At 41.7% G+C, this 40,523-nt stretch carries 42 protein-coding genes and 1 pseudogene (1 of these 43 only partly in view); 16 read left to right on the forward strand and 27 right to left on the reverse strand.

All coding sequences use genetic code 11. The annotated features are described in order from the left end of the window. A protein-coding gene (locus VJH67_03000) for a hypothetical protein (protein HEY4516129.1) crosses the window boundary here: on the forward strand, positions 1–480 show its 3' portion. It extends 165 nt beyond the left edge of the window; the window shows 480 of its 645 coding nt (coding positions 166–645); its start codon lies beyond the left edge, outside the window; its stop codon occupies positions 478–480. Between the two features lie 234 nt (positions 481–714). After that, positions 715–1,296 carry a PEP-CTERM sorting domain-containing protein gene (locus VJH67_03005; protein HEY4516130.1) on the forward strand — a complete coding sequence of 194 codons (582 nt, stop codon included), beginning with the start codon at positions 715–717 and terminating at the stop codon, positions 1,294–1,296. A 76-nt stretch (positions 1,297–1,372) separates the two neighbouring features. Here the strand turns inward: VJH67_03005 and rplB are convergent, their stop codons facing one another. From rplB to VJH67_03065, 12 genes are all read right to left on the reverse strand, one after another. Next, a complete protein-coding gene (gene rplB / locus VJH67_03010) occupies positions 1,373–2,227 on the reverse strand; it encodes a 50S ribosomal protein L2 (protein HEY4516131.1) in 855 nt (284 codons plus the stop codon). 1 nt (position 2,228) lies between these two features. Next, positions 2,229–2,516, reverse strand: a complete 288-nt coding sequence (locus VJH67_03015; protein ID HEY4516132.1) for a 50S ribosomal protein L23 — start codon at positions 2,514–2,516, stop codon at positions 2,229–2,231. A 1-nt stretch (position 2,517) separates the two neighbouring features. Beyond that, on the reverse strand, positions 2,518–3,180 hold the full coding sequence (rplD, locus tag VJH67_03020; protein ID HEY4516133.1) for a 50S ribosomal protein L4: 663 nt from the start codon (positions 3,178–3,180) through the stop codon (positions 2,518–2,520). Between the two features lie 4 nt (positions 3,181–3,184). After that, on the reverse strand, positions 3,185–3,820 hold the full coding sequence (gene rplC / locus VJH67_03025) for a 50S ribosomal protein L3 (GenBank protein HEY4516134.1): 636 nt from the start codon (positions 3,818–3,820) through the stop codon (positions 3,185–3,187). Positions 3,821–3,938: 118 nt separating this feature from the next. Then, positions 3,939–4,325, reverse strand: a complete 387-nt coding sequence (gene rpsJ, locus VJH67_03030) for a 30S ribosomal protein S10 (GenBank protein ID HEY4516135.1) — start codon at positions 4,323–4,325, stop codon at positions 3,939–3,941. A 17-nt stretch (positions 4,326–4,342) separates the two neighbouring features. After that, on the reverse strand, positions 4,343–5,545 hold the full coding sequence (gene tuf / locus VJH67_03035; protein HEY4516136.1) for an elongation factor Tu: 1,203 nt from the start codon (positions 5,543–5,545) through the stop codon (positions 4,343–4,345). 163 nt (positions 5,546–5,708) lie between these two features. Then, a complete protein-coding gene (locus VJH67_03040) occupies positions 5,709–6,008 on the reverse strand; it encodes a DUF5663 domain-containing protein (protein ID HEY4516137.1) in 300 nt (99 codons plus the stop codon). A gap of 27 nt (positions 6,009–6,035) precedes the next feature. Beyond that, the gene (locus tag VJH67_03045) at positions 6,036–8,681 is read right to left on the reverse strand and encodes a hypothetical protein (protein ID HEY4516138.1); all 2,646 of its coding nucleotides are present in this window, start codon (positions 8,679–8,681) and stop codon (positions 6,036–6,038) included. 92 nt (positions 8,682–8,773) lie between these two features. Next, positions 8,774–10,933, reverse strand: coding sequence for an elongation factor G (fusA, locus tag VJH67_03050; GenBank protein HEY4516139.1), 2,160 nt, complete (start codon positions 10,931–10,933; stop codon positions 8,774–8,776). 63 nt (positions 10,934–10,996) lie between these two features. After that, on the reverse strand, positions 10,997–11,467 hold the full coding sequence (gene rpsG / locus VJH67_03055) for a 30S ribosomal protein S7 (GenBank protein ID HEY4516140.1): 471 nt from the start codon (positions 11,465–11,467) through the stop codon (positions 10,997–10,999). Positions 11,468–11,470: 3 nt separating this feature from the next. Further along, positions 11,471–11,881 (reverse strand): 30S ribosomal protein S12, encoded by a 411-nt coding sequence (gene rpsL, locus VJH67_03060; protein HEY4516141.1) that lies wholly within the window; start codon positions 11,879–11,881, stop codon positions 11,471–11,473. Between the two features lie 98 nt (positions 11,882–11,979). Beyond that, on the reverse strand, positions 11,980–12,594 hold the full coding sequence (locus VJH67_03065) for a site-2 protease family protein (GenBank protein ID HEY4516142.1): 615 nt from the start codon (positions 12,592–12,594) through the stop codon (positions 11,980–11,982). A gap of 39 nt (positions 12,595–12,633) precedes the next feature. Here VJH67_03065 and VJH67_03070 point away from each other — a divergent pair, with 39 nt between their 5' ends. Beyond that, positions 12,634–12,876: a bL28 family ribosomal protein gene (locus VJH67_03070; GenBank protein ID HEY4516143.1), complete on the forward strand. Its 243-nt coding sequence runs from the start codon at positions 12,634–12,636 to the stop codon at positions 12,874–12,876. Positions 12,877–12,891: 15 nt separating this feature from the next. On the opposite strand, the gene VJH67_03075 is transcribed toward VJH67_03070, so the two are convergent. Further along, positions 12,892–13,761, reverse strand: coding sequence for a ComEC/Rec2 family competence protein (locus tag VJH67_03075; GenBank protein HEY4516144.1), 870 nt, complete (start codon positions 13,759–13,761; stop codon positions 12,892–12,894). A 33-nt stretch (positions 13,762–13,794) separates the two neighbouring features. Here VJH67_03075 and VJH67_03080 point away from each other — a divergent pair, with 33 nt between their 5' ends. Next, positions 13,795–14,391 carry a Fe-Mn family superoxide dismutase gene (locus VJH67_03080; GenBank protein ID HEY4516145.1) on the forward strand — a complete coding sequence of 199 codons (597 nt, stop codon included), beginning with the start codon at positions 13,795–13,797 and terminating at the stop codon, positions 14,389–14,391. On the opposite strand, the gene VJH67_03085 is transcribed toward VJH67_03080, so the two are convergent. From VJH67_03085 to recJ, 3 genes are all read right to left on the reverse strand, one after another. Continuing rightward, positions 14,339–15,700, reverse strand: a complete 1,362-nt coding sequence (locus tag VJH67_03085; protein HEY4516146.1) for a ComEC/Rec2 family competence protein — start codon at positions 15,698–15,700, stop codon at positions 14,339–14,341. The genes VJH67_03080 and VJH67_03085 overlap by 53 nt on opposite strands. Continuing rightward, a complete protein-coding gene (gene rnhA / locus VJH67_03090; GenBank protein ID HEY4516147.1) occupies positions 15,672–16,256 on the reverse strand; it encodes a ribonuclease HI in 585 nt (194 codons plus the stop codon). The genes VJH67_03085 and rnhA overlap by 29 nt, the downstream gene beginning before the upstream one ends. Positions 16,257–16,380: 124 nt before the next feature. After that, positions 16,381–18,099 carry a single-stranded-DNA-specific exonuclease RecJ gene (gene recJ, locus VJH67_03095; protein ID HEY4516148.1) on the reverse strand — a complete coding sequence of 573 codons (1,719 nt, stop codon included), beginning with the start codon at positions 18,097–18,099 and terminating at the stop codon, positions 16,381–16,383. Positions 18,100–18,177: 78 nt separating this feature from the next. Between recJ and VJH67_03100 the strand changes: the two genes are divergently transcribed. Next, positions 18,178–18,543, forward strand: a complete 366-nt coding sequence (locus VJH67_03100) for an HIT domain-containing protein (protein ID HEY4516149.1) — start codon at positions 18,178–18,180, stop codon at positions 18,541–18,543. Here the strand turns inward: VJH67_03100 and pgk are convergent. The 4 genes from pgk to VJH67_03120 form a co-directional block, all read right to left on the reverse strand. Next, positions 18,500–19,492: a phosphoglycerate kinase gene (pgk, locus tag VJH67_03105; protein ID HEY4516150.1), complete on the reverse strand. Its 993-nt coding sequence runs from the start codon at positions 19,490–19,492 to the stop codon at positions 18,500–18,502. The two genes, VJH67_03100 and pgk, sit on opposite strands and share 44 nt — an antisense overlap. A gap of 27 nt (positions 19,493–19,519) precedes the next feature. Continuing rightward, positions 19,520–20,326, reverse strand: a complete 807-nt coding sequence (gene tpiA / locus VJH67_03110; protein HEY4516151.1) for a triose-phosphate isomerase — start codon at positions 20,324–20,326, stop codon at positions 19,520–19,522. Positions 20,327–20,397: 71 nt separating this feature from the next. Next, positions 20,398–21,858: a hypothetical protein gene (locus tag VJH67_03115; protein HEY4516152.1), complete on the reverse strand. Its 1,461-nt coding sequence runs from the start codon at positions 21,856–21,858 to the stop codon at positions 20,398–20,400. 111 nt (positions 21,859–21,969) lie between these two features. Further along, positions 21,970–22,974 carry a reverse transcriptase/maturase family protein gene (locus VJH67_03120; protein HEY4516153.1) on the reverse strand — a complete coding sequence of 335 codons (1,005 nt, stop codon included), beginning with the start codon at positions 22,972–22,974 and terminating at the stop codon, positions 21,970–21,972. 88 nt (positions 22,975–23,062) lie between these two features. Between VJH67_03120 and VJH67_03125 the strand changes: the two are divergent. Next, positions 23,063–23,407 (forward strand): annotated as a pseudogene (locus tag VJH67_03125) (four helix bundle protein). 434 nt (positions 23,408–23,841) lie between these two features. Here VJH67_03125 and VJH67_03130 read toward each other — a convergent pair. The 5 genes from VJH67_03130 to VJH67_03150 form a co-directional block, all read right to left on the reverse strand. Then, a complete protein-coding gene (locus tag VJH67_03130) occupies positions 23,842–24,471 on the reverse strand; it encodes a hypothetical protein (GenBank protein HEY4516154.1) in 630 nt (209 codons plus the stop codon). Between the two features lie 133 nt (positions 24,472–24,604). Then, on the reverse strand, positions 24,605–25,282 hold the full coding sequence (locus VJH67_03135; GenBank protein ID HEY4516155.1) for a type II secretion system protein: 678 nt from the start codon (positions 25,280–25,282) through the stop codon (positions 24,605–24,607). Positions 25,283–25,304: 22 nt separating this feature from the next. After that, the gene (locus VJH67_03140; protein HEY4516156.1) at positions 25,305–27,107 is read right to left on the reverse strand and encodes a prepilin-type N-terminal cleavage/methylation domain-containing protein; all 1,803 of its coding nucleotides are present in this window, start codon (positions 27,105–27,107) and stop codon (positions 25,305–25,307) included. After that, the gene (locus VJH67_03145; GenBank protein ID HEY4516157.1) at positions 27,094–28,305 is read right to left on the reverse strand and encodes a type II secretion system F family protein; all 1,212 of its coding nucleotides are present in this window, start codon (positions 28,303–28,305) and stop codon (positions 27,094–27,096) included. Before VJH67_03145 ends, VJH67_03140 begins: the two co-directional genes overlap by 14 nt. A 55-nt stretch (positions 28,306–28,360) precedes the next feature. Next, the gene (locus tag VJH67_03150; protein HEY4516158.1) at positions 28,361–30,121 is read right to left on the reverse strand and encodes a GspE/PulE family protein; all 1,761 of its coding nucleotides are present in this window, start codon (positions 30,119–30,121) and stop codon (positions 28,361–28,363) included. Positions 30,122–30,239: 118 nt separating this feature from the next. On the opposite strand from VJH67_03150, the gene nusA reads away from it, so the two are divergent. From nusA to VJH67_03175, 5 genes are all read left to right on the forward strand, one after another. Then, positions 30,240–31,460: a transcription termination factor NusA gene (gene nusA / locus VJH67_03155; GenBank protein HEY4516159.1), complete on the forward strand. Its 1,221-nt coding sequence runs from the start codon at positions 30,240–30,242 to the stop codon at positions 31,458–31,460. Positions 31,461–31,558: 98 nt separating this feature from the next. Continuing rightward, entirely contained in the window at positions 31,559–32,083 is a 525-nt protein-coding gene (locus VJH67_03160; protein HEY4516160.1) for an inorganic diphosphatase, read from the forward strand. 87 nt (positions 32,084–32,170) lie between these two features. Further along, the gene (locus tag VJH67_03165) at positions 32,171–32,905 is read left to right on the forward strand and encodes a hypothetical protein (GenBank protein HEY4516161.1); all 735 of its coding nucleotides are present in this window, start codon (positions 32,171–32,173) and stop codon (positions 32,903–32,905) included. Between the two features lie 74 nt (positions 32,906–32,979). After that, positions 32,980–33,312, forward strand: a complete 333-nt coding sequence (locus VJH67_03170; GenBank protein HEY4516162.1) for a hypothetical protein — start codon at positions 32,980–32,982, stop codon at positions 33,310–33,312. A 14-nt stretch (positions 33,313–33,326) separates the two neighbouring features. Continuing rightward, positions 33,327–34,421: a trigger factor gene (locus VJH67_03175; protein HEY4516163.1), complete on the forward strand. Its 1,095-nt coding sequence runs from the start codon at positions 33,327–33,329 to the stop codon at positions 34,419–34,421. Here VJH67_03175 and VJH67_03180 read toward each other — a convergent pair. Then, entirely contained in the window at positions 34,387–35,097 is a 711-nt protein-coding gene (locus VJH67_03180) for an RsmE family RNA methyltransferase (protein ID HEY4516164.1), read from the reverse strand. The two genes, VJH67_03175 and VJH67_03180, sit on opposite strands and share 35 nt — an antisense overlap. A gap of 410 nt (positions 35,098–35,507) precedes the next feature. On the opposite strand from VJH67_03180, the gene clpP reads away from it, so the two are divergent. Further along, complete coding sequence (clpP, locus tag VJH67_03185) at positions 35,508–36,089, forward strand: ATP-dependent Clp endopeptidase proteolytic subunit ClpP (GenBank protein ID HEY4516165.1); 582 nt, start codon at positions 35,508–35,510, stop codon at positions 36,087–36,089. Between the two features lie 193 nt (positions 36,090–36,282). After that, positions 36,283–37,812, forward strand: a complete 1,530-nt coding sequence (rny, locus tag VJH67_03190; GenBank protein ID HEY4516166.1) for a ribonuclease Y — start codon at positions 36,283–36,285, stop codon at positions 37,810–37,812. 76 nt (positions 37,813–37,888) lie between these two features. Here rny and VJH67_03195 read toward each other — a convergent pair whose 3' ends face one another. Beyond that, positions 37,889–38,101, reverse strand: coding sequence for a hypothetical protein (locus VJH67_03195; protein HEY4516167.1), 213 nt, complete (start codon positions 38,099–38,101; stop codon positions 37,889–37,891). 203 nt (positions 38,102–38,304) lie between these two features. Between VJH67_03195 and VJH67_03200 the strand changes: the two genes are divergently transcribed. From VJH67_03200 to VJH67_03210, 3 genes are all read left to right on the forward strand, one after another. Then, entirely contained in the window at positions 38,305–39,162 is an 858-nt protein-coding gene (locus tag VJH67_03200; GenBank protein HEY4516168.1) for an integrase core domain-containing protein, read from the forward strand. A 102-nt stretch (positions 39,163–39,264) separates the two neighbouring features. Beyond that, on the forward strand, positions 39,265–39,654 hold the full coding sequence (locus VJH67_03205; GenBank protein HEY4516169.1) for a type II toxin-antitoxin system PemK/MazF family toxin: 390 nt from the start codon (positions 39,265–39,267) through the stop codon (positions 39,652–39,654). A gap of 80 nt (positions 39,655–39,734) precedes the next feature. Beyond that, entirely contained in the window at positions 39,735–40,478 is a 744-nt protein-coding gene (locus VJH67_03210; protein HEY4516170.1) for a helix-turn-helix domain-containing protein, read from the forward strand. Positions 40,479–40,523 lie beyond the last annotated feature (45 nt).

Consider the following 40,523-nt stretch of genomic DNA (forward strand, 5'->3'; position numbering starts at 1 on the left):
CTGACGGCAAGCGGCGGGGTCCTGAACTGGACACCCGGGGGCGGACTCGGAATCAACGGGCCAACTTCGCTCGACGATCCGAGCGAAATCGGACTCCTGGAAGTGCTGGGAGATGGATTGGTTCCACCGCTCATGACCCTTTATGACATCTACCTAGGGGACATCTACACCAGCGAATTTCTGACCGGCACCGAGCAGGCGCAGTATCGCATCAACGGTGGGGCGTGGATTACCGTGAGCGCAGTCACTCCCACTTCCGGGTCGGGCCTGCTCACGATTTCAGTGAACTTGGACAACGTCTCCCAGATCGACTTCCGGGCGACGAAGTTGGGTTCCGACTTCAGCGTCCGCGGCTACAGCGCCGAAGTCGTGCCCGAGATGAGTACCATCTTCCTTTCGGGAACTGGTCTACTCGGCCTGGGATTGTGGGCTCAGATCAACATCCGGCGCAGGCGGCAACGGGAACAGCAGAAAACCTGAACCTTTGCGGCTTGCAAATGCCGCACAACCATCAGCCCCGAGAAATCGGGGCTGATTTATTTTTAATCCGCCAGCTGGCGGAACCCCTTTACATTTTAAAAAGTTTATGCTAGGGTCACCTCGGCCATGAAGTTTGTGGTACTTTGAGAATGAGGTAAAGAAATGCTACATCGGAGGCTGTGCCTAGTTGTTTTGATTTTCACTTTACTGGCTGCAGCGGCGACTGCAGGACCAATGGTCTATTTCGAAAAGGAAGAGTGGAAGGAAGCGCTAGGGAACAACGCCTCCTATGTGAGCGATAGCCTCAAGGGCGGCCCAAGCGAGATCTTCGATCTCGAGAGCGGCTGGGAGCTCTCCGGCTATAAGGAGAACGGTTTTTACGACCAGGTGTCGATCAAGAAAGACAACGAGAGTAGCTACTCGTTGCTCTCCGGAGCTCCTATGTACGCCTGGGGAGCGAATTTCGACACGGCGCCCATGGATCAGGGCAACGGCTTCTGCTTTTCCTTCCAGTACGTCGGAGGAAGCAGTGATTCGGCCGAATGCTTCAACCGCGATCCCTTTATCCAAGGGTTCGTCGGATTCGTGTTCAGTACCGGAGTCGAGAGCATCGTGCTCCAGACTAGTACTGGACCTCACTCCCCGCTCCAGGAAACGTACCTGGTATGGGATATGATCGCAGTGACGAGCATGGGAGGTGGAGGAGGAGGCCCCGGCCCACCATCTCCAAGCGAGGTACCGGAACCAGGAAGTCTCGGCCTAATCGGCCTGGGACTGGTTTATTTCGGAATCATGACCCGTCGGAGACAGGAATAACGAGTACCTTGCGGCAACGCCGCGACGGCCCCCCACCAGTTTGGTAGGGGGCCGTTATATATTATGATTTTATTATTTAGCCTTTCCTCTGCTTACCTACTTTCCTACGAGACACAATAAATTTATTTGAATATTTTTTGACTCGGCGTGATTTTTGGCCTTTGCCAGTCGGTTTGCCCCACATAGAAACAGCTCGCCTGCGGCCCCTACCTTGACGGCCTTCACCTCCTCCGTGTGGGTGATCCACAGGGTTCATAGCGGTACCACGAACAGTAGGTCTAATGCCCTTCCACCTACTCCTACCTGCTTTACCATAATTTTCCAACCTTTTTTCTTCATTAGAAACTTCACCGACTGACGCCCAAGCATTTTCACTTACTTTTCGCACTTCAGTCGAAGGCATTTTCAAATCCACCATCCCCGCATCCTTAGCTAAAACTTGTATAAACACTCCAGCAGAACGACCCAGCTTCGCTCCACTCTTCGGTTTAATTTCTGCATTGTAAACAAAAGTACCAATAGGGATATTCTTGAGTTGTAAACGATTTCCTTGTTTCAGTGGAGCGCCTTCTGCAGTTACAAGCTCTTCCCCCACCTTCACTCCTCGAGGCAATAATACATATCGCTTTTCACCATCTTTATACACGGCGAGGCCGATAAGACCGGTGCGATTTGGATCGTATTCGACAGAAGCTATCTTATAAGGCACTCCGATTTTGTCATACTTAAAATCAATCTCTCGCCAAAGCCTTTTTACTCCTGCTCCTTTATGTCTAGTCGTGACTCGACCAAAAGCATTGCGACCAACCTTTCTGTGATGACCAGAAGTAAGCGATTTTTCTGGATTGCTTGTAGTGGTAACACCCTTATAGGCGACAACGCTCATGTGCCTGCGTGATTTCGATGTTGGTTTGTAAGTTTTTATTGCCATTTTATTCTATTTTATCGCCCTTTTTAAGATAGACGTAAGCTTTTTTTACTCCAGATTTTACTCCTCGCTTTCCTCTCACCACCACATTTTTAGATGGGTTTAATACTATTCTTACTTTGATCGGAGTAACATCAAAATATGCTTTGATCGCTTTGGCTACAGATATTTTGTTAGCCTCAGGAGCTATTTCAAAAACATAAACTCCTTTTTCCGAAAGAGCAGTCGCCTTCTCTGTAATCCTAGGGCGCAAAATGACATTCGAGTATTTTGTTTTAAGATCGGTTGCCATGTTATTTGGAAAGTTTAGCGGAAAGAAGACCTAATGATTTCTCAGGATTTTCTACTATTAAATACTTATATTTCAAAATATCGAGAGGGTTAAGATTCCTCACTTCCCCTACTTCCAAATTACCAAAATTTTGAAAACTCTTCAGTGTAGGAATTTTCTTATTTTCGAGGGCGAGATAGGCGGCGTTCCTATTGCGAGTAAGCCCGCCAAAACCTTTTATTTTTGAAAGAGAAGATATTATTGTTTTTGCTTCTCTAGTTTTTGGCCCTGGCACGATAAGAGAGTCGACAAAAAGTATTTCCCCTTCTTTATTTTTTCTCGAAAGAATAGTGAACAGGGCTTTGACCTTCATCTTTTTGTTTACCTTTCTGGAGTAATCCTTCTCATTCCTTGGGCCGTGAGTGACTCCTCCTCCTACCCATAAAGGAGAACGGCGCGAACCATGCCTGGCTCTACCAGTACCTTTTTGTTTCCAAGGCTTCTTGCCAGTACCAGCCACTTCGCCACGATTTTTAGTATGAGCTACAGGAGTACGGAGGTTACCCATCATGGAAACAGCAACCTGATGCACAAGAGTTTCATTCCACTTCAAACCAAAAACGTCCCCAGGAAGTTTGATTGTTCCCACTTCTTTTCCTGTTTGATTGTAAATTTTTGAATCCATATTCTTAATTCATACTCCTTAATTCTACTAAAGTTCCCTTCCTGCCTGGGACTGCACCAGAAACTAAAATAGTATTATTTCCAGGATCGACAGCTACAATTTTCAACCCTTTTATAGTTATCCTGTCGCCACCCATTCTGCCGGCCATTCTCATACCCTTAGCCACACGACCTCCATCTCTGCCACCACCACCAATAGAGCCTGGTTCTCTTTCAGAATGCTTCTGGCCATGACTCCTCGGGCCTCCATGGAAGCCGTGCCTTTTCACCACCCCTTGAAAACCTTTTCCCTTAGAAATAGAGCTGACCTGCACCTTATCCCCAACAGAAAAAATTTCCAAACTTACTTTATCGCCCCTCTTAATCTCGCCCGGGATCTCTCCTCGATACTCCCTCAAATATTCAAAACCTGTTTTCTCTGGTAACCCCAAATCTTTTAACTGACCCAAAACTGACTTTGATATATTTTTAGCACGACGGCTACCTGTGCCTACCTGAATAGCAGTATATCCATCCTTATCGACTGATTTTACTTGAGTGACAGTAGCCGGGGTAGCACTAAGCATAGTGACAGCCGAAACACGACCGTTTTCGTCAAACACTTGGGTCATATTCACCTTTTTGGCCAATAGAAATTTCATAAAAAAATGCCCTCGGGCGTGACAAACAGATTAACAGATTAACAATTTTAATTCAAGCCCAAATCAAAAAGCGCTCCATGGAGCGCTTTTTGATTTTTGGTAATCTTTTGAAACAAAATTACATTATCTTCACGTCTATATTAACACCGGAAGGCAAGGAGAGGTTAGTCAGGGCTTCCATTACTTTGGGTGATGGGTTGATGACGTCGATCACTCTCTTATGCACCCTCATCTCAAACTGCTCACGAGCATTTTTGTAGACGAAGGGAGAACGATTGACAGTATATTTCTTAATTTCAGTCGGCATAGGCATCGGACCGACTACTTTGGCATCATAGCGCAAAGCAGTGTCGATGATTTGCTTTACCGAAATATCGAGAATTTTATACTCATAAGCTCTCACCCGTATGCGCAACTTCGAAATAGCTTCCTCTTTTTTCACTCTCTTCAGAACAGGGGTTTTCTTCTTTACTGTTGTTTTCTTTTTTGAAGTTGCTTCTACCATTTTCTTGAAAGAAGAAATTATGCAACAATCTTTGTTACGGCACCGGCTCCTACAGTTTTACCTCCTTCGCGAATAGCAAACCTCTGTTTATCCTCGAGAGCAATAGGAGCAACCAACTTTACTTTGAATGTGGCTGTGTCTCCCGGCATTACCATTTCTACACCTTCTTTCAAAGTAACTTCTCCAGTCACATCTGTCGTTCTGATATAGAACTGCGGCTTATAGCCAGTAAAGAATGGAGTATGGCGACCACCTTCTTCTTTCTTCAAGATATACACTTCAGCTTCAAATTCAGTATGAGGATTGACCGATCCTGGCTTTGCCAAAACCTGACCTCGATGTACATCTTCCTTCTTCAAGCCTCGGAGCAAGATTCCGGCGTTGTCCCCCGCTTGAGCTTCTTGTAATTGCTTGTTAAACATTTCAACTCCAGTAATAGTAGTTTTTTGAGCATCTTTGAGACCTATAACTTCTACTTCTTCACCCACCTTAGCCATACCTCTTTCTACTTTTCCAGTAACCACTGTACCACGGCCTTCGATTGAGAATATATCTTCGATCGGCATTAGGAATGGCTTATCGGTTTCCCTTACTGGCATTGGGATGAAAGTATCAAGAGTGTTTATGAGTTCCAATACTTTCATAGCCCATTCATCGGAAGCGTCCTTAGCATCAAGAGCCTTAAGGCCAGAACCACGGATGATAGGAGTAGCGGCGCCATCATAGCCGTTCTTGGTAAGAAGTTCGCGCACCTCTTCCTCCACAAGATCAATAAGGTCCTTATCAGGCACCATATCGCATTTGTTCAAGAACACTACAATTTTAGGTACACCAACTTGTTTTGCGAGCAAAATGTGCTCACGGGTTTGAGGCATCACACCATCAGTAGCAGCGACTACAAGCACCGCGCCATCCATTTGAGCGGCACCAGTAATCATGTTTTTAATGTAGTCAGCGTGACCTGGGGCATCAATGTGAGCGTAGTGACGAGCCGCTGTCCAATATTCAGAGTGGTGAAGGGCGATGGTGATGCCTCTAGCCTTTTCTTCAGGAGCATTGTCAATGCCATTTACATCTTCTACCCTAGCACCGTAACCCTTATCTTTATTCATATCAAGCACCTTCAATATAGACGCTGTAAGAGTCGTTTTGCCGTGGTCGACGTGGCCAATTGTACCTACGTTGATGTGCGGCTTGCTTCGATCAAAAGTATCTGCCATGTTTTTAAATATTAACTAATTAATTATAAATTTGACTAAACCTTAAACTGGCGACCTAAACTAACACGCACAAGGCCGCACTATTTTTAGAGTAGTTACAATTCTAACAAAAGAAATAAAATGATGCAAGAGCTGGCAAGAATTAGTATAGACGGCAATTCTACTAAGTCATAAGGAGGCTAGTCATTTTCTTCAAGCGACCAAGTTCTTCAGAAACTATGGTCGGGAATTGAGGCACTCGTTCCTGGAAAAAGCCCATTATTTTTTGATAGTCAGCTCCAGCAGCACCAAGCATCTTCTCATATTCATCAAGGTCTTTCTCAACAAGAGAATCAAAGGAGCGCTCAAGTACCGACTCAAAAAGCATATTACCCACTTTCTCTATCATTCGCTCCTGTTCAAGCGGCGACAGGCCAGCAAAACCGAAATCGTGAGCTATTTTTGATTTAATATCTGGATTCATTTATTCATGTTAATTATAGCATCTGTGTTAGGCCACTTGTTGAAGTTGTGCAGAATTAAAATTGTTTCGATGGTTTGACAAGATAAACCCTCCCAACCTTTTAACGTAAGTAGCCACATTTTCCCTGTCAGAAGGAACTACTTTACCCTCCGCCATTTTTACAAGTTCTGTCATGTGGTGAAGCATTTTCTGATGTGCTGGCACCTCTTTCAATTCCTGTTGTATATCAGAAGATAAATCACTTTCATTTGAATCCTCAGTATAAAATTCGAGAACTTTTTTAGCTGACAGAGTGCTCATAAACTTCCAATTTTCAGTCCTAATGCCAGGCACCTTACTAAGGCCAAACATGGCCTTTTCTGTGTATACAGAGTTAATATCATCCCTAAAGGCGACTTCTATTTGTTGTGCAAAAGCCGGATCCAAACTTATATTGCTTGGCCTAGTAACTCCAATTTCCGGCTTTGATAAGTGGTCGGTATCGGCATAAACATTCCTGTCCAGTTTAGGTTTTGGAAGTTCAATTTCTGCCACTTCTGCCACTTCTTCTGAAATACTAATTTTATCTTTATTATTTAAAATTTCGGCGACAGATTCATGATTTATTTCTGCATCAGGATGAGCTTCTACAAAAGCTTTCACAGAATTAGTGCTTCCTAATATAGAGTTCTTTTGAGAATCAGAAAGCTTTATGGCTTTTTCGATAAATTGATCGAGCTCTTGTTTGCTACCTATAACTTCACTTGCATTAATTTTTTGTCCGGCAAAAAGCATCGGCCCGGCACCTGGAGTTTTAGCTTCTGGCAATCCATAACTTGTCGGATCTTTCAAATCACGATTGGTAATGGCACTAATAACATAAGTTTTTTGAGCTTGATCGAGAGAACTGAACTTAGGGTGATCCTTCAACCCTTCTTCCGCTATTTTCCAAATAGAATTAACTTTTTTCGGAGTAAGCTCCACTATCCGCTCCGGCAAAAGAGATGAGGTCTCTGAAGTTGTAGGTTGCACAAGAGAAGGTTCTATCTCTGGTTCTGGTTTAAGCTCAGAAATAACAGAAGTTTCCTCAGGAGCATTGAATATAGGGGCATCAGGCCTAGGAGGAACGACGACTGGAGGTTCTGGAGTACTCTGACTTTCTGGAGTTATTTCTGTTTTACTTCCTCCTAAACCAAAATGACTATTGAGATCCATGGCACCAGAGAGAAAGCCTAACCCTGCCCCAGCACCAAAAGCGACAGCTGACTTGGCCAATATTCTTCTCTTTTTATCGGCCGCCGTTTCTTTTTCTATTTTTTCATAACTACCCATAGCTGATTTCAGATCGGTTTCATTATAAGAATATTTTAGCTTTTCTTTTTTATCTTCACCTTTAGCTTCAGCTTTCTCCGTAGAGAAAATCCTTTGAGCTCCAGCATTAACTGCGGCCATCACAGGCATCGCCGCAAGTCCTCTTAAGCCTCTAGCCCCCACATACCCAACAGCTGCGGTGGCACCCAAGAAACCAGTGGTATATCCAGCAACCCCAAAGAGAAGTGTGCTTATGGCTAATCGTTTATATTTATTTTGACTTGCATACCACTGTAAGCTCTTAAACATTGCTTCCTTAACTCTTTCTGCTAATACTGATTTTTCCCCTTCTCTAAGCCTTGCTCTCTCGACCATCATATTCTTATGTTCGACTACCACAACCTCATCCATCACCCTTCTTTTCATCTCGTGATGAGCTCTCTCAAGTTGTATTGAGTGTACTTCTCCATGACCTTCGATTTCATGTTTCAAATAAACTTCGTCTCTTATTTTGAGTGACTCTTGATCCAGAGCTGCGTAGTAAGCACCTTCAGCCTCTTGGAGTTCAAGAGCTCCTGCGTTTTCTATGCCGCTTTTTTTATTTATCCTCTCCTGCTCAAGCAGCCTTGCATAATTAGTACGCAAAATATCTAAAGAAACCCCAGCCTCTAAAACAGGCTCGGCCATTTGTATTCCACCAGCAGGTGCCACTGGTATTTCTTGAAGGGCCCCAGATTCTGGGTGTGTAATTTGTTCATTATCACTTAATGCAGAAGCTATTTCATTTGCTAATTTTTGTTTTTCTTGCTCTTCAATATCATCCACTTTAGGTGCGGCTTCGACTACAGGTTCAGTTTTAGGCTCAACATTCTGTCCTGGAACTACCTCTACTTTCGGCAAAACATCGATAACCTCATTAGCTGTTACTCCTATACCTATAACTATCTGATCTCCATGAGGAAACACTCCTCTTTGATTATCTAAAATAATTATTTTTGGAAGAGAGATTAAAACCTCTCCAGACTTTACTTTTTCTATAACTTCACACAAAGAATACAAAGTGCCTTCTATCCCTTGAAGTTGTTCCGCTTTAAGATTTTCTGGCTTAAGAGCGGGCGATAATTTTATTTCGATACCTAGACCACTTTCGTTTACAAGCTTATTAGTTTCATCAAGCTTTTCGACAAGACTAGCCAAATCTTCTGTATTGTCTGGCAATTTCTCTAGAGCCTGTGGAGCTAAAGATTTTTTTATATTTGCATCTCGGTACTTATTGGCAGTACTACGATCAAATTGACTCATAAAATCTTTCACCTGCTCTCTTGAAAGACCTTTTTTCTCTCCCATTCTCTCTCCTGGTTCAAAATTGGAAGCTGTAGCCATAAAATAATAATAACACCGTAAACAAAAATCACCAGTCTCTTCTGACGATTCTTGACTTTCAACTTTATAAACTTATGAACTTTTTGACTAAACTACTTATTCCTAGACTCAGCAATAGCATTCGCTACGTTCGGCGGGACAATAGCATAATGATCAAATTCCATGTTGGCACTGCCTCGGCCTTCTGTCATAGAACGCAAAGTAGTAACGAAGCCGAAAAGCTCAGCTAGAGGCACTTTAGCTCTTACTAATTTCAAACCAAAACGATCCTCCATCGCCTCCACAGCACCTCGTTTGGAAGAAAGGTAACCGGTGATATCGCCCATAAACTTTTCAGGCACTACCACCTCGATTTTCATAATAGGTTCGAGAATGACTGGTTTTGCTTTCTTCGCGGCTTCCTGGAAGGCTTGCGAAGCGGCTATTTTGTAGGCAATTTCAGAAGAGTCAACATCGTGGTAGGAACCAAATGTCAGTTCGCAAGAAATATCGGTCATCTTATAACCAGCTACCACTCCGCGCTCCATCGATTCTTTCACTCCTTTTTCAACGGCAGGAATAAATTCTTGTGGAATAACTCCTCCCTTAATGGAATCGATAAACTCAAAACCTTCATCACGATGAACATTTTTAGGTAATTTTTTCTCTGGATCGGCTAAAGGCTGGAGAGGTTTAATTTTAATTTTAACGTGACCGTATTGACCCTTACCACCAGTTTGTTTGATATATTTATTTTCCACTTCCGCTTCTCCAGTAATAGTTTCCTTGTAGGCTACCTGAGGGGCGCCGACATTGGCTTCCACGCTAAACTCCCTCTTCATACGATCGACAATAATTTCAAGATGCAACTCACCCATACCCATGATAACTGTTTCTCCGGTATCGGTATCGCTCTTTATTCTAAATGTCGGATCTTCATCGGCAAGACGGTGCAAAGCCATACCCATTTTTTCTTGATCGGCTTTGGTTTTTGGTTCAATACGGAGTGAAATAACAGGCTCTGGAAATACTATCTGATCAAGCATAATAGGGTTACTCTCGTCACAGAAAGTGTGTGAAGTTTTAGCTGTTTTCAAGCCTACGGCGGCAGCAATTTCTCCAGCAAAAACTTTTTTTACCTCTTCCCTTTGATTGGCTTGCAAACGAACGATACGACCAAGGCGCTCCTTATCACCAGTAGTCACATTATAGATATAACTTCCAGCCTCGATAGTACCTGAGTAAACACGGAAGAATGTCAGTTGACCCACAAAAGGATCAGCCTGTAATTTGAAAGCTAGAGCAGAGAAAGGTTCAGTATCAGAAGCATGCCTAGTGACCTCCTCGCCAGTTAAAGGATTGAGTCCTTTCACAGGAGGAATGTCGAGAGGACTAGGAAGATAATCTACCACAGCGTCAAGCACTAACTGAACTCCTTTATTTTTAAGAGCAGAACCAGTAAGGACTGGGAAAATTTTGTTCTCGATAACAGCCTTACGAAGAGTTTCTTTGAGAAGCGGCAGGGAGACTTCAACCCCCTCTAGATACTTAGTCATCAAAGCTTCATCGTTCTCTACTATTCTTTCAACTAGTTCGCCACGATATTTTTCAGCCTCAGCTCTTAAGCTTTCTGGAAAAGTCACTTCTACTACTTCGTTTCCAAGCTGACCTATAAATCCATAGGCCTTCATAGTAAGAAGGTCGATCACTCCCTCATGTTTGTCCTCTTCTCCAATCGGTATTTGCATACGCACGGCTTTTTTCGAAAGTCTATCGAGAATCGATTTGTATGATCGTTCAAAGGAAGCCCCTGTTCTATCGAGTTTGTTGATAAAACAGATGCGAGGTACGTTTGCCTCCTCAGCATAACGCCAATTAGTTTCAGACTGAGGCTCTACACCAGCCACACCGTCGAATACTACTACGGCTCCGTCGAGTACTCTTAGAGATCTTTTTACTTCTACGGTGAAATCGATGTGGCCAGGAGTATCAATGATGTTAAACCTATATTTGTTGGCAGAATTGGTACGGTCTTCTACTGAAAGATGGGTAGGGCCCCAGAAGCAAGTAATAGCAGCGGCAGTAATAGTGATGCCCCTCTCTCTTTCCTGCTCCATCCAATCGGTAGTAGTTTCTCCCTCATGCACTTCGCCGATTTTATGTTGCGCTCCAGTATAAAACAAAATGCGTTCCGACACCGTCGTCTTCCCTGCATCAATATGAGCGATGATTCCGAAATTCCTAACTCTTTCTAAAGGATAATCTCTGTTCATTTTTTAAATTTAAAATTTATTTAACTTCTCGACTTACTCGGAGTAATTTTTGCGAAGCAAAAATTACCAGGCAAAATGAGCAAAAGCTTTGTTTGCTTCAGCCATTTTATGAGTGTTCTCACGTTTTCTGATAGCTTCACCCTCATTTTTAGAAGCCAAGATTATCTCTTCAGCCAACTTTTCTGCCATTGGCTTACCCTTCTTGGCTTTAGCGGCCTCTATAACCCACTTCATACCGAGGTATAGGCGACGCTCAGGCCTTACTTCTCTCGGAACTTGATAATTAGCACCTCCCACTCGGCGAGAACGTACCTCCATTGTTGGGCCAGTGTTATTCAAAGCTGTTTCAAATATAACTATCGGATCTTCCACCTTCTCCTTCTCTTTTATCAAATCAAAAGATGTATACACTATTTTACGAGCAGTATTTTTTTTCCCCTCCTGCATAACATAATTGATAAACTTCTCGATTTTGGTCGAATTAAATTGAATATCAGGCTTTACTATATTTCTATTTTTAACTTTTCTTCTCATCTTTTATTTTTTCGGCCTCTTAGCTCCATAAGTAGAACGTGAAGTCATGCGTTTTTCCACACCTCCAGCATCGAGCTTGCCACGTACGATGGTATAACGGACACCGATATCCTTCACTCGGCCTCCTCGAAGCACTACCATCGAGTGCTCCTGTAAGTTGTGGCCAATACCAGGGATATAAGCGGTGACTTCCATACCATTAGTAAGACGGACCCTGGCTATTTTACGGATAGCAGAGTTAGGTTTGCGAGGAGTTTTAGTAGTAACCTTTGTACATACGCCTCTTTTAAAAGGTGAAGCATAGTATACCGGCCTATTTTTCAAAGTATTGAAACCGCGAGCTAAAGCTACCGCTTTTGACTTAGCATGCATTTTTTTCCTCTTCTTTTTTACTAACTGATTGATGGTCGACATATAAAAATCCCCGACCGACCAAGCTTCGCTAGTTCGAAGCGGGCGGGCCTTCCGGGACAACTGACATAATTTAATACAAACCCTCCTAAAAAGCAAATTTAGAAAAATGAAGAACCGACAAGGAGTTTAAAGAGGACGGAAGCGGCTGGAGAAAGAAAGGGCCAGAGGACAAAAACAAAGAGGAAAACTAGTGGAAGACCCCAGCGTTCGACACTAGTCCGAAGATGCTGCAGGTGGTAAGGCAAAATAGCAAAAAGTATTTTTGAGCCATCGAGAGGAGGAATAGGAATGAGGTTGAAAAGAGCCAATACTATATTTATAAAAACCAAGTAGCCCGATAAGAAAAAGAATCCTTCTGACGTTACCCCATACGCCGCCGCTCCTCTTATAATAAGAGCGAAGACTATAGCCATGATTATATTTGAAAGCGGCCCAGCTAAAGCCACTATGGCTTCGCCCCACTTTTTATTACTTAGGTTATATGGATTGAAAGGAACAGGCTTGGCCCAACCGATAATCACGCCCCCGACAAAAAAACCTATTAAAGGTACTAATATAGAGCCAACAGGATCAATGTGTGAAATAGGATTTAAAGTGAGCCTACCTTCATACTTAGCGGTCGGGTCGCCAAGCCACAAAGCAGCATAGCCGTGGGATACTTCGTGAATCACGACCGAAAAAAGAAGTATTAGGATAATAAAAATAAATTCCATTTTGCTTATATTAGACTTTATGCTAACATAGTCAGCACTATGGCTAAAGTATGCGCGATTACAAATAAGAGCTCACAAGTTGGAGGACGCTACTCCAACAGGACTCGTGCTCTCCAATTCAACCCTTGCGGTGATGTAAGGCGCTATGCCAACATGCAAAAAAAACGCATCTTCGTACCTGAGCTCAATAAAACCATCACTCTCACCCTTTCCGCTCGGGGTATCAAAACTATTCAAAAGAAAGGCGCTTTTGCTACTCTAAAAGAAGCCGGGATAATTTAACCCCACCCTCAGGTGTTATTTCAATTTCAAGTTCGCGCCATCACTCCCAAAGACAATTCTTCCTTCTGTATCAGTACGCAGGATTTTGACATTATTGTTTTCTAAAATTTTCAAAACTTCAAGAGTAGGGTGACCATATCTATTTTCTTTCCCAGATGAAATAACTGCGTACTCTGGAGCTACGGCTTTTACAAACAAGTCAGATGTAGAAGTTTTTGAACCATGATGCCCTACTTTTAAAATATCAGCATTCAAGTTACTCCCTAAATATATAAGTGCGTTTTCGGTTTTTATAGGAGCATCCCCAGTGAGTAAAAATTCTGTCTCACCATATACTAGCCGAGCTACAATAGAAGCGTCGTTGGTTTCCCAATTTGTAACATCACCCACTGGAAAAATAATTTCTAAATTTACTCCAGCACCAAGTTCCACTACCATTCCCCTCCTAGCTTCTATAAGTGTAGTCGAAGCAATTTTTCTTTTTAGTTCTAAATAGACATTGGTGTCAGTATCGACTCCCGGCTCCATAAATAAACTAATTTTATATCTATCAAAAACATCATTAAGTCCTCCCACGTGATCAGCATCGGGATGAGTGGCGATGACAACATCGATAGAACGATCGTAAAAAGGCATCATTGCGCCAATTTCCCGCAGAATAGATCGCCCCGGCCCACCATCAATAAGCACCTGATTACCGTTAGGTGCCTCGATAAAAATAGCGTCTCCTTGGCCTATATTCAGAAAAGCTACGGTCAAAATCTTGCTTCTTATTTCTGTCACATATATATAAACAGAAATAACACAAACAAAGAGTAGAAGGGTAAATAGAGCTAAACGAATTTTTAATCTGCGGTTCATGTCGTTATGATACAATATCATCATCTATTCCTTAATTTATTCGTTATTTTCTATACCATGACAAAGTTCGAAGCAAAAAAGTTTAATATTCCAGAATTGAAAGGTATTTCAGCTAAAAGCATAGAGGAACATATCAAACTTTATGAGGGCTATGTGAAGAACGCTAACTTAATTTTGGAGCATATAGACGAATTAGGAAAAGACAGCGAGAAATATGCCTACGAGCTCGGAGAAATAAATAGGCGGTTTTCATTCGAATTCAACGGCATGCGCAATCATGAAATATATTTTGCATCTCTGGAAGGCGGCGGTTCGTCTTGTGTAGATGGTCATCTTCTACACAAAGAGATTGAGAAAACTTGGGGGTCGTTCGATCTGTTTTTAAATAGATTTAAAGCTATAGCTCTAACTCGTGGAGTCGGTTGGGCGATATTATATTATGATCCACAAACAAAACAATTACTGACAGCTTGGATTGACGAGCAACATCTAGGCCAACTCTCTGGCTGCTCGGCTATCCTTGCTCTAGATATGTGGGAACACTCATTCGTATTCGATTACCAACCTTCAGGAAAGAAAAATTATATAGAAGATTTTTTTGCTAATTTAAATTGGGGTGTGATTGAAAATAATTTCGCTCTCGCCATAGAATAGTGAGGTAGATTATATAAACTAGAAACACTACCCACAAAGAAACTGTGGATACAGAAACTGCGGCCAAAGGAACAGCAGAAGCAAGTTCCGAAATTTTGATTATAAATTCAAGAATAAAGTAGGCCGGAAAAGCTAAGATTTTTGAAATAAAGGGAATAAATCCAAAGATCCCTGAAACCCCGGTAAACAACATAGCAAGAGGCACAAGAGGGAGCACTAAAAGGTTGACCGGCAAAGAAATAATGGAAAATTGACCAGTCATGTAAATGAGAGCCGGCAAGACAAAAATCTGGGTAGAAACGGTAGCTAAAAATATTTCCTTAAAAACTTGCTTCCACTTAAGACTAGTTACCTGTATGTGTGAAAGGAAGCTAAATTTACGTTCGATTATGGGTGAAACGACAATAAGTCCGAATGTGGCCAAGAAAGAAAGTTGGAACGAGGGGTCATAAAAAAGAATCATCGGGTTCCAAAAAACCATGGCGATACCAGCCACAAACAGAGTACGCAGAGCGAGAACTGGCCGACCCAGGAATCGAGCAAGTATGGCAAGGAGAGCCATTATGGTAGCCCTCAAAACAGTAGCCGAGAAACCCACGATCAGCGCAAAAGAAAGCATAAGTATGACTGCAATCAAAAGAGAAATTCCTCTCTTGAGATTAGGAAATTTGCCAAGCGAATATAAAACACCGACCAAGATAATAGTCATGTTATATCCAGAAAGAACTACGATGTGAATAATGCCCACTCTTCTAAAGATATCGAGTAGCTCATCGCCAAGCGACTGCTTCACACCTATGGTGATACCGAGAGCCAAAGAGGCGGAAGGTTCGGGTAAAGCATTTTGAATGTTTTTTATAAAACTGTTTTTTATTTTATACAAAAAAGACAAAAATATATTCCCCTCCCCTCTCGCCAACACTTCGATCAGTGGTCGGAAAGAAACATAACGAATATCATCTTTGGCTAGATAATTTTCATAATCGAACTCTCTTCCTAAATCACTTTCAAAATTTTTTGGAAATTCTATTTTGCCTTTAAATTCAATTGCATCGCCATAATTAAACTCAGGAAATCTTTCTGCCGTGATCAAAATTTTATACTCGCCGAATCCTTCTTCGGGCTGAAATATATAACGAGTAGTGGTGTCCCGTACATCTGGTTCTGAAACTATTTTCCCCCTGAGTTCAACCTCACTCGCTACGTACTGATCGCTTTCCAAATACAGTGGAGGCAAGGAAAAATAATAGCGAACGATAAAAGCAGTGAGGAGAAGTAAGCTAAATAAAATATTTTTCCTTTGAGCCATCGTAAAGTTGTACATTTATTCCATCCGCAAAATCGGTAGCGATTTTGTCGCATCTATTATTTAACTCATTATCAGCATGGCCCCTGACATGATGCCATTCTACTTTTCTTTTTTCCGTTTGTTCTAGAAGTTCCTGCCATAAATCTTTATTCAAAACATCTTTCTTAGCTTTAGTTCTCCAACTATTCTTTAGCCAACCTGAGATCCACAAGGTAATACCTTTGATTAAATACTCTGAATCAGAGTGGATTTCTATCTCACCTCGCTCGACATTTTCTGATCCAGAAAGTGCTCGAAGAGCCTCGATCGCCGCCCGGAGTTCCATCCTGTTATTCGTTGTATGGAGATCCCTTCCTCCTATTTCTTTCACTTTTCCAGCTTCAAAAATAATTGCCGCATATCCCCCCGGCCCAGGGTTTCCCTTCGACGACCCGTCAGTATAAATAGTGATTTTTTCTATTTTTATTTTTTTATTAGGAAAAATTTCAGCGTATCCAGTTCCTCTAGAACCAGTGAGCTGTCCATTAAGTCTTTTTTGTCTTTCCTCGTCATTCATAAAATAATTTTATCACATGTAAAATAACACCCCCTAGCCCCCTCTTAATATAAGAGGGGGTAACCGAGCTCTAGAGTATCGCGCCCCTCTCTTAGAGTAAGAGAGGGGTTGGGTGAGTTATTTATTATTGAAAAAAATCGACAATACGTAGGCGGGTTTCAGTGCGGCCGCCGAAGAAGGATTTTTCGAGGTTGGCAACCAAATTTGTAGCTCGGCCCTCTTGAAGACTGCCGCCATATGAATCGGGAGTAGAGAAGAAGCTTATGGCCCGCGCGGTGTAAGATCTATCACGCAATAAAACCTCGGTATGTTCTTTAGCTTTACCAAAACTAGAGACTTTTTCAGCGACAACATTATTAAAAATGAAAACTGGTTTTTCGTTGCCTATTCCAAAAGGAGCAAGCTTATTTATTTTATCCGCTACTCCGCTATTCACGTCTTTTATTTTCAATTCCATGTCAACAAAAACTTCTGCGCCTGAAATACTGCGATTGATCGCAGTATTCAAACTAGCGTTTATAATCGCTTCTTCAAGAGTGTGGATCATTTCATTACTGACCGAAAAGCCTCCCGACATTTTATGGCCGCCAAACTCGAGAAAATGGCTGCCGACCCGTTCCATCAAAGCGACAAGATCGGTCACTCCTTCGGAACGACATGACCCTTTTATTTCATCGCTTCCCCCTCGTCCCCAAAGGAAAACTGGCCTATTGTATTCTTCGACTATGGAATTAGCCGCTAGACCAAGGAGGGAAGGCCGCCACTCGGGGTTACCAAGCACAATCACCGGCTTCTCTCCATAACTCTCAAATCTATGGGCAATATGTTTTTTGGCTTCTTTTACAATGCCGGCTACGACACCTTTACGTTCATTATTTATTGAATCGAGATGTTTTGCTATCGCTTCAGCTCTACCTTCATCGCTCTCTACTAAAAGTTCGAAGGCATCACGAGGTTTACCCATCCTCGAAGCGGCATTGATACGAGGGGTTATCATAAAAGAAATATCATCTTCAGAAAGGGTAGCTCCGTTCATCCTCAAAATAGAATACAGTTTTTGCAAGCCTGGGCGACGAGTCTTACGAAGGACTTGTAAGCCGTAATACGATAAGACTCTATTCTCCCCCATAAGAGGCACCATGTCAGAGAGAGTAGCTAGGCCTACCAAATCAAGCAGCCATTTCTCCTGGCCCGCTTTTAGTAAACTCCTTTTCTTAATTAGAATTGCTTCTATCAATTTCCAAATAACGCCAGAGCCACAGAGCACCCGCTCTGGATATTTAGAATCTTTCAATTTTGGGTTTATGATCGCGAATGCATCGGGCAATTCTGAACCTGGCTTGCCCGACGAAGCTTTAGCGGAGGCGGGCTCATGGTGATCTGTAATTATCACCTCCATGCCCAACTCTTTAGCCATTGCAACTTCCTTCAAATTCCTAATTCCACAATCAACTGTAATTATTAAATTAATGCTTTCTTCTTTAAATCTTTCCATACCTTCTATATTCAAGCCGTATCCTTCGTCATGTCTGTCGGGAATATAATTTATAAAATTGCTGAAACCTATTAACTTAAAAAAGTCGTGGAGAAGTGCTCCTCCGGGTATACCATCGGCATCATAATCGCTCCATATAGCTACCTTTTCACCTTTATTTATCGCTCTCAATATCCTCTCTACCGCTTTTTCCATATCAGGCAAAAGAAATGGATCGTGCATATGTGCCTCAAAATCAGGCTTTAGGAATTTCTCCTTTTCTTCTTTGTCCAATATGCCCCTATTATGTAAAAGTTGTTCCACCAAATCATCTGAAACCTTTTCTTTCACGGTATACTTTTTCTGCATTTCAGTATCATAGCATTTGTTTTCCTCCCCCTGCTAAGGGGGAGGTGCCGAAGGCGGAGGGGGTGTTATAATTTGACCATGCAAGACTGTATTTTCTGCAAGATAGTAAAAAGTGAATTACCTTCATACAAAGTATATGAGGATAATGATTTTTTGGCTTTTTTAGATATTAATCCCCTTTCCCCAGGCCACTGTCAAATAATACCAAAAGAACATTGCCGCTGGGTTTGGGATTATCCTGAAGCAGGAAAATATTTTGAGATTGTAAAAAAAATCGCTCTCGCAGAGCAAAAAGCTTTTCAAACAGAATCAATATTAGTAAAAATAGACGGGCAAGATGTTCACCACGCTCATATCTGGGTCTACCCCCACCAATCTACCCCAGGAGATGCGAAAGATTTTAAACAGAATTTAGAGCTTCTATCCCAGGCAATGTCCCAGTAGCTAGAAAGTCGAGCATGGCACCCCCAGAGGAGGAGACGAAAGTAAATTTATCTTTAATACCCAGCTCTTTTATGACAGCCAAAGTATCGCCTCCCCCCACTACTACTTCGGCTTGACCCGAAGCACAAATTTCAGAAAGCATCAGTGCTAATTTTTTAGTTCCCTCTGTAAGCCCTTCCTCATATTTACCAAGTGGCCCGTTCCAGAGAATAAATTTTGAATTTGTAATTTTTAAGTTTAAAACTTCAAGAGTTTCTTGATTGGCATCAAGAGCAGCCACGTCGCCAACAGGCAAATTAATTTTGGGGTTATTTACGAGCTCAGTTTCTGAAGCAGGTTTAGCAATAGCCCCAAGTACAAAAACCTGATCAGCTACTTTCAAAAATTTTTCAATCAAAGGTATTTTGGTTTCAAATTTTGCCCCTCCCAATATAAATATGAACGGATGCGCTGGACTCAAAGCTTTTGAAAGATTTTGATACTCCTCCATAAAATAGATACCAGCATACGAAGGCAATAATTTAGGGACACCTATTATAGAAGCGTAGGCTCTGTGTGACTCCGAAAAAGCATCATTCACATACAACTCCGCTTTGCTGGCCAATTTTTCAGCAAAATCTTCCTCATTCTTTTTTTCGCCCTCCCATTTTCTTATATTTTCTAAAACTACAAGTTTTGCCTCTGGAATAGCCTCAAGATCATCACAAAAAACTGCTGGTACTTTACTCCCAAAGTATTCGAAAGCCGGTTTTAAGGACTCTCCCTCCTTTGTAATATGACTTACGATTAAAATTTTGCCTCCTCTATCTAGAATATAATTTATGGTCGCAAGCGAATTATCTATCCTCTCTGGATCGAGTACCTCTCCATCTCGGACTGGCACATTCCAATCGACCCTCAAAAGTACTCTTTTCCCTTCAAAATTTTGTATTTCGGTAATTGATTTCATTGATTTTAAATACCTCACCCCAGAACCTTACCTTCTTTTCTTTATTTTCAGTTTCTTTTCTTTTTTCTCCTCATCAACAATATTTAAAATTCTGGAAAATTCTTCTACCTCGAGAGAAGCATGCCCGACGAGAAAACCGACGACATCCCCCTTTTCTATAATATCCCTGGCATTTTCATCCTCCACTGAACCACCATAAATGATACGCGCTCCCCAACCAAAATCTTTACCGAAAATTTCAGAAAGAGTTTTTCTGATAAAAAGAGCCATCTCATGCATATCAGTACCTGAGAGAGAGTCCTTATAGGAGTGCCCGATAGCCCATACTGGTTCGTAACAAATGATACAATCCATGATAAATTTCTTTTGCAATCCGGAAAAAGTATTTATGAGTTGAGTTCTTATTTTATTTAAATAAGCTCCTTCGATATCCCTCTCCTCTTCGCCTATGCAAACAATGGGAGTAATGCCATGGCGCAATGAGTTTTGGATCTTCTCCTTCACTATTTCATCCGATTCTCCCATTTCACGCCTCTCCGAATGACCGAGAATAACGTACCTAGTTTTATATTGTTTCAAAGCAAGAGCTGAAACTTCTCCAGTAAACGGACCTGAATCCTTTTCATGCGCATTTTGGGCCCCCAAAAACAGGTTTTTGGAAGGTAATAATTTTGATAAGAAGGGAATGTGTATAAAAGAAGGAGCTACTACTACTTCCGTTCGCTTCAACTTTTTTGTTTTCCTTTTTATCTTCTGGAAAAGATCCCTCGCCTCTTCCAAACTAGTAGGGTTCATCTTCCAGTTAGCGATAATAATATTGCGCTTCTTTATCATACCCTCATGATAGCGCAATAATTTTCAATTACCAATTTTGAAAATTATAAATTGAAAATTGAAAATTCTGGTCATATTTCTTTCCAACTCAATATTTCATACTGATCAGAGGTGAGGGGGAAAGAAGGTGGTGGACCATAAAGAAGATTGGCATCATAATTGATATTTCTAGTTCCATATCCAGTACTATCAGTGTAAGCAAATCCATAACGCTGATATGTCGCTATCATTCCATAAAGAGTAATGGTGCTTCTGACATAATTTGAGCCGCAACTACTATTGTAGTAATACCTGCCCACTCGACCATTCTGCGACACTATAGCCGCATCAATTATTAAATCATTTTCCGAAACTAGCCCCACATTAAAATTGCCTTGGGCAATAAGAGCGATAACATCACTACCATTATAGTTAGTATATTTTAAATCATTATTTACTGTAAATTGTGGCCTGTTTGAAGGGTTATCGGGAAACCTGCCATTTGCGATAGTCGCTCTTGCCGTATTTATCGTCCCTTCAACCCATACATTATCTTCTATGAAAATCAGTCCGTTAGCTGGTATTGCATAGTTACCGACAAGTGTTTTGTTATTGATACTCCAAGTGCCCCAGCCAGTTTGAGTAGAACTGCAACCACTTTGAGGATTTATTTGCGAAGTTACAGTGTAAAGATCGAAAGTGTCATTGGTTTTTAAAATAATTTGATAACCCTGACTACCTGATGCGGCAAAATATCGACCGCTAGCTTGCGCATTTGCTTTTATAGTCGACAGGTCACTCGTCAGCCCCACAAAATCGACAGCTGGTACCGGAAACTGTCTGCCTGCTTCGAAGATGTCAGCCCTAGTCGGCACGGGCGTAGTCGGTGGCGCTTCATTAGAACGAAAAGTGTCGTTTACTCCACTTCCTGGAGGAGCGTTCACATGGGTATGGACACCAAATTCATTATTACCCGTATGATCAGGATCATCCATGCTTTGCACTGCTGCAGTCACTGCGTTGTGAGCCAAACCATCGAAACGAAGTCCTTGGTTTACATGTATTGGCCCAAAAACTTCCGTACCCTGACCAAAACGCATAAAATCATTGGCCACGGTGGCATATTTTGCGAGTGATGGAATAGCCATCTCTACCCGTATTATCCTTTCCACAGTAGAACTGGCTGGGCGACCAGTCGATTCGATGATTACTTTAGTCGAACCTGTAGGCGGAGGAGTGATTTGTAAACTGAACTGGCCTACAGTATCGCCTTCCTTATCAATCACTGTGTGCACATATGGGCCGGCAACGCCTGTGCCATCTTTGTAATCAATTTGATTGTGGGCTAAATGCCATCTGTAATACTCGACCCCCGCTTCAGCAAATTGTATGGCTCTCTCTCTTTCCGAAGCTTGCCTACTTGCTTGTATATTCACTTTAGCCCAATTCATAATGCCAGTCATAAGTACCACAGCCACCGCCGACAAAATCAGTATTTGAATTAAGAGCTGACCTCTTTGATAATTTACAAATTTAAAATTTAAAATTTTCATTCAATTTTCAATGTATAAATTATACAATAAATACCCCACCCTGCCCTCCCCCGCCTGCCTTGCAGGCATTGCGCGGGCAGGCCTTATCAAGGGGAGGGAAAACCAAATGCATTACATTTCAGCGATAGCAAGATCGTAATGTATGCGTTTTTGGAGTTTGTGAGTGTTACCGTGAGAAAGTAAGCCTATGTAAGATTCTACTGTTTCTTTTTTACCATTCTTTTCTCTAATATTTCTAAACATCTTTCTTTTGGTAGCAGTACGCAGAACTCGGTGAGAGAAAAAATGTACCCAGCCAAGAAAATCCAAGCCAGAAGCAAGAGTTTTGATAAACAGTTTGTCTGGATGAATTTGTAGTTTAAGATTTTCGTCGAGAAAGTCAGCAATTCTAGGAATAAGTTCCAAAAGCTTATCTTTATCAGTATCAAGAAAGATAAAATCATCAGCATAGCGAATATAATACTTTTCTTTCAGTTTGTGTTTTACATACTGATCAAATTCATTCATGTATATGTTTACTAGAAGTTGGGAGGTGAGATTGCCAAGAGGAAGCCCGACACCATGTTTAGTAGAGTAAAAACTACCAACTACTGCGATTAATAGCAGTATTATGTCCGGATCAGAAATATGCTTCTTTAATATTTTGATTAAAATATCATGATCGACAGAAGCAAAAAACTTGCGGATGTCGCATTTGAGGACCCAGCATGTTTTGGTATTGTTTTTGGAAACTTGGTTTCCAAGTTTTTTAAATCTTTCTATGGCTTTGTGAGTACCTTTACCTATACGACAAGAGTACGAATCTGAAATGAATTTCTTATCAAAAAACGAATACAAAATTCTATACAGAGCATGATGCAGAAGCCTGTCCCGAACACTTGCTTTATGGATACTGCGAGGTTTGGGGTCGGAGATGTTGAAGGCTTCGTAGGCTAAATGTTTGTAGGTCTTGTCCGCCAAATCTCGATGGAGAGTAAAGATATTATCCATAAGATTCCTCTCGAAAAGTTCAACATCTTTGCGGGACTTTTTGCCAGTTCTAAATTCTTTCCAGGCCTCTAGCAAGTTCTCAGCAGAAATGATATCCTCGTAATTCCCCTCAAAAACTTTTTTCATGTTTATTATTACACCATAAAAATAACTTCTACGATGCCCCCCCCCCGCAGCACACACATCGCAAAACCTTTTACCGTTACTACGCAAGGCCAAAGAAATTTATGTTATTTGGTATAACTATTATCAAACTTTAACAAAAACGCACAGATATTCGCTAGGTGTAAGAATAGATAATTTATTTGTAGAGATAATAGAAAGTATCGCAGTAGCTAGTTTTCTTTCGAGAGAAGAAAAACATCCGTGGGTACGACTGGCGATAAGGAAAACAGATACCCTCAAGATTCTAATGATGGTTTTATGGGAAACCAAATCAATCGATAACAAGAAATATATCGCCCTGTCAGAGAAAATGGATGAGATAGGAAAAATGCTTGGAGGATGGAGTGGACAGCTGATAAAACAAAACTCTCCCACAAACGCGGGAGAGAAATAAAGAGAGTTGCGCACGCCACCGAAGCGGTAGCGGCGATGCCACTGATTGTCGTTGCGGTTGACGTTCACATTACGCTTACCGTCGTTCCACCGATTGAACGTGGCGAATTTGTGCGAGAAGTCGTCTGTGTTATCACCCCTTGAATGCTCTCAGGGCTAAGTTGTTTTCGACATTTAGAATGCCTTAAAATCTCACACCAAGTATCTTCATTTTTTATTGAAGTGTCTACATACATCACCCTATCTCGAACCTTAGTCAAAAATATTCTCGATATATGGATACTGGATTCGGTAGCAAGAATGATAAGATTTCACTCCCGCATATTCACCTACTACCTTTTTAATTTTAACATACAAAAAGGCCCCCATTTTCTGGGGGCCCGAGGACAAAGGTCGAAGGATCTAAAAGATCTAAACGACCTAAGTTCTTAGTACTTACTTGCACACGCCACCGAAGCGGTAGCAGCGAAACCACAGATAGTCGCCGCGGTCGACGTCCACACTACGCCCACCGTCGTACCACCGACGGAACGTGGCGAATGAAGCAGTGCCGTTTTCCTGCAAATTCCACTGGCAACCGTTGGGACGGTCGTCAGCGAATTTGGGATCGGCTTCATTCACAGCAGCCTGGGCGATGGGATCGGAAACGAGTCCACGTAGCTCGTACTCCTCAGCCAACTGCTTTGCAGAAGGGTCGTAGTCGAGATCGAAGAAAAAAACATCCTTCTCTTCCCCCTCACCTTTAGGCATCGTAGCGAGCACGTCAGCGTTGATATACTGCGTCCGTCCCGTGGCATCGATCGCCTGTTGGTAGGTGCGGGTGCGGTCCACCTTGACGCGGCGGACGATCATTTTACTGAGCGCGTCGACACGTCGGCGGAAAACTGTCAGAAGTTCCGGCCAGACTTCGTTGCTGCCGAGCACTTGTTGAACAGCCTCAGTCGGAAGTTCCGCACGATACCGCTTGAGGATCGAACGAAAAAGTTCTCCCGCCTTATCGATCTGCCCATCAGTGATTTCAACAACTGCGGCGACAGCAGATGGGGTCACGGTCTTAATGCTCATGGCGTCATCCTTTCAATGAATATGCAGGTTTGGGATATTAAGGCCTATGGCCACCTGCAGTCTGTCTTCTATTATACACCCAAATGAGTTCTATGTCAATATAAAGCAGTAAATAGCCCTGAAAATAAAGGTTTTATAAATTATCCTTCAAATTGCGGAGCATGACTTGGGTGGTGATGGTAACAGCAGAGGGAGGACGGGTTGTGTCCTTATCGATAATAAGAGTTATCTTGACTAGGCGGACCGAGAGCACATTTATAGGTAGAGTAAGCGGGCTTGATGTGCCGGTATATGTGTTGTTGTAATAGTAAAAAATCGGAGTCGAAGTACCATTTATAATATCGCGCGCTACGATACTTATAGTTTCATTTGATTGGTTATAGGTAAGGGGTGAACCAGAAGGCTTGACTACTCCCCGCCTTAATTCTTTGCCCTGCATGAAGTACCTCACCTGTTCTTTCAAAAAATCGTCATCGATGTCGCTAAAAAAAGTAATAGTGGAAGTAGAAGCAGAAGAAATGGCGTAGGCGCCAAGAGAAGAAGGTGAGGTACTTCGAAGTTCGGCCACCACCTTCCTCAAAACCTGCCTAGCATCGAACTGTAAACTCAAAGAGCTGTTTAGGTCGGAATTAAAAAAGAAAATATTTCTACCAAAGCCCCAAATCACTACCGATATCGCCCCAAATATGGCAATGGAAATGACCATTTCCAACAAAGTGAAACCTCGGTTAATTTTTAACCCGCCAGAACCCGTCCGTACCGGCACGGGCGGATGACTTCGTCGGGCTGGTTTGTAATTTGTAATTTTCATTCAATTTTCAATGTTTTAATTTTTATTCCGGAAGCATACTAGCTTCGATGCTTTGCCAGTCGTCGTTGGTGATGATATTTACGGGAAAAGTTTGAGTTTGGTAGCCACTTTTTTCCAGGAGGAGATCGTGATTGCCAGACGAAAGGGCCGAGAAAAGAGCCTGGCCGGGAGGAATACAGTCGGAAGTATAGGTAGCGGCGACGCTGGCAACATTTGGAGTTTTATTATCAACCAAAGTACTTAAAAATATTTTGTACCTAAAATATCTGTCGCCACTATGAACTGCGTTTATATTATTGTTTGAGGTAGTATAAAAAGTGCCGGCAGTCCCATCAGAGCCAAGGTAGGTCCACACAGTTTCTGCTGTATTTTCCAAAGCAGTAGCAAACTGTAATTTGACACTGTCCGAGCCAGATTGGGGCGGCTGATCAGTCGGGCTCCAAACGATATTACTGAAATTTGAAGAGGTGCCAGTATCAAATATCGAGGAGGTGAGAATGCCAGAGAAAACATAATGCCCCAAATTTTTTATAAGTTTAAGCTCTCCGGCAGGAGAAGAAGTATCAATATTGCCATCATCGCTCCAGTATCTAGATTCATCCGCAAAATTGCTTTGACCAGCTCCACCCGACCAATCGGTTTGTTCCAAATAACCGCGACCTGTAACTTTGTCTGCCGAGAAACTCCCTTGAGTAAGAGTAAGCTCGACTTCAGAAAGAGGCAAACTAGTAGCACTGTCTTTAACAGTAACAAGTAAATTATTTGGTTCCCCTTCGGCGAGTACTATGTCGATGTTTTGAACCGCATCAGGAAGGACAGCAAAGGGAGAAGGAGGATTTACTCCTGCAAGATTGAATCCTCCTCCAGTGATCGAAAGATTAAATGTATCCCATTCAATATTATTCAGTGTTTTTATTCCAGATGAATCGGTGCTGTAATTACCAGTAAACTTCAGAACATCGGGATCCGTCCCTATAAGTTTTCCTCCAGTAAGTAAGAACGGTACGCTTGCTATAGGCAGACATTGCATATTTTTGGAAGAAATATTTATAGTACTCACTTTGTCGATAACAAAAGAAATTTGAGTGACCTGCTGAATGATGACTGTGGCGTCAGGCTTGGTCGGGTTGGGGTTACCAGAAGAAGTGGCATAGGTTCTATCAGTCGTATAACCTGATTTAGTAGCTGAAATTCTGTAAGCATTGACCCCAGGAGGAGCATCAACAATAGCGAGAAGACCGCTTGCGTCAGTAACATCATTTATGGAAACAGTCGGAGTCGTAGACTTGGTAAGAGAAACACTGGCTCCTTGTACCGGCACTCCGTTAGCATCAAAAACTTTTATAAAAAGAGCCCCGTTTGTGGAAGCAGTTTCCAAATTTTTAGGCGCCACTCGACCGACAATCGACATCGGTTGAAAATTTTTACAACTAGCACAAGCTACTTCTATTTGGACCATTTTATAATCAGCTGGTGACAAATCATTTGGCGAACCACCTATTTGGCCATCGTATGGATCGTCAGTATTACGAATAGTGCGAGTAATTTGGAAAGTATAATTATCACGTACAGCTGTCGTGGTAGCGAGCAAGATTCCAGAAGGGATACCCCCTACTAGGCCGACACTCGAATATGGCATGTTGCGAATTAGTTCAAATTCGCTGTTGGCCACATCAGTCGCCATTATTTTAAATTTGCCTGCTCCCACAAGCTGCATAAATGATGCATACCCGTGAAAAACAGAAAGGGCAATGACCGCAAACACTGCCGCCCCTACGAGCATTTCTACCAAAGTAAAACCTTTTTTTATTTTATTGGATGACATCAACTAATGAGTAAGTAGGTAGGAGCATCGATATAGCGAAGACTCCGACACCCAGGCCAATTAAAATCATGAGTATAGGCTCGATAATAGTAGAGAGATCCTTAGTGCGTTGATCAACTTCATCCTCATAGAAGTCGGCAATATTTTCGAGCATTTTTGAAAGCTCCCCCGTTTCCTCACCTACCGCCGTCATTTCACCGACATAAACAGGATACAAACCTTTGGCTTCGGAAAATACGCCTGAAATGGCACCTCCTTTTTGAATAGTCTCGCCAGCTTTTTCAAGCACTTCTTTATAAAAACTATTTTGCAATACATCGCGCGTCACTTCGATCGCTGCCACGATACTGACTCCGGAAGAAACAAGCGAAGAAAGAGTACGGGCAGTACGAGCAGAATTTACTTCTTTAGTAATAGGTGAGATAAGAGGAGCATGGAGGACGACAAAGTCAGCCACTCTTTTACCTTTAGGAGTGCGGAAGAAGTAAATGACTCCCACCACAAAAGCTATCATGGCCGCAATTATCAAAATGAGGTTAGCTCGCATGAAATCGCTGATAGCAATAATAATGCGAGTAGGAAGAGGTAAATCGATGCCAAGGCCACGGAATGTTTCGGTCAGAGTCGGCACCATATAAACCATAAGTACGATACCTAGAACAATCATGACGATGACCACGATCGTGGGATATATCATGGCTCCCTTTATTTTCTTGGTTAGTTTGTTCGACCTATCCATTTGATCAGCGACAATGCGAAGGGATTCGACGATTTTACCCGATTCCTCTCCCGCTTTGACCATCATGATAAAGAGGTCGGAGAAAACATTTCTATGCTCTTTCATAGCTTCAGAAAAAGCTTTGCCTTGATCAATCGAAGCGTGTAAAGACTCTAGGATAGCTAACAGATTCTTATTTTTGCTTTGCTTAGCGACAATAGTAAACGCCCGACTCAAGGAAATGCCGGCTTCGAGCATGGTAGCTAGATTTTTGGCAAAAGAAATTTTCTCATCAGCCTTCACTCCGCTCGTAAGCTTCATACTGAAGTTTATCCCACTCTTTTGCTTCTCCTCCTTTACCGAAACAATCGTTCCTCCTTCCCTTTTTACTTCTCCATACAAAACAGTTTTATCGGCAACTTCTTTCTTGCCTTCGTACTCCTCGCCATTCTTTACCGCTTTGTATTTATAGATAGGCATTATGATTAATTAAAAGATTTAAATAAGGAAAGATGGAAATATTAAAAACAACAAATCATTCGGAGACAACTCTCAGTACTTCTTCGATTGTAGTAAGGCCTTGGGCCGCTTTGAAAACACCATCCTCGAGCATGGTAAGCATACCTTCCTTGCGAGCTTGTGATTCTATTTCCTCGCTCGCGGCCCCTTTCACGATCAAATCCTTCACTGCAGTCGAAACATTTAAGACTTCGTGGATACCGAGCCGACTGTGATAACCCTCCTCTTTATCCTTCAATGTTTTCGGGGGGCGATAGAAATAAACATCATCCCAAGCATCCTTCTTACCTATTATTTTTTCCTCGCGCAAACATTCGAGCACCTTATCCATATTGACCAACTTCCCGATGGACTCTATTTCAGCTTTAGTGAGTTTATATTTTTCTTTATTCGCGGAGAGTTGTCGCACCAACCTCTGAGCGATGATAACGTCGAGAGTGGAAACTAGGAGGAAAGGTTCTATTTTCATATCGACCAGTCGAGGAATGGCACCGGCAGCACTATTGGTATGCAAAGTAGAAAGTACTAAATGGCCAGTAAGTGAAGCATTGATAGCTAGCGAAGCTGTTTCGGTATCGCGGATTTCACCCACCATTATTATATCGGGATCCTGACGCACTAGGCTACGCAAACCGGTAGCAAAGGTAAGGCCTATCTCCGGTTTTACCTGAGTTTGATTGATACGCTTCATCTGGTATTCGATCGGATCCTCCACGGTCGAAATGTTGACATCGGGCTGATTCAAAATATCGAGCATAGTGTAGAGAGTAGTCGATTTACCGCTTCCTGTAGGACCTGTCGTCAGTATCATACCGGTAGTATGCTGCAAAGCTTTGTGGAGGGCATCGAGGCCAGAGCCATGGAAACCGAGGGACTCCAAGGTAAACCCAGAAGCGCTCTCGCGCAAAAGACGCATGACCACCTTCTCCCCATAATAGATCGGTAGAGTGGAAACACGGAAAGAAACTTTCTCGCCATTCATGTCTATTTTAAAACGGCCATCTTGAGGTAATCTTTTTTCATCGAGTTTGAGATTGGACAAAACTTTGATACGAGCAGTAAGAGGTGAGGCCACATTCTTAGGTAGGACCATGGCGTCGTGTAGAAGGCCATCAATGCGATAACGCACCAAAAGCTGGCTATCCATAGGCTCGACATGGATATCGGAAGCATCCTGAATGATGGCGTGTTTTAAAAGAGTGTCGACAATACGGACAATGGGCAGTTCCTCTGCCTGCTTTTTCAAATCACCTTCCTTTTCCTGTCCCACCAGAGCGGCATCCTCAACGATAGTTTTGAGGCCGGCTGATTCCATTTGGATAATATCGCCAAACTCATCCTTCAAATTTTTCTGGTATTGAATAAGGACGGAGCGCATACTCTCCGAATCAGTGAGTCGAGGCAATATTTTCACCCCCACTTTTTTAGTAATGGAGCTAACTGCTTGTAAATCTTCAGTATCGAGCATAGCCACTTCCAAAGCATTTTCATTTTTCTTAAAAGCAACGATGTTGTGCTTGCGAGCAATCGGCTCAGGAATAAGAGAGAGTACTTCGTGCTCTATTTTTTGGCCCTTCAAATTTACGAAAGGGATACCGAGGATATAAGCTTGCATGCGACGCAAATCATCATCGTTTATTTTGCCTCGAGCAATAAGGATATCGCCAATCGATTTTTTATTCTTCTTCGCTTCTTCTTCCGCTTCTTCAATTTCAGGCAAAGGAATAAGTCCCGAATCAACAATAAATTCTTTCAACTGTTTTTCTTCAACGTGCATATTAAGAATAATTATAACAGAGAATTTGACTTTGATATTGGTTTGTATATAATGACTCTAATACTGGAAATCAGCTCGCCGAGAGGCGGGCAATTTCTTTAGAAATAATTGGAATAACATGTTTGATCTAAAAGTAATAAATTCTGTATTAGGAGAGCTAGAGGAAGAAAGAGGTATACCAAAAGAAAAAGTGCTTGAAGCGATAGAGGCTTCGCTTGCTACTGCCTACAAAAAAGAATACGGCAAACGCGGACAAATAATTCGCGCCACTTTTGATTTGAACAGTGGAGGAGTAGAAATGTCGCAAGCCAAAATCGTAGTCGATGGATCAAATGTATTCCTCGATAGAGAGTCGTACGAAGCGGCTATCGAAAGCGCCGAAGAAACTAACGACGAAAGAGAGCTCTTCAACCCAGAAAAACACATCATGATAGATGACGCTCGCAGAATAAAGAAAGACGCAAAGCTCGGAGAGGAGATAATTTTTCCTATAGAAAGCAAGGGTGACTACGGTCGTATTGCTTCCCAAACTGCCAAACAGGTAATTATGCAAAAAATACGTGAGGCTGAGAGACAGGGAGTACTAGCTGAATTCGGCCAAAAAGAAGGCGATATCGTAAACGGCTCCGTTCAACGTATCGAACGAGGTACTATTTTTGTCGATGTCGGCAGAGCTACCGGTATTTTGCCTTATGAGGAGCAAATCCCAGGCGAACGTTACAGCCAAGGAGAAAGAGTCCGCGGATACTTATATAGAGTGGAAGATGGACCAAAAGGAGTGGTGCTCCGTCTTTCTCGCTCCCATCCACGCTTCCTAGTAAAACTTTTTGAAGTAGAAGCCCCAGAACTAGCAAATGGTGCAGTGGAAGTAAAAGCTGTCGCACGTGAAGCGGGCAGTCGCTCAAAAGTAGCAGTATTTTCGAATGATTCACACATCGACCCGGTAGGCTCCTTGGTAGGCCAGAGAGGAGTGAGAGTAGCTACAGTAACAAGCGAACTAGGTGGAGAGAAGATAGATATTATAGAATGGTCAGAGGATCCAAAAACTTTCATTGAGGACGCTCTCTCTCCTGCAAAAGTGATAGAAGTGGAAATTGATACTGAAAATAAACAGGCTACTGTTACCGTTTCTGAAGATCAACAGTCTCTCGCTATCGGCAAAGGTGGCCAAAATGTGCGCCTCGCTGCGAAGCTCACCGGTTGGAGAATCGATATCAAGTCAGTCCAGGGAGAAGAGTTGGCGGCTGAAGTAGCTCCTGTCGCTGAAACCCAAACTAAACCAGCAGAAACAGCCCCAACCCACGAAGGCGATATAAATCCGGAGTTGGTGACTGAATAACACCCCACCTCTCGCATTGCCTCGACCTCCCCTTAACAGGGGAGGGAATACAGAAAAAGTGATATCCTTAATGCATTATTCTTAATTCTTAAACTCAAATGAATTTGTGGCACGATATAAAAGCGGGAGAAAAAGATAAAATAAATACTATTATCGAGATCAATAAAGGCTCGAAAAATAAATATGAGGTAGATAAAGAAACAGGCCTTATCGCTCTCGACAGAGTGGCGCATACGGCGCAGGACTTTCCCTTTGACTACGGTTTCGTACCCCAAACACTTTGGCACGATAATGACCCACTTGATGTTGTGGTACTCACTACCTACCCTCTCCTCCCTGGCATATTAGTAAAAGTGCGCCCGATCGCTATCATGAACATGATCGATTCTGGAGAAGGTGATGACAAAATAATAGCCGTGCCTATAGATGACCCTCGTTGGAGCGATGTGAAGGATCTGGCAGATATAAATAAACACACTCTGAAAGAGATAGAGCATTTCTACTCTACATACAAAAAACTCCAAGACAAAGTAGTGGAAGTGACTGGCTTTAAACCTCGAGAAGCAGCGGAGCAAGCTTTCGAAGAAGGCAAGAAACTCTACCAAGAAAAATACGCTAAGTAATCGCCTTACAAATTAGTCTCGATTTGAGCTTATGATATAATAGGGTCTATACTGACGAGGCTGATTACACGTAAAATATTAAAGACTATGATGGTTAAAATAAGTAATAAGAAAAAGGTCATCGCACTCACGATGATATCAAGCTTACTCCTATCAGGAGTAGCCTCAGCACATGGGGAAATAGCATTAGAAATAAACAATGGTACTAGTACTGAAGTTAAAGAAAGTATCCGCGACAGGTTGGACGAAATAAAAGCTAAAGCTAAAGCTCAAACTGAAGCCTTAAGAGAAGAAGCTAAAGACAAACAGGAGGCATTGAAAGATCAAATCGAAGCAAAAAGAGAAGCCCTAAAAGCAGAAATAGAAGCACGTAAGGGAGAAGTGAGAACAGATTTGGAAATAAAAAGAACAGAAGCAAAAGAAGCGGTAGTAGAAAACTTGAAAGAAAGGCTTTCGAACTTCGTAACAAAGATGGTGAGAAGGTTTGAAGCGGCTACAGAAAGACTTGAAAAAATAACAGATAGGATAGATTCGAGAATAGTTAAAATGGAGGAGGAAGGAATAGACACAGCAGAAGCAAAAGCCCTCCTTGCCACTGCAAAAAACAAGCTAGAGACGGCTAAAACGAGTATCGAAGCAATAAAAACCGAAGTGCGAGAGTTTGAAGCTGTGGATAGTGGAGCGACAGAAGAATTAAGAGCAGGTTATGCTGAAGTAAAAGAGGCAGTAGCAAAAGCTAAAGAAAATATCCGTTCTGCCCATGAAGCTCTGGTAGAAGTGATCAAAAATCTCAAACCCGGAGAAAATAGAAGTGAAAATTAAAACCCGCCTGAACCCCGTCCATACCGGCACGGGCGAATGACAAAGTCGGGCAGGATTATAAATTAAAAAATAAAATGGACACATTCAACCCACAGCCACCAGTATCCCCAAATCCAATAAGTAGCTTTGCGCCAGAAAAAAAATCCTCTGGGCCTCTTATAGCCGTTATAGTCATACTACTTATTATCATAGTGGGAGGCTTATATTTCCTAAATCAGCAAATGAATCGTTCGCGAACATTGCCAACAGATTCCGAGACGACAGAAGAAAGTGATAACGTAACAACATCACTCGAAGCCCAAGGTAACACTGACGACCTAGACTCAATAGAAGCTGACTTAAACGCCACTTCGATAGACTCTCTCGACCAAGGAGCGGCGGCAATTGAATCGGAAACTAATATGTAGTACTGTAGGTCTCAATGTCATACAAAGTAGAAGTAAAGAAACTACCGAAATCGGAGATGGAACTGAAGGGGAGCATAGAGGCTCCCCTTCTTGAAGGTGCTAGGAAAAAGGCTCTGAAGAAACTTTCCGAAAGAATCAATATCGCAGGCTTCCGTAAAGGCCATGTTCCGGAGAAGGTAGTGGTAGAAAAAATCGGGGAAGGAAATATATTAGAAGAAGCAGCTGAAATACTGCTTTCGGAATTCTATCCGAAAATATTGGTTGACCAAAAAATTGACTCAATCGGTAGGCCTAAAGTTTCCATAACCAAACTCGCCACCCACAATCCGCTCGAATTTACTATTACTACTGCAGTATTACCTATTTTTGAATTGGGGGATTATAAGAAAGTAACTAAAGACATTAGAGAAAAGGAAAAAAGTAAAGAAGTAAAGATTGAGGCAACAGAAAAAGAAATAAACGATGTAGTAACACAGATAAGAAAAAATAAAGCTCATTATGATTGGTCCCACTCCGCATCTCCTTTCAGTCGAGCTACGCGGGACAAGCAAGACAATCTTGTACACGATCACCCAGATTTTGAGAAAGAAGAAAATCTGCCAGAGTTTAATGATGAATTTGCGAAGCAAGTAGGTAAGTTTGAATCAGTAGAGCAGATGAAAGAGAAAGTGAAAGAAAATATTATAGAAGAAAAAAAGTATAGAGAAATCGAAAAGAAAAGGGCCCTGATTATGGATGCTTTGGTGAAGACCGTTGATATGGAGTTACCCGATATTTTGATTGAAAGTGAAGTAGAAAAGTCACTAGCTCAAATGAAAGATGACGTAGCAAGAGCAGGAGCAAATTTTGAAGATTACCTTAAGGAAACTAAAAAGAAGGAAGAGGATTTGCGTGCCGATCTAAGAGAGGGAGCAAACAAAAAAGCTAAGATACAACTTATATTTAATAAGATAGCTGAGGAAGAAAAGCTGGCACCAAACAAAGAAATACTAGAACACGAAGTAAAACAAATTCTCGAACATTATCCAGGAGCCTCGGAAGAAAGCGCTCGCATCTATATCGCTACCCAACTCCTCAATCGCGAAGTATTAAAGTTGCTAGAGCAGTAATAGCCGCCGTCTCGGCTCTTAGAATCAAATTTCCCAAACTAAATATTTCCATCTTTTCTTTTTTAAATCTTTCAATTTCTTTGCTAGTCCAACCTCCTTCTGGCCCGATAAAAATAACCAAGGGTGACCTTTGGCCAGAGGGTTCGGGCCAAGGGTCACCCTTGGTTATGCCAGAAGAATCGAAGACAACTGCGCTACTGTAATTCTTGATACTAGCTTCTAAATTCTCTACCTCTCTAATTTCCGGCACATCGGCCCGACCACACTGCTCACTAGCCTCCACCGCAATTTTCCGAGCACGTTCTATATTAAAACCTTTCTTTTCACTTCGATCAGAAATAATGGGCACAATTTTGGAAACTCCTAGCTCTGTCGCCTTTTCCACCACCCACTCCATTTTATCTTTCTTTATTAGCGACTGACAAAGAATAATTTCTCTCCCGATCTTCTTTGGCAAAATCCCTTCCCGCTCTTCTAGGATTTCTATTTTTACTTCTTCCTTTTTTAAATCTTTTAACTCTCCAATAAATTCCATTCCTGATCCATCAAACAAAATTACCCTATCCCCTGTTTTGTAACGAAAAACTTTACGCCACTGATTTAAAAGTCGTTCTTCTTTAACAAAGACCTCCTTCCCTTCTATTTTTTTATCTATATAAAATCTGTGTAACCTCATATATTCATACTATGCCATAAAAAGACTAAGCGCCACGGAGGGACGAACCCCCGTAGCGCTTTCGAAGCTGATCGCGACAAACCGTTAGGCTGCCGCGGACAACTCCTTTACCTTGTTGTTTTTGTTGCCGGGCGGACGGCCCCGGCGCTTGAGCTCGCTCATCCACGCGGGCGGGCGCCCGCGACGGCGACCCCGGCCCCGAGCTAAGCGCTCCAGGGTCAAGATGGCCTCTTCGATTTGCTCGCGTTCCTGGCGAAGGTCCGCCAGCATCTTCATGACATCCATAGTTGGAATGCCTCCTGCGCACCATTATACACATAAAGCTAAATATGTCAATACTCTATTCAAATTCAAATATTTTGTGTTATACTAGCCTCCTAATTCTCAAAAATTTAAAGAAATACAAAAATATGTCATACCTAGTACCGACAGTGATAGAAAAAAGTCCCCAAGGAGAAAGAGCTTACGATATTTACTCTCGTCTATTGAAAGAACGCATCATTTTCATCGGTGGCCCGATAGACGACACCGTAGCAAACTTGGTCATCGCCCAACTCCTATTCCTACAATCGGAAGATCCTAAAAAAGATATCTCTCTTTACGTTAATTCCCCTGGAGGAAACATCCATTCTGGTTTGGCTATTATAGACACGATGAACTACGTAAAACCAGACATCCAGACAATATGCGTAGGTATGGCTGCTTCTATGGGATCAGTAATACTATCTGCCGGCACCAAAGGCAAAAGATTTGCTTTACCCAATTCAGACATAATGATCCACCAGCCTCATGTAAGTGGGGTCGAGGGTCAAGCTTCAGACATAGAAATAAGCGCCAAACATATCCTAAAATCTAGAGAAATCTTAAATAAGATTTTGGTAAAAAATACCGGTCAATCAATGGATCGTATAGAAAAAGATGTCGATCGTGATTACTTCATGTCAGCGGAAGAAGCTAAAAAATACGGAATTATAGATAAAATATTGAGCTAATAGACAAAATACAATAGTGGATGTAGAATGGTTTTATTACCATTTTAAATTCACAATCCCGTTTAGACCGACCAAGCGATAGAACACCGAAATAACAAAAAGTAACAAAAACCTATGTTTTCCAAGCTAAATCAGAATATTACCGAAGTAGTAAATCGCCCAATCTAGAAAAACGGGATCGTAAGATCCCAACATGTCATTAAAATTAGTAGTCCTCATTGCCAGTTTCGCCGCTGTACTCGGTGTCGCTTTCGGTTATTTCCTACGATGGATCATTTCTTTAGGCCAGAGAGGTTCAATGGAAGTGCGTATGAAACAGCTTGAGCTGAATGCTCGAGAAGAAGCGACCAAAATATTGGAAGAAGCGGAAAAGAAAGCTCAAGCAGAATTACAATTAGTACGAGCAGAGACCAAAGAAAAAGAAGAAAAAATAAAAAAAACTGAAGATAGATTGATTAAAAAAGAAGAATTTCTAGACAAGAGACAGGTAGATATCGATAAAGAAGTAGAACAGATCAAAGAAAAAGTTTCGGAAATTAAAGCTATCAAAGAAAAGGCAGAGAGTTTGGAAAAACAAAAGTACGAAGCTTTGCAAAAGGCATCTAGCCTATCAGAAGAAGATGCAAAACAAGTACTTTTGAGAGAAGTGGAAAGAAAATTTGAGGAAGATGTAGTTGTACGTATGCAAAAACTGGAAAACCAGGGAGCAGAGAAAATCGAAAATAAAGCGAAGGAAATACTGACGACTTCAATCCACCGTTTGGCCAACTCGGTATCATCGGACATATTTGCAACTAATGTCCCTATTCCTTCGGATGAAATAAAGGGCAAGATTATAGGAAAAGAAGGTAGGAATATCAAAGCTTTTGAAAGAGTGTCGGGAGTAGAAGTAATCGTCGACGATACTCCGGGTTCTATTACTCTTTCCTCTTTTGATCCTGTGCGCAGACAAGTAGCTCGAGTGGCTCTCGAATATTTAATCCAAGATGGAAGAATCCAGCCTGCAAAAATAGAAGAGATGGTAGAAAAGGCTAAGCAGGAAATAAATAAAATAATGAAGCAGAAAGGTGAGGAAGCGGCTTATGAGTGCGGTGTGTTTAACCTTGACCCAAGGATTATAGCTATTCTTGGTCGACTACATTTCCGCACTTCATATGGCCAGAATGTACTGCAACATTCAATCGAGATGTCGCACATTTGCGGCATGCTAGCGCAAGAAATAGGAGCTGACGTGGCTATCGCCAAAGCCGGAGGATTGCTACATGACATAGGAAAAGCAGTAGATCATGAAATCACGGGTACTCATGTCGAAATCGGTCGTAGAATTCTACAAAAATTTGGTGCCGACGAACGCATTATCCGTGCTATGGAAGCCCATCATGGTGAATATCCTTACTCCACTCTCGAATCTTACTTGGTGCAAGCGGCCGATGCTATTTCAGGAGCTCGCCCTGGAGCTCGTCGCGATACAGTAGAAAATTATTTGAAGAGATTACAAGAACTCGAAGCTATTTCCAATTCATTCAAAGGAGTAGAGAAGTCGTACGCTCTGCAAGCTGGACGCGAAGTAAGAGTATTCGTCACTCCACATGATGTGACCGACCTAGAAGCCAAAAACTTAGCTCGCGATATCGCCGTCCGCATTGAAAACGAACTAAAATATCCAGGAGAAATAAAAGTAGTAGTCATCCGCGAATCCCGCACTATCGAATTTGCGAGGTAATTACTCCATTTCAATACTTAATTTTAGAATTCAGTATTCAAATGGAGCGAGGAACCGGAGTTCCTCGCAAAAATCGCTACATACGCCTGATCGCAACCTCTTCAATCATTTGCATTAACTCACCGTTAGCTTCACGCTTCTCCACTTCTTCGATTCGAACTCGAAGTTTAAAAGCCAGGATCCTGGTGGACTTCTTCATAGCCTCTCTTAGACGATACTGGGCAAATGGATCATCACCGCCAAATATCAGCCTTAAAACTTCTTGATCTGTTTTTCTCGCATGTTTCATAGTTGATTCTCCTTACGGTTTAGGAAAATAGTCAGTAAAAAGAAGTATCGAGGCCAAGGTAAATAACACAAGACCTAGAAAAATGTAGCAGATTTTTTTGATGTTCATATTCTGGAATAATCATACACGAAAAAATAGATATTGTCAATATATTCGTATAGGTTCAATAGCTTGGCACCACTTGGTGGAATATCATCAAGAGTATGTATACAAACAACAAGAACATGCCTCTAATCAGAAGAGAGGCTGCAAGACTAGTTCACAAAGGCTGGAGTGCTAGGAAGGTTGGTAGATATCTTGGATTTCACCATACAGCGGTCATGGAATGGGTTAGAAGAGCAGACGTGATCGGAGATCACCCAATACCGACGAGATCATCAAAACCAAAATCACATCCAAAACAATTGAAAGAAAATGTGGTGAGAAAGATTGTGAACAAGAGACTTGAACACAATCGATATGCGGAAGCAGTACACAAAGAACTTTTGAATGACGGGGTCATGGTATCTCTTTCTTCAGTTAAAAGAACTCTGGAGAGAAAATATTTAATCAAAAAGAGATCTCCATGGAAGAGATACCACCCTCACCAAGATCGCCCATATCCCCTTAAATCAGGCGATTTGGTGCAGATCGATACTATCCATCGGATGGTGAGTGAGAAGAAAAGATTGTACGTTTTTGTACTGATCGATGTCTTTTCTCGTTGGACATATGCAAAAGCTTTTGAGCGTATGAATGCAAAAACTAGTATTGATTTTGTTTCAGAAGCTCAAAAAGAAGCCAGTTTTCATTTCAATATGTTACAGTCCGATCACGGTCCAGAGTTTGGCAAGTGGTTCGTGGAGAGAATACAAAAATCTCATCGATACACCAGGATCGGTAAACCTAACGACAATGCCCACATCGAGAGATTTAACCGCACACTTCAGGAAGAGTGTTTGGACAAAGTTCCAAACACTGTCGGATTGATTAATATCGCTTTGAAAAAATATTTAAAGTATTACAATTACGAACGAGTTCATGCAGGAATTAATTACCTAATTCCCATACAGGTGGTGTGAAGCTATTGATTAGATTACGTATATTTTATTGTTTTAATATTACTTATTTGAGAAAACTTTATACAGCATTATACTAATGATATAAATATTTATGACAAATTTATGTTTATAAAAGATTTTGATGGCTGGAATATAGAGAAAAAGAGGGTCCATTCGGAAGAAAATCCAATCTACTTTAGGGAAGGAGATATTTGGTGGTGTAAGTTAGGGGTAAATATTGGTGATGAGCAAGATGGAAAAGGAGAGAACTTTAGTCGTCCTATTTTGATTATCAAGAAATTCAATCAATTTATATTCTGGGCTGTCCCCCTCTCAAGTAAGCTAAAGAAAAATAAATACTATGTTGTATGTAAAAGTTCAGAAGAAGAAGATCGAGCAGCGATCATTTCTCAAGTAAAACTTGTAAGCATCAAGAGGTTGACTGACAAAATAGGATTCGCAGATAAAAAATCTTTAGAAACAATCAAAAAGGCGATCAAAGAATTGCTCTGATCGCCTTTTTGATTTTCCTGGCTCCGAAGAGCCAAAGCCCGAAGGCCATTTGTACAAGAAGTATAGCAAAACCAAAATATATGTCAAGTGAAATAAATTCTAATATAGTAAAGCAACTTAGGGAGATTGGTCTCAAGCAAAATGAAAGTGAAGTGTATTTGTTTCTGTTACAGAATGGTATATCCACTCCCCCAGTCATAGCAAGAGGGACTAATATTGCTCGAACTAATTGCTATAACATTTTAGGCTCACTTAAGGAAAAAGGCGTTGTAGACGAACAACTAAAAGGCAAAAGAAAGGCATACATTGCCAGAACTCCTGAGTCCCTGAAACTTAGTCTCCAGAGAAAGCTTGAGGTGACTGACAGGCTACTTCCAGACTTGGAAGCTCTACACATCACCCAAAAAAATAAACCGGTTTTTAGATTTTATGATGGATGGCAAGAAGTAAAACAAATTTATGAATTTTCTCTCCAGGCGAAAAAAATATATGGACTCGGTTCGACAGAAAGATTGGATTCAATAGATGAAAACTTTTTTGAAAACTATATAAGTAAGTGCAAGAAAAACAACATAGAATTTCAAGATTTAGTGACTCACGATTCAGAAAAATCGAGTAATTTGATAAAAAATGTGCGAGGAGAGATGCATAAAATAAAATTCCTCCCCGAAGAATATTCACAAAACATCACTGATCTACTAATTTGGGATGACAGCATCGCCCTAATCTCATTAGAAGAACCGATATTCGGCACTGTCATTACAAGCAAGCCTCTCGCATCGACTCTAAAGATGATTCTTCAATTAATCTGGAATAAAATTTAAAAAATATATGGACTCGGTTCGACAGAAAGATTGGATTCAATAGAT

The organism is Candidatus Paceibacterota bacterium (assembly GCA_036517255.1).
Lineage (GTDB): Bacteria > Patescibacteriota > Minisyncoccia > Phycocordibacterales > WO2-35-19 > DATDXE01.

Coding starts and splice junctions, on each gene's coding strand:
- VJH67_03005 (HEY4516130.1), top strand. CDS start 715: ATGGTCTATTTCGAAAAGGAAGAGTGGAAGGAAGCGCTAGGGAACAAC.
- rplB (HEY4516131.1), bottom strand. CDS start 2,227: ATGGCAATAAAAACTTACAAACCAACATCGAAATCACGCAGGCACATG.
- VJH67_03015 (HEY4516132.1), bottom strand. CDS start 2,516: ATGGCAACCGATCTTAAAACAAAATACTCGAATGTCATTTTGCGCCCT.
- rplD (HEY4516133.1), bottom strand. CDS start 3,180: ATGGATTCAAAAATTTACAATCAAACAGGAAAAGAAGTGGGAACAATC.
- rplC (HEY4516134.1), bottom strand. CDS start 3,820: ATGAAATTTCTATTGGCCAAAAAGGTGAATATGACCCAAGTGTTTGAC.
- rpsJ (HEY4516135.1), bottom strand. CDS start 4,325: ATGGTAGAAGCAACTTCAAAAAAGAAAACAACAGTAAAGAAGAAAACC.
- tuf (HEY4516136.1), bottom strand. CDS start 5,545: ATGGCAGATACTTTTGATCGAAGCAAGCCGCACATCAACGTAGGTACA.
- VJH67_03040 (HEY4516137.1), bottom strand. CDS start 6,008: ATGAATCCAGATATTAAATCAAAAATAGCTCACGATTTCGGTTTTGCT.
- VJH67_03045 (HEY4516138.1), bottom strand. CDS start 8,681: ATGGCTACAGCTTCCAATTTTGAACCAGGAGAGAGAATGGGAGAGAAA.
- fusA (HEY4516139.1), bottom strand. CDS start 10,933: ATGAACAGAGATTATCCTTTAGAAAGAGTTAGGAATTTCGGAATCATC.
- rpsG (HEY4516140.1), bottom strand. CDS start 11,467: ATGAGAAGAAAAGTTAAAAATAGAAATATAGTAAAGCCTGATATTCAA.
- rpsL (HEY4516141.1), bottom strand. CDS start 11,881: ATGTCGACCATCAATCAGTTAGTAAAAAAGAAGAGGAAAAAAATGCAT.
- VJH67_03065 (HEY4516142.1), bottom strand. CDS start 12,594: ATGGAATTTATTTTTATTATCCTAATACTTCTTTTTTCGGTCGTGATT.
- VJH67_03070 (HEY4516143.1), top strand. CDS start 12,634: ATGGCTAAAGTATGCGCGATTACAAATAAGAGCTCACAAGTTGGAGGA.
- VJH67_03075 (HEY4516144.1), bottom strand. CDS start 13,761: ATGATGATATTGTATCATAACGACATGAACCGCAGATTAAAAATTCGT.
- VJH67_03080 (HEY4516145.1), top strand. CDS start 13,795: ATGACAAAGTTCGAAGCAAAAAAGTTTAATATTCCAGAATTGAAAGGT.
- VJH67_03085 (HEY4516146.1), bottom strand. CDS start 15,700: ATGGCTCAAAGGAAAAATATTTTATTTAGCTTACTTCTCCTCACTGCT.
- rnhA (HEY4516147.1), bottom strand. CDS start 16,256: ATGAATGACGAGGAAAGACAAAAAAGACTTAATGGACAGCTCACTGGT.
- recJ (HEY4516148.1), bottom strand. CDS start 18,099: ATGCAGAAAAAGTATACCGTGAAAGAAAAGGTTTCAGATGATTTGGTG.
- VJH67_03100 (HEY4516149.1), top strand. CDS start 18,178: ATGCAAGACTGTATTTTCTGCAAGATAGTAAAAAGTGAATTACCTTCA.
- pgk (HEY4516150.1), bottom strand. CDS start 19,492: ATGAAATCAATTACCGAAATACAAAATTTTGAAGGGAAAAGAGTACTT.
- tpiA (HEY4516151.1), bottom strand. CDS start 20,326: ATGATAAAGAAGCGCAATATTATTATCGCTAACTGGAAGATGAACCCT.
- VJH67_03115 (HEY4516152.1), bottom strand. CDS start 21,858: ATGAAAATTTTAAATTTTAAATTTGTAAATTATCAAAGAGGTCAGCTC.
- VJH67_03120 (HEY4516153.1), bottom strand. CDS start 22,974: ATGAAAAAAGTTTTTGAGGGGAATTACGAGGATATCATTTCTGCTGAG.
- VJH67_03130 (HEY4516154.1), bottom strand. CDS start 24,471: ATGAGCATTAAGACCGTGACCCCATCTGCTGTCGCCGCAGTTGTTGAA.
- VJH67_03135 (HEY4516155.1), bottom strand. CDS start 25,282: ATGAAAATTACAAATTACAAACCAGCCCGACGAAGTCATCCGCCCGTG.
- VJH67_03140 (HEY4516156.1), bottom strand. CDS start 27,107: ATGTCATCCAATAAAATAAAAAAAGGTTTTACTTTGGTAGAAATGCTC.
- VJH67_03145 (HEY4516157.1), bottom strand. CDS start 28,305: ATGCCTATCTATAAATACAAAGCGGTAAAGAATGGCGAGGAGTACGAA.
- VJH67_03150 (HEY4516158.1), bottom strand. CDS start 30,121: ATGCACGTTGAAGAAAAACAGTTGAAAGAATTTATTGTTGATTCGGGA.
- nusA (HEY4516159.1), top strand. CDS start 30,240: ATGTTTGATCTAAAAGTAATAAATTCTGTATTAGGAGAGCTAGAGGAA.
- VJH67_03160 (HEY4516160.1), top strand. CDS start 31,559: ATGAATTTGTGGCACGATATAAAAGCGGGAGAAAAAGATAAAATAAAT.
- VJH67_03165 (HEY4516161.1), top strand. CDS start 32,171: ATGATGGTTAAAATAAGTAATAAGAAAAAGGTCATCGCACTCACGATG.
- VJH67_03170 (HEY4516162.1), top strand. CDS start 32,980: ATGGACACATTCAACCCACAGCCACCAGTATCCCCAAATCCAATAAGT.
- VJH67_03175 (HEY4516163.1), top strand. CDS start 33,327: ATGTCATACAAAGTAGAAGTAAAGAAACTACCGAAATCGGAGATGGAA.
- VJH67_03180 (HEY4516164.1), bottom strand. CDS start 35,097: ATGAGGTTACACAGATTTTATATAGATAAAAAAATAGAAGGGAAGGAG.
- clpP (HEY4516165.1), top strand. CDS start 35,508: ATGTCATACCTAGTACCGACAGTGATAGAAAAAAGTCCCCAAGGAGAA.
- rny (HEY4516166.1), top strand. CDS start 36,283: ATGTCATTAAAATTAGTAGTCCTCATTGCCAGTTTCGCCGCTGTACTC.
- VJH67_03195 (HEY4516167.1), bottom strand. CDS start 38,101: ATGAAACATGCGAGAAAAACAGATCAAGAAGTTTTAAGGCTGATATTT.
- VJH67_03200 (HEY4516168.1), top strand. CDS start 38,305: ATGTATACAAACAACAAGAACATGCCTCTAATCAGAAGAGAGGCTGCA.
- VJH67_03205 (HEY4516169.1), top strand. CDS start 39,265: ATGTTTATAAAAGATTTTGATGGCTGGAATATAGAGAAAAAGAGGGTC.
- VJH67_03210 (HEY4516170.1), top strand. CDS start 39,735: ATGTCAAGTGAAATAAATTCTAATATAGTAAAGCAACTTAGGGAGATT.